Annotated in this window: 53 protein-coding genes and 3 pseudogenes (1 of these 56 cut by a window edge); 25 read left to right on the forward strand and 31 right to left on the reverse strand. The window is 65.1% G+C overall.

The features are described from left to right. The first annotated feature begins 149 nt into the window (after nucleotides 1–149). The 7 genes from RTCK_RS03310 to RTCK_RS03340 all read left to right on the forward strand — a co-directional run bounded on the left by RTCK_RS03310 (nucleotide 150) and on the right by RTCK_RS03340 (nucleotide 3,921). Nucleotides 150–389 (forward strand): hypothetical protein, encoded by a 240-nt coding sequence (locus RTCK_RS03310; protein ID WP_142591596.1) that lies wholly within the window; start codon nucleotides 150–152, stop codon nucleotides 387–389. A 379-nt stretch (nucleotides 390–768) separates the two neighbouring features. Then, complete coding sequence (locus tag RTCK_RS03315) at nucleotides 769–1,038, forward strand: hypothetical protein (RefSeq protein ID WP_142521293.1); 270 nt, start codon at nucleotides 769–771, stop codon at nucleotides 1,036–1,038. A gap of 236 nt (nucleotides 1,039–1,274) precedes the next feature. Further along, entirely contained in the window at nucleotides 1,275–1,442 is a 168-nt protein-coding gene (locus tag RTCK_RS03320) for a hypothetical protein (RefSeq protein ID WP_185927892.1), read from the forward strand. Then, nucleotides 1,439–1,633: a hypothetical protein gene (locus RTCK_RS03325; protein WP_142521294.1), complete on the forward strand. Its 195-nt coding sequence runs from the start codon at nucleotides 1,439–1,441 to the stop codon at nucleotides 1,631–1,633. The genes RTCK_RS03320 and RTCK_RS03325 overlap by 4 nt, the downstream gene beginning before the upstream one ends. 57 nt (nucleotides 1,634–1,690) lie before the next feature. Next, on the forward strand, nucleotides 1,691–3,193 hold the full coding sequence (amn, locus tag RTCK_RS03330; RefSeq protein WP_142591598.1) for an AMP nucleosidase: 1,503 nt from the start codon (nucleotides 1,691–1,693) through the stop codon (nucleotides 3,191–3,193). A 51-nt stretch (nucleotides 3,194–3,244) separates the two neighbouring features. Beyond that, nucleotides 3,245–3,493 (forward strand): type II toxin-antitoxin system VapB family antitoxin, encoded by a 249-nt coding sequence (locus tag RTCK_RS03335; RefSeq protein ID WP_142521296.1) that lies wholly within the window; start codon nucleotides 3,245–3,247, stop codon nucleotides 3,491–3,493. Further along, nucleotides 3,490–3,921 (forward strand): type II toxin-antitoxin system VapC family toxin, encoded by a 432-nt coding sequence (locus RTCK_RS03340; RefSeq protein WP_142591600.1) that lies wholly within the window; start codon nucleotides 3,490–3,492, stop codon nucleotides 3,919–3,921. Before RTCK_RS03335 ends, RTCK_RS03340 begins: the two co-directional genes overlap by 4 nt. Before the next feature lie 8 nt (nucleotides 3,922–3,929). Here RTCK_RS03340 and RTCK_RS03345 read toward each other — a convergent pair whose 3' ends face one another. Then, nucleotides 3,930–5,297 (reverse strand): aspartate aminotransferase family protein, encoded by a 1,368-nt coding sequence (locus RTCK_RS03345; RefSeq protein WP_142591602.1) that lies wholly within the window; start codon nucleotides 5,295–5,297, stop codon nucleotides 3,930–3,932. A gap of 82 nt (nucleotides 5,298–5,379) precedes the next feature. On the opposite strand from RTCK_RS03345, the gene RTCK_RS03350 reads away from it, so the two are divergent. Beyond that, a complete protein-coding gene (locus RTCK_RS03350) occupies nucleotides 5,380–6,711 on the forward strand; it encodes a glutamine synthetase family protein (RefSeq protein WP_142591604.1) in 1,332 nt (443 codons plus the stop codon). 4 nt (nucleotides 6,712–6,715) lie between these two features. Here RTCK_RS03350 and RTCK_RS03355 read toward each other — a convergent pair whose 3' ends face one another. After that, nucleotides 6,716–7,654, reverse strand: a complete 939-nt coding sequence (locus tag RTCK_RS03355) for a diacylglycerol/lipid kinase family protein (protein WP_142591606.1) — start codon at nucleotides 7,652–7,654, stop codon at nucleotides 6,716–6,718. A 142-nt stretch (nucleotides 7,655–7,796) separates the two neighbouring features. Then, a complete protein-coding gene (locus tag RTCK_RS03360) occupies nucleotides 7,797–8,192 on the reverse strand; it encodes a winged helix-turn-helix transcriptional regulator (protein ID WP_142591608.1) in 396 nt (131 codons plus the stop codon). Between the two features lie 105 nt (nucleotides 8,193–8,297). On the opposite strand from RTCK_RS03360, the gene RTCK_RS03365 reads away from it, so the two are divergent. After that, nucleotides 8,298–9,314, forward strand: a complete 1,017-nt coding sequence (locus RTCK_RS03365) for a zinc-binding alcohol dehydrogenase family protein (protein WP_142591610.1) — start codon at nucleotides 8,298–8,300, stop codon at nucleotides 9,312–9,314. Here the strand turns inward: RTCK_RS03365 and RTCK_RS03370 are convergent. Further along, nucleotides 9,311–9,796, reverse strand: a complete 486-nt coding sequence (locus RTCK_RS03370; RefSeq protein WP_142591612.1) for an Lrp/AsnC family transcriptional regulator — start codon at nucleotides 9,794–9,796, stop codon at nucleotides 9,311–9,313. The genes RTCK_RS03365 and RTCK_RS03370 overlap by 4 nt on opposite strands. A 126-nt stretch (nucleotides 9,797–9,922) precedes the next feature. Between RTCK_RS03370 and RTCK_RS03375 the strand changes: the two genes are divergently transcribed. Then, entirely contained in the window at nucleotides 9,923–10,828 is a 906-nt protein-coding gene (locus tag RTCK_RS03375; protein WP_142591614.1) for a DMT family transporter, read from the forward strand. A 19-nt stretch (nucleotides 10,829–10,847) separates the two neighbouring features. Here RTCK_RS03375 and RTCK_RS03380 read toward each other — a convergent pair whose 3' ends face one another. Continuing rightward, entirely contained in the window at nucleotides 10,848–11,465 is a 618-nt protein-coding gene (locus RTCK_RS03380; protein WP_142521305.1) for a L,D-transpeptidase, read from the reverse strand. Between the two features lie 168 nt (nucleotides 11,466–11,633). Further along, nucleotides 11,634–12,734 (reverse strand): branched-chain amino acid aminotransferase, encoded by a 1,101-nt coding sequence (locus RTCK_RS03385; protein WP_142591616.1) that lies wholly within the window; start codon nucleotides 12,732–12,734, stop codon nucleotides 11,634–11,636. Nucleotides 12,735–12,936: 202 nt separating this feature from the next. Between RTCK_RS03385 and RTCK_RS03390 the strand changes: the two genes are divergently transcribed. After that, nucleotides 12,937–13,134 (forward strand): type II toxin-antitoxin system VapB family antitoxin, encoded by a 198-nt coding sequence (locus RTCK_RS03390; RefSeq protein WP_142521307.1) that lies wholly within the window; start codon nucleotides 12,937–12,939, stop codon nucleotides 13,132–13,134. Next, entirely contained in the window at nucleotides 13,131–13,496 is a 366-nt protein-coding gene (locus tag RTCK_RS03395) for a type II toxin-antitoxin system VapC family toxin (protein ID WP_142521308.1), read from the forward strand. The genes RTCK_RS03390 and RTCK_RS03395 overlap by 4 nt, the downstream gene beginning before the upstream one ends. A gap of 75 nt (nucleotides 13,497–13,571) precedes the next feature. Here the strand turns inward: RTCK_RS03395 and RTCK_RS03400 are convergent, their stop codons facing one another. Beyond that, a complete protein-coding gene (locus RTCK_RS03400) occupies nucleotides 13,572–15,236 on the reverse strand; it encodes an electron transfer flavoprotein-ubiquinone oxidoreductase (RefSeq protein ID WP_142591618.1) in 1,665 nt (554 codons plus the stop codon). Nucleotides 15,237–15,496: 260 nt separating this feature from the next. On the opposite strand from RTCK_RS03400, the gene RTCK_RS03405 reads away from it, so the two are divergent. Further along, complete coding sequence (locus RTCK_RS03405; protein WP_142591620.1) at nucleotides 15,497–16,906, forward strand: FAD-binding oxidoreductase; 1,410 nt, start codon at nucleotides 15,497–15,499, stop codon at nucleotides 16,904–16,906. Nucleotides 16,907–16,915: 9 nt separating this feature from the next. Here RTCK_RS03405 and RTCK_RS03410 read toward each other — a convergent pair whose 3' ends face one another. Continuing rightward, nucleotides 16,916–19,021, reverse strand: a complete 2,106-nt coding sequence (locus RTCK_RS03410) for a DEAD/DEAH box helicase (protein WP_142591622.1) — start codon at nucleotides 19,019–19,021, stop codon at nucleotides 16,916–16,918. A gap of 199 nt (nucleotides 19,022–19,220) precedes the next feature. Between RTCK_RS03410 and RTCK_RS03415 the strand changes: the two genes are divergently transcribed. The 4 genes from RTCK_RS03415 to RTCK_RS03430 all read left to right on the forward strand — a co-directional run bounded on the left by RTCK_RS03415 (nucleotide 19,221) and on the right by RTCK_RS03430 (nucleotide 20,903). Continuing rightward, a complete protein-coding gene (locus RTCK_RS03415; protein WP_142591624.1) occupies nucleotides 19,221–20,009 on the forward strand; it encodes an SDR family oxidoreductase in 789 nt (262 codons plus the stop codon). 128 nt (nucleotides 20,010–20,137) lie between these two features. Continuing rightward, nucleotides 20,138–20,392 (forward strand): hypothetical protein, encoded by a 255-nt coding sequence (locus tag RTCK_RS03420; RefSeq protein WP_142591626.1) that lies wholly within the window; start codon nucleotides 20,138–20,140, stop codon nucleotides 20,390–20,392. Between the two features lie 28 nt (nucleotides 20,393–20,420). Next, a complete protein-coding gene (locus RTCK_RS03425) occupies nucleotides 20,421–20,609 on the forward strand; it encodes a hypothetical protein (RefSeq protein WP_142521314.1) in 189 nt (62 codons plus the stop codon). A gap of 15 nt (nucleotides 20,610–20,624) precedes the next feature. Continuing rightward, entirely contained in the window at nucleotides 20,625–20,903 is a 279-nt protein-coding gene (locus RTCK_RS03430) for a helix-turn-helix domain-containing protein (RefSeq protein ID WP_142591627.1), read from the forward strand. A 21-nt stretch (nucleotides 20,904–20,924) separates the two neighbouring features. On the opposite strand, the gene blaOXA is transcribed toward RTCK_RS03430, so the two are convergent. Beyond that, nucleotides 20,925–21,749: a class D beta-lactamase gene (blaOXA, locus tag RTCK_RS03435; RefSeq protein WP_142591629.1), complete on the reverse strand. Its 825-nt coding sequence runs from the start codon at nucleotides 21,747–21,749 to the stop codon at nucleotides 20,925–20,927. Between the two features lie 103 nt (nucleotides 21,750–21,852). Between blaOXA and RTCK_RS03440 the strand changes: the two genes are divergently transcribed. The 5 genes and pseudogenes from RTCK_RS03440 (at nucleotide 21,853) to RTCK_RS03460 (ending at nucleotide 25,579) form a co-directional block, all read left to right on the forward strand. Then, nucleotides 21,853–22,740, forward strand: a complete 888-nt coding sequence (locus tag RTCK_RS03440) for a LysR family transcriptional regulator (RefSeq protein WP_142591631.1) — start codon at nucleotides 21,853–21,855, stop codon at nucleotides 22,738–22,740. 133 nt (nucleotides 22,741–22,873) lie between these two features. Then, nucleotides 22,874–24,165, forward strand: a pseudogene (locus RTCK_RS03445) (Hsp70 family protein). Between the two features lie 38 nt (nucleotides 24,166–24,203). Further along, the gene (locus RTCK_RS03450; RefSeq protein ID WP_142591633.1) at nucleotides 24,204–25,058 is read left to right on the forward strand and encodes a uracil-DNA glycosylase; all 855 of its coding nucleotides are present in this window, start codon (nucleotides 24,204–24,206) and stop codon (nucleotides 25,056–25,058) included. 151 nt (nucleotides 25,059–25,209) lie between these two features. Next, entirely contained in the window at nucleotides 25,210–25,401 is a 192-nt protein-coding gene (locus RTCK_RS03455) for a hypothetical protein (protein ID WP_142591635.1), read from the forward strand. Nucleotides 25,402–25,426: 25 nt separating this feature from the next. Continuing rightward, the gene (locus tag RTCK_RS03460) at nucleotides 25,427–25,579 is read left to right on the forward strand and encodes a hypothetical protein (protein ID WP_185927893.1); all 153 of its coding nucleotides are present in this window, start codon (nucleotides 25,427–25,429) and stop codon (nucleotides 25,577–25,579) included. Nucleotides 25,580–25,584: 5 nt separating this feature from the next. Here RTCK_RS03460 and RTCK_RS03465 read toward each other — a convergent pair whose 3' ends face one another. Further along, nucleotides 25,585–26,523 (reverse strand): DMT family transporter, encoded by a 939-nt coding sequence (locus tag RTCK_RS03465; RefSeq protein WP_142591637.1) that lies wholly within the window; start codon nucleotides 26,521–26,523, stop codon nucleotides 25,585–25,587. 284 nt (nucleotides 26,524–26,807) lie between these two features. Here RTCK_RS03465 and RTCK_RS03470 point away from each other — a divergent pair, with 284 nt between their 5' ends. From RTCK_RS03470 to RTCK_RS03480, 3 genes are all read left to right on the forward strand, one after another. Beyond that, entirely contained in the window at nucleotides 26,808–27,164 is a 357-nt protein-coding gene (locus tag RTCK_RS03470; protein WP_142591639.1) for a hypothetical protein, read from the forward strand. A gap of 394 nt (nucleotides 27,165–27,558) precedes the next feature. Beyond that, nucleotides 27,559–30,207, forward strand: a complete 2,649-nt coding sequence (gene pepN, locus RTCK_RS03475; RefSeq protein ID WP_142591641.1) for an aminopeptidase N — start codon at nucleotides 27,559–27,561, stop codon at nucleotides 30,205–30,207. Nucleotides 30,208–30,369: 162 nt separating this feature from the next. Then, nucleotides 30,370–32,709, forward strand: a complete 2,340-nt coding sequence (locus tag RTCK_RS03480) for a PAS domain-containing sensor histidine kinase (RefSeq protein WP_142591890.1) — start codon at nucleotides 30,370–30,372, stop codon at nucleotides 32,707–32,709. On the opposite strand, the gene RTCK_RS03485 is transcribed toward RTCK_RS03480, so the two are convergent. The 21 genes and pseudogenes from RTCK_RS03485 to RTCK_RS03585 all read right to left on the reverse strand — a co-directional run. Then, nucleotides 32,702–35,650 (reverse strand): bifunctional [glutamine synthetase] adenylyltransferase/[glutamine synthetase]-adenylyl-L-tyrosine phosphorylase, encoded by a 2,949-nt coding sequence (locus RTCK_RS03485; protein ID WP_142591643.1) that lies wholly within the window; start codon nucleotides 35,648–35,650, stop codon nucleotides 32,702–32,704. The two genes, RTCK_RS03480 and RTCK_RS03485, sit on opposite strands and share 8 nt — an antisense overlap. 24 nt (nucleotides 35,651–35,674) lie before the next feature. After that, a complete protein-coding gene (locus RTCK_RS03490; RefSeq protein ID WP_142591892.1) occupies nucleotides 35,675–37,066 on the reverse strand; it encodes a sensor histidine kinase in 1,392 nt (463 codons plus the stop codon). A gap of 25 nt (nucleotides 37,067–37,091) precedes the next feature. Further along, complete coding sequence (locus RTCK_RS03495; RefSeq protein ID WP_408004501.1) at nucleotides 37,092–37,844, reverse strand: response regulator transcription factor; 753 nt, start codon at nucleotides 37,842–37,844, stop codon at nucleotides 37,092–37,094. Nucleotides 37,845–37,949: 105 nt separating this feature from the next. Further along, nucleotides 37,950–39,494 carry a Do family serine endopeptidase gene (locus tag RTCK_RS03500; RefSeq protein ID WP_142591645.1) on the reverse strand — a complete coding sequence of 515 codons (1,545 nt, stop codon included), beginning with the start codon at nucleotides 39,492–39,494 and terminating at the stop codon, nucleotides 37,950–37,952. 136 nt (nucleotides 39,495–39,630) lie between these two features. Continuing rightward, a complete protein-coding gene (locus tag RTCK_RS03505; RefSeq protein WP_142591646.1) occupies nucleotides 39,631–40,089 on the reverse strand; it encodes a cytochrome c-type biogenesis protein in 459 nt (152 codons plus the stop codon). Next, the gene (locus RTCK_RS03510) at nucleotides 40,086–42,074 is read right to left on the reverse strand and encodes a heme lyase CcmF/NrfE family subunit (RefSeq protein ID WP_142591648.1); all 1,989 of its coding nucleotides are present in this window, start codon (nucleotides 42,072–42,074) and stop codon (nucleotides 40,086–40,088) included. The genes RTCK_RS03505 and RTCK_RS03510 overlap by 4 nt, the downstream gene beginning before the upstream one ends. Next, a complete protein-coding gene (gene ccmE, locus RTCK_RS03515; RefSeq protein ID WP_142591650.1) occupies nucleotides 42,071–42,526 on the reverse strand; it encodes a cytochrome c maturation protein CcmE in 456 nt (151 codons plus the stop codon). Before ccmE ends, RTCK_RS03510 begins: the two co-directional genes overlap by 4 nt. Next, nucleotides 42,523–43,662, reverse strand: coding sequence for a c-type cytochrome biogenesis protein CcmI (gene ccmI, locus RTCK_RS03520; RefSeq protein WP_142591651.1), 1,140 nt, complete (start codon nucleotides 43,660–43,662; stop codon nucleotides 42,523–42,525). Before ccmI ends, ccmE begins: the two co-directional genes overlap by 4 nt. A gap of 156 nt (nucleotides 43,663–43,818) precedes the next feature. Next, nucleotides 43,819–44,238: a hypothetical protein gene (locus tag RTCK_RS03525; RefSeq protein ID WP_142521329.1), complete on the reverse strand. Its 420-nt coding sequence runs from the start codon at nucleotides 44,236–44,238 to the stop codon at nucleotides 43,819–43,821. A 96-nt stretch (nucleotides 44,239–44,334) separates the two neighbouring features. Further along, nucleotides 44,335–45,741, reverse strand: a complete 1,407-nt coding sequence (locus RTCK_RS03530; protein WP_142591653.1) for an ATP-binding protein — start codon at nucleotides 45,739–45,741, stop codon at nucleotides 44,335–44,337. Between the two features lie 5 nt (nucleotides 45,742–45,746). After that, a pseudogene (locus tag RTCK_RS03535) lies at nucleotides 45,747–46,417 on the reverse strand (response regulator transcription factor). A 46-nt stretch (nucleotides 46,418–46,463) separates the two neighbouring features. Continuing rightward, nucleotides 46,464–46,724, reverse strand: a complete 261-nt coding sequence (locus RTCK_RS03540; RefSeq protein ID WP_142591655.1) for a hypothetical protein — start codon at nucleotides 46,722–46,724, stop codon at nucleotides 46,464–46,466. 107 nt (nucleotides 46,725–46,831) lie between these two features. Beyond that, the gene (locus RTCK_RS03545) at nucleotides 46,832–47,044 is read right to left on the reverse strand and encodes a hypothetical protein (RefSeq protein WP_142591657.1); all 213 of its coding nucleotides are present in this window, start codon (nucleotides 47,042–47,044) and stop codon (nucleotides 46,832–46,834) included. A 14-nt stretch (nucleotides 47,045–47,058) separates the two neighbouring features. Beyond that, nucleotides 47,059–50,836 (reverse strand): annotated as a pseudogene (locus RTCK_RS03550) (baseplate multidomain protein megatron). Nucleotides 50,837–51,212: 376 nt separating this feature from the next. Further along, nucleotides 51,213–51,668, reverse strand: coding sequence for an NlpC/P60 family protein (locus RTCK_RS03555; protein WP_142591659.1), 456 nt, complete (start codon nucleotides 51,666–51,668; stop codon nucleotides 51,213–51,215). After that, nucleotides 51,665–52,540 carry a DUF2163 domain-containing protein gene (locus RTCK_RS03560; RefSeq protein WP_142591661.1) on the reverse strand — a complete coding sequence of 292 codons (876 nt, stop codon included), beginning with the start codon at nucleotides 52,538–52,540 and terminating at the stop codon, nucleotides 51,665–51,667. Before RTCK_RS03560 ends, RTCK_RS03555 begins: the two co-directional genes overlap by 4 nt. Beyond that, entirely contained in the window at nucleotides 52,537–53,175 is a 639-nt protein-coding gene (locus RTCK_RS03565; protein ID WP_142521336.1) for a DUF2460 domain-containing protein, read from the reverse strand. The genes RTCK_RS03560 and RTCK_RS03565 overlap by 4 nt, the downstream gene beginning before the upstream one ends. A 144-nt stretch (nucleotides 53,176–53,319) precedes the next feature. Then, nucleotides 53,320–53,856 carry a phage tail tape measure protein gene (locus tag RTCK_RS03570; protein WP_142591663.1) on the reverse strand — a complete coding sequence of 179 codons (537 nt, stop codon included), beginning with the start codon at nucleotides 53,854–53,856 and terminating at the stop codon, nucleotides 53,320–53,322. A 102-nt stretch (nucleotides 53,857–53,958) separates the two neighbouring features. Beyond that, nucleotides 53,959–55,149: a hypothetical protein gene (locus tag RTCK_RS03575; RefSeq protein ID WP_142591665.1), complete on the reverse strand. Its 1,191-nt coding sequence runs from the start codon at nucleotides 55,147–55,149 to the stop codon at nucleotides 53,959–53,961. A gap of 335 nt (nucleotides 55,150–55,484) precedes the next feature. Then, a complete protein-coding gene (locus RTCK_RS03580; protein WP_142591667.1) occupies nucleotides 55,485–55,697 on the reverse strand; it encodes a rcc01693 family protein in 213 nt (70 codons plus the stop codon). Then, a protein-coding gene (locus RTCK_RS03585; RefSeq protein WP_142591669.1) for a gene transfer agent family protein crosses the window boundary here: on the reverse strand, nucleotides 55,694–55,948 show its 3' portion. It continues 96 nt past the right edge of the window; only the last 255 of its 351 coding nucleotides appear in the window; the start codon falls outside the window, past its right edge — the gene reads right to left on this strand; its stop codon occupies nucleotides 55,694–55,696. The genes RTCK_RS03580 and RTCK_RS03585 overlap by 4 nt, the downstream gene beginning before the upstream one ends.

Consider the following 55,948-nt stretch of genomic DNA (forward strand, 5'->3'; position numbering starts at 1 on the left):
CGAGCTTGCCAGCCAGGACGTGCGCCAGGCGGCCGATCATGGCGACTATTACGAAGGTGCAAACCGTCCGCAGTAATCGCGGCGGCCAGGAGGGCTCGCCGCATCTGATCCACCGCCGCGGCGACCCGTTTTGATGAAGGAGTTTTACAATGACCAAGACATTTATCGGCATCCTCGCCGCAGGCATGATTGCCTCGGCATCCTCTGCTATGGCTGGCGACGGCGAGTACTATGAAGGCGTAGCCAAGCGGCCCGCAGATGTCGTCGATCAGACGAGGACAGGCAGCATTCACGATCGCGGCGGAATAAAGTTCAAGACGTCGCGGGACAACCGCCTGCCGTTCGACGGCGAGGGAAATTACTATGAAGGTGCGCAGCGTCCCAACTGAGGCGCACCTGTAAAAACAGAAGACCAGCCGCGTGCGCGGCTGGTCTTCTGCAGTTCATTCAAGACACCGGCTGGACAGCGGGTCGCAATCGCCCTCCACCTGACGTGACGGCGTGGTCTCTCGGCAAGCCATCACGCAATAACGATAGTTCAACCGAGTATTCAAATCAACGAATCTTCCGGGTCCATGCAGGATTTCGCCGAGATACCCGGATGCCGCCCATCCTGGGCAAACCATCACATCCGTTTGATCTTGCTGCCCTACTTATGTGAACGGGAAACCTCATCTTTATCGGAACGATGTGGGGCGGAGTGTGTTCTCTCCTTTGCAAGCCGCGCCGAAGGCCTCGCTTGCAGTTATAAGAAGGAAAGGACAGGACATGAAAACCTATCTCACTTCCGGCATCGCCGCTGCCGTCATCGCATCTGCGACCTTTGCCGGCTCTGCCCTTGCTCAGTCGACGCAGTACGAGCCGTATGCGGAATCTCCGCCGAGCCTCGATGATACCCGCGTAGATACCATGTCGACGGGCAGCATCAACGGCGACCAAACCTGGATGATGCGCAGCCAGAACATGGGCGATACTACGGTCGATCGTTCGCAGGACACCGGCGACTATTACGAAGGCGCACTGCGCCCGACCAACTGATCGGTTCATTCAAGCCACCGTTCCCGCTCAGGTCGCATCCTTCGAGCGGGGTGAGAAAAAGCCGGCCCTCGCGCCGGCTTTTTTGTGCGCACTTTCCGCAGCGCCCTTTGCGCGCCGGGTACGGCCGCGGGCCACGCCGTCCGCTCGGCGGCGCATGAACCTTCGATGAATTAGCGGATCAGCGGAGGTTCACAGCCGCCGGCCTATCCTCCCCATCATGGTTTGGGGGAAGAGATATGTTCAAGCTGGCGCGCCGTCTCATCATCATCACCTTGCTCGGCACCAATTTCGCGCTCCTTTTCGGGATGCTGGCGAGCCAGTCAGGCCCGCGGATGCCGGGCTCCGAGCGCCTTCAGCCCCGCTCCTGCAGCACCTATCCATTGTTCTGCGGAGCCTCCCTATGATCCGGAGAAACCGCTTCCATAGGAGCCGCCGGCGGATGATGGCAACCGGCTTCCGGCTTGTGCTCGCGACCCTCATCCTCGTCGGGCCGTTGGCCGCGGTCGCCATCGGCACCAATGTTCAAGGGCTGGCGCCGAAACAGGGGGCGGGATTCGTGCTGTTCGTGAGCCTCCAGCGCCAGTCGATGAGTTGACGGCGGGCCATCGGATCGCGTCTTTTGCTTGTCAACGACTTCATCCTATAATGTCCCATGAGCAAACGAATCTTCTCCCTCTCGCCTCTTCCGTTCATCAGCCCGAGCCCCTACGAACCCCGCGTCTTCGACGACCCGGCTGAAGCCGTCGATGTGCTGACGGAGCTTTACGAGCGCAACACGCGCTTTCTCATCGATGCCTTCGGCGCGCTGGCGAACGGAAGTCCGGTAACGGGGCGGTACCGAGCCTGCTATCCCCAGGTGAGCATCGAGACGACCTCCTTCGGTCATGCCGATTCCCGCCTGTCCTATGGGCACGTCACCTCGCCGGGGATCTATACAACGACCATCACCCGGCCGAAGCTGTTCCGTCACTACCTGAAGGAACAGCTCGGTCTTTTGATGCGCAATCACAACGTGCCGGTCAGGGTGTCGGAGTCGACAACGCCGATCCCCCTGCACTTCGCCTTTGGCGAAGGCGCGCATGTGGAAGCATCGGCCACGGCGGGACTTGCGGACATCTCCCTGCGGGACCTCTTCGATACGCCGGACCTCAACAACACGGACGACCTGATCGCCAACGGCGAGTACGACCAGGTGACTGGCGAACCGGCCCCGCTTGCGCCGTTCACGGCGCAGCGCATCGACTATTCGCTCGCCCGCCTCAGCCACTACACCGCGACCAGCGCCGAGCATTTCCAGAATTTCGTGCTGTTCACCAACTACCAGTTCTATATCGACGAATTCGCCGCATGGGCGCGGGAACTGATGGCGAAGGGCGGCGAAGGCTATGATGCCTTCGTGGAGCCGGGCAATCTCCTCACCTATCCCGGGGCGCCGCGCGAGGATGCCGGGGTCGTCGGACGCCTGCCCCAGATGCCGGCGTACCACCTGAAGAAGAAGGGGCATGCCGGGATCACCCTCGTCAACATCGGCGTCGGTCCTTCAAACGCCAAGACGATCACCGACCACATTGCCGTGCTGCGCCCGCATGCCTGGCTGATGGTCGGCCACTGCGCCGGCCTGCGCAACAGCCAGCGGCTTGGCGACTATGTGCTGGCGCATGCCTATGTGCGCGAGGACCACGTGCTGGACGACGACCTGCCCGTCTGGGTCCCGATCCCCGCGCTCGCCGAGGTTCAACAGGCACTCGAGGATGCCGTGGAGGAGGTGACCGGCTACGAAGGCTTCGAGCTGAAGCGCATCATGCGCACGGGCACGGTCGCGACGATCGACAACCGGAACTGGGAACTGCGCGACCAGCGCGGCCCGGTGAAGCGGCTTTCGCAGTCGCGCGCCATTGCCCTCGACATGGAATCGGCGACGATCGCCGCAAACGGCTTCCGCTTCCGGGTGCCCTACGGCACGCTGCTCTGCGTGTCCGACAAGCCGCTGCACGGCGAGCTGAAGCTGCCGGGCATGGCGACCGCCTTCTATCGCACCCAGGTCAGCCAGCACCTGCAGATCGGCATCCGCGCCGTGCAGAAGCTCGCCGCAATGCCCATCGAGCGGCTGCACTCCCGAAAGCTCCGAAGCTTCTACGAAACGGCGTTCCAGTGACAACACGTCCCTCCGGGACTATATATTGGCGTAGATAAGCAGGAGGGTCCGATGCGCGCATCCTTGGACATTGATGACCGGCTGCTAAGCGAGGCGGAACGAATAACCGGGCTGCCAGCTGAGGCAACGGTGAAGGAAGCACTGCAGCGTCTTGTCGACAGCCATCGGCAGCACTCGGAATTCAGCAATGCTCCGCAAGCGACCTTCGAAGCTCTTGCCGCCGAATTCCGCGCCCTCGTCGCGGGCCGTACGCATACCCCGTCGGAAGAACTCATGCGTGAGGGGCGCAGTGAGCGGTGACGACACTCGTCGTCGATGCAAGCGTCGTCGTCAAATGGGTTGTCGATGAGCCCGGGACTGCGGAAGCTCTGGCACTACGCGCTCGCCACACGTTGACTGCGCCGGACCTTATCGTTTCCGAATGCGCGAATATCCTCTGGAAAAAGGTGCGGCGAGCGGAGCTATCAACGGCGGAAGCCCGATTTGCAGCACTGCTGCTGGAAAGCTCGGACTTGCATCTGCAGGCTACACTTCCTCTCCTCACGACCGCTACCGAGCTTGCTCTGTCACTCGATCATCCCGCTTATGACTGCATCTATATAGCACTGGCACTGCGAGAGGGATGCCAGCTTGTAACTGCCGATGAAACGCTTGTCCGGAAACTGCTGCAGCAACAGGATTCAGCTTTGCGAAATGTAGCCGTGCTGCTGCGCGACCTTGAGCCCTGAGCTCCCCCTTACTCCCTCACCGTATCGCGCAGGTGGTCGAGGGCCTTGCGGAGCTTGTCCGTCACCTCGTCCACTTCGGCGCGGCTGATGGTGAGCGCGGGGGATGCCAGCATGCGGTCGCCCGTGGCGCGCATGATCAGCCCGTTGTCGATGCAGTGGTTACGTACCAGTGTCCCGATATCGTCCGGCTTGGCGTAGCGCCGGCGGGTCGACTTGTCGGCGGCAAGCTGCAGCCCGCCCATCAGGCCGACGCTCTCGGCCTCGCCGACCACCTCGTGATCCTCCAGGCTCTTCCACGCGGCCGCGAAGTAGGGGCCGATGTCGTCACGCACCCGCTCCACCAGCCCCTCCTCCTCGATGATGCGCAGGTTCTCCAGCGCCGCGGCAGCACAGACCGGATGACCGGAATAGGTGAAGCCGTGGTAGAAGTCGCCCAGTTCTTCCACCATCACGTCGGCCACCCGGTCGCTTACCATCACGCCGCCGATCGGCAGGTAGCCGGAAGACAAGCCCTTGGCGATCGGCGCCAGATCCGGCTCGACGCCATAGTGCTGGTGACCGAACCATGTTCCGAGCCGGCCGAAGCCGCAGATCACCTCGTCCGAGACGAGCAGGACGTTGCGCTCCCGGCAGATGCGGGCAATTTCCGGCCAGTAGGTATCCGGCGGGATAATGACACCACCCGCCCCCTGGATCGGCTCGGCGACGAAGGCTGCAACATTGTCCTCGCCAAGTTCCTCGATCCTTTCCTCCAACTCGCGCGCCACTTTCAGGCCGAACTCCGCCGGCGTCAGGTCGCCGCCCTCGGCGTACCAGTAGGGCTGGTTGATGTGCGAGATGCCGGCGATCGGCAGGTTGCCCTGCTCGTGCATCCACTTCATGCCGCCAAGCGAAGCGCCGGCGACCGTCGAGCCGTGATAGGCGTTGCGGCGGGCGATCACCTGCGTCTTCTCCGGCTTGCCGAGCGCTCTCCAGTAGACCCGCGCCATGCGAAACCAGGTGTCGTTCGCTTCGGAGCCCGAGTTGGTGAAGAACACACGGTTGAGCTTGCCCCCCGCATGCGAGGCGATCTTCTGGGCAAGCAGCGTGGCAGGCGGCGTCGTCGTTCCGAAGAAGGTGTTGTAGTAGGGCAGATCCTGCATCTGACGGTAGGCGGCGTCGGAGATTTCTTTCCGGCCGTAGCCGACATTGACGCACCAGAGGCCGGCAAAGGCATCGAGATACATCCGTCCGGTACTGTCGAAGATGTAGACGCCCTCCGCCCTGTCGATGATGCGCGTTCCGGCCGCATTCAGCTTCTTCATGTCCGAGAAGGGATGCAGATGGTGGGCAGCGTCGATGGCGGAAAGGTTCGAGAGGGCGGGCATGTCGGTCATGGGGTGTTCCGGCGTCCAGATTGTCTGTCAAAGTCTTATCGGCTACGAACGGAACTCCGCAACTCCCTTCTGAAGACATCCCATGGCCGCCGAGACCGTCCCTCCCCGCATCGAAATCCTGGTCGTCGGCATGAACGGCGACCTGCGCGGCAAGCAGATTCCGCTGGAGGCGGAGAAAAAGGTGTGGGAGGGCACCGTCCGCCTTCCCTCTTCTACCCAATCCCTCGACATCTGGGGCGACGACAACGACGACATCACCGGGCTGTCGCTGTCCATCGGCGATCCGGACGGCGTCTGCATCCCCGACCGCCGCAGCCTTGCCCCCATGCCTTGGGCGACCGAAGGTTCACGGCAGGTGCTGTCAACCATGCACGAGCTCGACGGCAGCCCGAGCTTCATGGATCCGCGCGCCATCCTCTCCGCCATGCTCCAGCGCTACGAGGAGCGCGGGCTGACGCCTGTGGTGGCGACGGAGTTGGAGTTCTACGTGGTTGAGAAGGACTGGCGCGAGACCGGCAGGCCCCGCCCTCCGGAAAGCCTCACCTGGCGAGGGCAACCCAACGGCTTCCAGCTCTACGACATGGGCGCCGTGGATGCCCTGGAGGACTATCTGCAGACCGTGCGGGCCTGGGCGAAGGTCCAGGGTTTGCCCGCGGACGCCACCACCGCGGAGTTCGGGCCGGGCCAGTTCGAGATCAACCTCCTGCACCGGCCGGATGCGCTGGCTGCAGCCGACGACTGCATCTACCTGAAGCGCATCGCGGAGCAGGCGGCAAAGCGCCACGGGCTCAAATCCACCTGCATGGCGAAGCCCTACGCCGAGCATGCCGGTTCAGGACTGCACGTCCATGCGAGCGTCATCGACCGCGACGGCAACAACATCCTCGACGCGGCGGGCGGCGAGCCGCTGCTTTTGAAGTCGGTCTGTGCCGGCATGCTCGACACGATGCGCGAGGCGCAGCTGATCTTCGCGCCCTTCGCCAATTCCTATCGCCGTTTCCAGCCCGGTTCCTTCGCGCCCGTCGACATAGACTGGGGCTATGGCCACCGGGGCACGGCGGTACGGATACCGGACAGGGACGGGCCGGCAGCACGCATCGAGCACCGCGTTGCCGGCGCCGATGCCAATCCCTATCTGCTTTTGACGGCAATCCTGGGCGGGATGCTGCTGGGGATCGAGCGGACGCTTGATCCCGGTCCCGCGACCGAGCCGGGCGGGGCCGCGCCGGGCAACCGCCGCCTGACGCACGACTTCGTTACCGCCGTGGAGGATTTCGCGGGCTCCGCCTTCATCCGCGATATCTTCGGCGAGCGTTATCAGAAGCTCTATGGCGACACGAAGCGTAAGGAAGCGCTCGCCTATCTGCGAGCCGTCTCGGACTTCGACTATCGAACCTACCTGCCGCGCATCTGAAGGATCAGATGCCGCTGCCCTGTTCCTCCCGCTCAGCCTCTCCCGGCTGGCGCGGCACCAGGACCTTCAGTTCGCCGGCATGGATTCTCAGCTTCACGTCGCGATCCATGGGCAGCAATTCGCCGTCGATCACGCAGCGTACGTCGTGCCGTTCGCGCGGAAAATGAAGCTCCACCTCGGTGGTGGTCATCGCCGTGACCGACTCGTTTTCCTTTAGCCGGCCCCGCAGGATGTCGTAGGCGAGCTGGGCGACACCCCCGGGCGTCAGCGGGTCTGCGATGTAGAAGCCGAGATGCCCGCCCGTCACATCGGGGGCGACGAGAAGCGGATCCTGCCCGAATTCGTTGTTGGAGACCGAGATGGCGGAGACCTTGCGATGTCCCGCCGCGCCGTCGGCATTGAACTCGACTTCGAATTCCGGCGGGTTGAACATCACGCCGAAGGCGGCCCGGGTGCTGGCCCGGATCTTGCCCAGCCGCGAACCGAAGGTCATCGAGTTCCGGTAGCGCACCATGCGCGCGTGCAGCCCGGCGGAGAACTGGTGGATGAAACTCTTTCCGTTGGCGCTGGCGATATCGACCTGCTCGACCTTCCCCTGCGCCAGGACGTCGAGAACATTCCAGATATCGAGCGGCAGCTTGAGGGAGCGGGCGAAGAGGTTCATGGTCCCGGCGGGGACGATGCCGAGCGTCAGCCCGTTGCGCCATGTGATATCTGCCGCCGCCGAGATCGTGCCGTCGCCGCCGCCAGCGATCAGGCCCTCGACGCCGGCGATGGCCGCGACCCGCTGCATCGTCGATACGACATCCTCGCCCGAGACGACATGGCATTCAATCTGATGGCCGGCTTCCTGGAACACTTCGGCCGCGTGAGCGGCATAGGCGTCCATGTCTGTTGTCTTGAAGGTACCGCCATCGCGGTTGAAGACGGCAACAAGGTTCATCTGGCGCTTTCGCTTTGCCTGCAGGTCAGCCCGCCGAACAACGAGCAATATCAGAAATGGTTGCTCTGCAGCTCCTTCGCTAGCAGATGGCCGAAGATTTCCGGTGACTGAGGCCTTTCTGAAACGGTGGATTATCCTTGGTTCAGGCAGCAGCCGGCTGGGTCTCCGGCTCCGGCTTCACGACCGTCTTCTCACCGTTTCGGCAGAGAACGTGCTGCTTGCCCCAGGCATGCAGAGCCGCCACCACAGGCTCAAGGCTCTGCCCCAGCGGCGTCAGCGCGTAGTCGACCCGCGGCGGCACCACCGGGAAGATGGTGCGGGTGATGAGCTCCGCCTGCTCCAGTTCCCGCAACTGCTTTGTCAGCATGCGCTGGGTAACCGACGGAATGCGACGCCGCAGCTCGTTGAACCGCAACGTTCCGTCTGTGAGGAGATGATAGAGGATCACACCCTTCCACTTGCCGTCGAGGAAGCTCAGCGTCGATTCCACCGGACATCCGGGGAAGTTGCCGGTCAGCTTGGCGCGGGGACGGGACATCGACAGTATCCTTTTCGTTACTAGGTGCCGGAAATGTGCATTCTTGCGGTTCGGGAGCATAGGCTGCAACTATGGGGCACGCAATCAACGAACAGGGAGAGCCGCATGCGCGCCGTCGCCTTCAACAAACCCCAACCCATCGACGCGGATACCGCACTCATCGACATCGATCTGCCCATGCCGGAAGCTATCGGTCACGATCTCCTGGTCGAGATCAGGGCAGTTTCCGTCAACCCGGTGGACACAAAAGTCCGGGGCTCGGCAACGGTGGAGGACGGGCAGTACCGGGTGCTGGGATATGACGCGGCGGGTGTCGTCAAGGCGGTCGGAAGCGAGGTCACCATCTTCAGGCCTGGCGATGAGGTCTTCTATGCAGGTGCCGTCAATCGGCAAGGCACCAATGCGGAGTATCACCTCGTTGACGAGCGCATCGTCGGCAGGAAGCCCGCAACCCTCAGCTTCGCGGAGGCTGCCGCCCTGCCGCTGACCGCCATCACGGCCTATGAAGCCATGTTCCACCGCATGAAGGTGCAGGACCCGGTTCCCGGTGCCGCCAATGCGATCCTCATCATCGGCGGCGCCGGCGGGGTCGGCTCGATCGCGATCCAGCTGGCGCGCGAGTTGAGCGGCCTGACGATCATCGCCACCGGATCCAGGCCGGAAACCCAGGACTGGATCCGGCAACTCGGGGCCCATCACGTGGTCGATCACAGCAGGCCGCTGGCGCCGCAGGTCGAGGCTCTGGGCATCGGCGCGCCGGCCTTCGTCTTCTCCACCACCCAGACGGAAAAGCATGTCGCCGACATCCTGGAGCTCATCGCACCGCAGGGACGCTTCTCGCTGATCGACGACCCGAAGGAACCGATGGACCTGCGCCCGTTCAAGCGCAAGTCACTCTCGATCCACTGGGAGATGATGTTCGCGCGGCCCCTCTGGCAGACCGCGGACATGGTCGAACAGCACAAGCTCCTGAACCATGTGGCGGAGTTGGTGGATTCTGGCCGGATCAGGACGACCTTGGCGGACACCTACGGGACGATCAATGCCGCCAATCTGAAGCGTGCGCATGCGATGATCGAGAGCGGACGCGCCAAGGGCAAGATCGTCCTGTCCGGGTTCTAGCTCTCGCGTTCACGCGCCGGCGGCAACTTCAGCGGGCCGCCGGTCTTCACGCTGCGGATGGCGAAATTCGATTGGATGTCGGTGACCTGCGGCAGCACCAGCAGCTTTTCGGTAAGCAGTCGTTCGTAGGCGGCAAGGTTCTCCACGACGACCTCCGCCAGGAAGTCCGCCTGGCCGGAGATCATGTGGCAGGCGATAACTTCCGGTATGTCCAGCAGTGCCTGTTCCAGCGCCTTGGCGTTCTCGCGGGTGTGACGGATAACCTTGAAGGCGACGAAGATCGTCAGTTCGAGGCCGACCGCCCGCCTGTCGATCTCGGCACGATATCCACGGACAATGCCCGCTTCTTCCAGCATTCTCGTGCGACGCAAGCAGGGTGACGGCGACAGGTTGACCCGTTCGGCTACGTCCACATTGGAGGCGCGCGCGTCTTCTTGCAGGGCATTCAGGATAGCAATGTCGAAGACATCCAGTTTTGGCATTGTTACCCTGTTGACGAGGCTCGTCCGCAATATTCTGCCAAAACTATGTCTGCTGGAGGCGGACTTAGCAAGGACTGGCTCCGCAGTAGCCGCTATTCTGTTGCTCCGATAGCAGGGAGATTGGAAATGGCAACGACCGCACCCACGACTGCGAGCGGTTCGGCGGCGCCCGGCGCGGCGGCGGCCCTGTCGGTAGTCGGCATATGGGCCACGTGGCTGATCTCGATGCGCTACAGCAAGGGCGGCATGCTGACGCCTCTCGACCTTAGCCTTCTGCGCTTCGGCATCCCGGCGCTGGTTCTCTCGCCCTTCCTCCTCCGTACCGGGCTGTGGCCGCGCCGTGCAGGCACGCTACCGCTGCTCCTGATGATCGTGGGGGCCGGTGCGCCTTTCTTCCAGGTTGCCGCTTTCGGCCTCCTGGCCACTCCCGCCTCAGCGGCGGGCGTGCTCCTGCCCGGAACCATGCCGCTCGCTACGGCGCTGATCGGAATGCTGGTGCTCGGGGAAAGCCCGGACAGGCTGCGGCAGGCCGGCATGCTGGCGATCCTCGCCGGAGGTCTGCTGCTTCTCGTCGGCACGTCCTCCGGTACGACGCTGGGCTGGCGAAGCTATCTGGTCCTGCCGTTCGGGGCGATCCTTTGGGCGATCTACACGCACGCCTTTCGCAAGTCGGGGCTGAGCGCCTTCGAAGCCGGCGCGCTGATCTGCTTCTGGTCGACGGTGATCAATCTGCCGCTCATTCCGCTGCTGGGCTCGAACCTCGTGGTGGCGCCCATGTCAGAGATCGCCCTGCAGATTATCCCGCAAGGCCTGCTCTCGGGACTGCTTGCGACGATCCTTTACGGTGTTGCAGTGCGGATGCTGGGAGCCACGAAGGCTGCGGCCTACACGGCCGTCACCCCGGTTGCGGCAGCCATAGGCGGTGCCGCCCTGCTCGGGGAGACCTTGGATGGGCTGACGATCGCGGCGACCGTCGTAACCGGCGTTGGCGTGCTGTTGTCAACGGGATTGCTGTCGACGCGGCGCCCGTGAGGTGACAAGCCTTTCCCGGTCAGGCCTGCAGAACGACGACGCGGTCTCCGACATTGACCCTGTTGTAGAGGTCGATCACGTCATGGTTCATCATGCGCACGCAGCCGCTCGACATCGCATGGCCGATGGTCTGCGGCTGGTTGGTGCCGTGGATGCGGAAATGCGTGTCGTTGCCGTTGCGGTAGAGATAGATGGCGCGGGCACCGAGAGGATTGTTCGGGCCGCCCGGCACACCGGCAGCATATTTCAGGTTCTTCTCAGGCTCGCGGCGGATCATGTTCGCCGTCGGCGTCCAGTTCGGCCATTCCGCCTTGCGCCCGACATAGGCGGTGCCTGACAAGGCGAGCCCCGCGCGGCCGACCCCCACGCCGTAGCGCATGGCCTGGCCGTTTTCCATGATGTAGTAGAGGCGGCGGGCCGGCGTATCGACGACGATCGTCCCCGGCTTGTGCGTCGTCTCGTAGGCCACGACCTGGCGGCGCAGTTCCGGCTTGATCTTGTCGAGCGGAACCGCCCTCAGCGGAAACTGCTCGTCCGGCAAAGCGGCATAATTCGCGCGGTGATCGACACCGCTCGACGCGCATCCGGTGACGAAGAGCGGCAGTCCGAGCAGAAACCCGCGGCGGGAAAGCGACATGAATCGTGTCCTTGATGTGTCGTTTCGGTGTCCGGAAGTTACGGAGATTATGGTTAACGGAGGGTTTAGACCAGCCGGACGCCTCCACACGCTTGCGTGATCGATCCGACGCCGCAGCGACGAGGGCCCGCTCATCGCAAGCCCTCGCCGTCCCATGCCGCAGGAAAATCAGATTCCTTCGATCGGGTGCAGCCAGCCGTGCTGGTCGTTGCCCTGGCCGCGCTGGATGCCGACCAGCGCCTGGCGCAGTTTCGTGGTGACCGGGCCGGTTTCGCCGGTGCCGATCTGGAATTCGCCACCCTTGAACTTGACCGTGCCGATGCCGGCGACAACGGCGGCGGTGCCGCAGGCAAAGGCCTCCCTGAGCCTGCCGCTTGCCGCATCCGCCCTCCATTCCTCGAAAGAATACTGCTTTTCCTCCACGACGATGCCTTCGTCGCGCGCCAGTTGGATCAGCGACTTGCGGGTAATGCCCGGCAGGATCGTGCCGCCGAGCGGCGGCGTGAGGACCGAGCCATCGTCCATCACGAAGAAGACGTTCATGCCGCCCAGTTCCTCGACCCAGCGATGCTCCGCGGCATCCAGGAAGACGACCTGGTCGCAGCCATGTTCGACGGCCTCCGCCTGGGCCACCAGGCTTGCGGCATAATTCCCACCGCACTTGGCCGCCCCGGTACCGCCGAGCGCGGCCCGCGTGAAATTCTCCGAAACCCAGATCTTCACCGGCTTGGCGCCGCCCTTGAAGTAGGGGCCGACCGGGGAGGCGATGACGCAGAAGATGTATTCCTTCGACGGACGGACACCGAGGAAGGTCTCGCTGGCGAACATGAAGGGACGCAAATAGAGGCTGCCCTCGCCTTCCGGGATCCACTTCGCGTCGATGCGGACGAGCTTTTCCACTGCGTCGAGGAAGGCCTGCTCCGGCAGCTCCGGCATCGCCATCCGGCGGGCCGACTCGTTGAAACGGCGGGCATTCTCCTCCGGCCGGAACAGCACGACGCGACCATCTGCGGCACGGTAGGCCTTCATCCCCTCGAAGATCTCCTGGGCGTAATGCAGGACGCTGGAGGCGGGGTCGATCGGGAACGGGGCCCGCGCCGTGATCTCGCCGGAGTGCCAGCCCTTCTCGCTCGTCCAGCGGATAACGGCCATGTGGTCGGAGAAGAGCGTGCCGAAGCCGAGGTTCTCGAAGGCCTTGAGGCGGTCGGATTCGGCGAGCGGTTTCTGGTTGGGCTTGACGTCGAATGTAAGGGCAGTTGAAGCTGGCATGGACTGTCGATCTTCCGAATGGTCTGAAAACGGTGGCTGCAAACTGCTCTTTCGACCGGCATTTTACAAGTCGTGAAATCGGCGGGCGGTACGGCGCCAGTGTCGAGAACCGTAGGAGCCCCCAGGCTCGCCAGCCTTCGGCAATGCCCGCATTGGTAGCTGCATCGACTGATGTTATTGTTGATGAAACAGGGAGCGGCCGATGCGCACGACAATTACGATCGACGACGAATTGCTGCAGACGGCGAGGGAGTTTACGGGCATTCACGAAACACCGATATTGGTGCGCCTTGCCCTGCAGGAAATGGTACAAAGAGAGGCCGCACGCCGCCTTTCGAGGCTGGGGGGCAGTCAGCCGGATTTCAAGGCGGCTCCCCGCCATCGACCTGACGACCAATGATCCTCATTGACACGAACATCTGGGCGGATCACATCGCCAAACCTATCCCGCTGATGAACGAGTTGGTCGAGACGGAAGAGGTTTGCTCTCATCCACACGTCATCGGCGAACTGGCGCTCGGCAACCTGCGACAGTTCGATCTGGTCATCCGCTTCCTGAAAAATCTGCGGCAGGTCAAACTCGCCGAGGAAGACGAAGTCCTGCACCTTATCAAATCTCACCGATTGTCCGGAACAGGCATCGGCTATACCGATGCCCACCTGCTTGCATCGCTTCTTCTGGAAACGAACGCGCGTCTGTGGACGCGTGACAAGCGTCTCGGTGCTGTGGCTCAACGCTTCGGCTTCGCATACTCGCCTTGATCGTCGGCATCAAGAGGCAGCACGTCCTGGGTCCGGCACATGGCATTCAACCATGCACCGGCTCCTTCACTCCACCTACATGCTCGGATAGACCGGCCCCTCGCCGCCCTGCGGCGGAACCCAGTTGATGTTCTGGTTGGGATCCTTGATGTCGCAGGTCTTGCAGTGGACGCAGTTCTGGGCGTTGATCACATAGACCTGCTCACCATCCTTCTCGACCCACTCATAGACGCCGGCCGGACAGTAGCGCGTCGAGGGACCGGCATAGACGCCGAGTTCGGAGCGCTTCTGCAGATCCATGTCCTTCACCTGCAGGTGAACCGGCTGGTCTTCCTCGTGGTTGGTGTTCGACAGGAAGACCGAGGAGAGACGGTCGAAGGTCAGCACGCCGTCCGGCTTCGGATAGGCGATCGGCTTGTGCTTGGCAGCCGGCTCGAGGCTCTCCGCATCGGTCTTGCCGTGCTTCAGCGTGCCGAAGAAGGAGAAGCCGAAGAGCTGGTTCGTCCACATGTCGAGGCCGCCGAGCGCCACGCCGAGGCCGGTGCCGAAGCGCGACCACAGCGGCTTGACGTTCCTGACGCGCTTCAGGTCCTTGCCGATGGCACCGTCGCGCCATTCATTCTCGATCTCCGCCACCTCGTCGTTGGCGCGCCCAGCGGCGATGGCGTCGGCGATCTTCTCCGCCGCCAGCATGCCGGAAAGCACGGCGTTGTGGCTGCCCTTGATGCGCGGCACGTTGACCATGCCGGCCGAACAGCCTATCAGGGCGCCGCCCGGGAAGGTAAGCTTCGGCACCGACTGATAACCGCCCTCGGTGATCGCACGGGCACCATAGGAGATGCGCTTGGCGCCCTCGAACGTGCCGCGGATCGCCTCATGCGTCTTGAAGCGCTGGAACTCCTCGAAGGGATAGAGATAGGGATTCTTGTAGTTCAGGTGGACCACGAAACCTACGGCAACCAGGTTGTCGTGCAGGTGATAGAGGAAGGATCCCCCGCCGGTCTTCAGGCCCAGAGGCCAGCCGAAGGAATGCTGCACGAGGCCTGGCTTGTGGTTTTCTGGCCTGACCTCCCAGAGCTCCTTGAGGCCGATGCCGTATTTCTGCGGCTCGCGGTCCTTCTGCAGATGGAAGCGGGCGATCAACTGCTTCGCAAGCGACCCGCGCACACCTTCGCCGATCAGCACGTACTTTCCGTGCAGTTCCATGCCGCGCGTGAAGTTCGGGCCAGGCTCGCCGTTCCGCTCGATGCCCATGTCGCCGGTCGCGACACCGCGCACCGCGCCGTTTTCGTCGTACAGAACCTCCGTCGCAGCGAAGCCAGGATAGATCTCGACGCCCAGCGCCTCGGCCTTCTCCGCAAGCCAGCGACAGACGAGGCCGAGCGACACGATGTAATTGCCGTGGTTGTTCATCAGCGGCGGCATCAGCGCGTTCGGCAGGCGAACCGATCCCGCGGGGCCGAGGAACAGGAACTGGTCGTCGGTCACCGGCGTGGTGAAGGGGTTCCCCTCCTCCTCGCGCCAACCGGGAAGCAGCCGGTCGATGCCGATCGGATCGACCACGGCACCCGACAGAATGTGGGCGCCGACCTCGGACCCCTTCTCCAGAACGACAACGGAAAGCTCGGGATTGACCTGTTTCAGCCGGATCGCCGCCGACAGGCCCGCCGGCCCGGCTCCGACGACAACGACATCGAATTCCATGCTTTCCCGTTCGGGCAGTTCCATTTGCTCGCTCATCACCTACTCCGCTTGCCGGCCCCACTCCGGCATCAGTTGTCTGACAACCTCATTGGCAAAAGCCGGCGCAGTTGTCGACCTCCAAAGCGACGGCTCCTCCCGCTTTCCGGCGGCCCGCGTCACTTACCTTTACGTGAACGTAAGAATAACGGCGTGCTCCCGAAAATCAAGTTGCCGTGGCTGCCCCCGATTCCCACGCCTTGCTCATTTCAGCCGCCCTGCTAAGACCAGGCGAACCTCCTTCCGACAGAGCAGCCTGCATGACCTTAACACAGCCCGCCGTTCCGACGCGCCAGGAACTTCACCGGCACCTGAGCGCCCTCCATCCGGACCTCGGCGTTCTTTCCGATCGGGACCTTGCCGGTCGCCATCCGGGAGAACATGCGGATAACTTCGGGGCGGGCGTCATGGCGCAGCCGGCCACCACGGAAGCGGCGGCGGCACTTGTTTCCTGGTGCCGGGCTCACGACGTCCCGATCGTTCCCCAGGGAGGGCGCACCGGCCTCGTCGGCGGCAATATCAGTCAGACCGGCGAGGTCATCCTGTCGGCCGGGCGCCTCAACCGCATCCGATCCATCGAACCCGAAGAGATGACCGCGACGGTAGAGGCCGGCGTGACATTGGAGGCCCTGCAGCAGGCGGCGGCGGAACACGGCCTCACCACCGGCATCGACCTCGGCTCGCGCGGCTCTGCCACCATCGGCGGCATGGTGTCGACCAATGCCGGCGGCATCCTCGCCTTCCGCAACGGCGTGATGCGCCACCAGGTGCTGGGCCTGGAAGCCGTCCTGCCGTCCGGGGAGATCTTCTCGGATCTGACACGCATGGTGAAGGTCTCGGCGGGGCCGGACCTGAAGCAGTTGTTCATCGGCGGCGAAGGCGCCTTCGGCTTCGTCACCAAGATCGTGGTGAAACTCGAGCCGCAGCGCCCGCACCGTGCGACCGCCCTTATGGGCGTGGCGGATGCGATGACGGCATTGGCCGTCATCCGCCGGCTCCGCGCCCTGCCCGGCGTGACCCTCGAAGCGGCGGAAATGATGTGGCCACGCTATATCCGCGACCATGCGCGCCTCAAGGGCCTCGACCTCTCCTGGCTGGAAGAGGACGCGGCGGCACTGCTCATAGAAATCTCGGGGGAGAGTGTCGATGTTGCGGCGGCAGCGCTGGAAGAACAGCTCTCGGAACTGTGGGAGCCGCTGGGGCTCAGGGGCGGCATCGTTGCCCAATCGCTCGACCAGGCGCGCCGGTTCTGGGACGTCCGGGAGGATTCCGGCTTCTACTACGCCGAAATTCCCGACGCGGCTTCGTTCGACGTCTCCGTTCCGCCGACATATCTCGACAGCTATGTCGCGCAACTGGAGAAGCGGCTGAAGGCCATCGATCCGACCTATGCAGCTTACGTCTACGGCCACATCGCCGACGGCAACCTGCACCTGACGCTGATCAAGCGGGGACCGCTCCCGGAGCAGGAACTCCGTGCCCTGGAAGATGCCGTCTACACCGGCATACGCGAGGCCGGCGGCAGCTTCTCGGCCGAACACGGCGTCGGCCGGGAAAAGCGCTACGGCTACGAGACCTTCACCTCACCGGAAAAGCAGGCGCTCGCCCGGACGCTGAAGAACGCGCTCGACCCGAAGGGCCTGTTCAATCCGGGCAAGGTACCGTTCTGACGGTACCACTCACCGCGGCTGGTCGTTGCCCTTGAACTTCCGGGGCTTGCCTCCATCCGGCTGGGGCTTGCTTCCGAACGCCTTGCCGCCGGCATCCTTGCCCGAAGGCTTGCCCTTGAACGGCTTGTCTCCGAACGGCTTGCCGCCACTCTTCTTGTAAGGCTTTTCGAAGGCCACGCCGGAGCGGTTGTCGCTTCGGGCAGGCTTACCCTTGCCGAAGCCGCCCTTCGGCTTCGGATCGCCCCAGACCTCGTCGTCAATGCTGCGCACGTCGCGCTGCGCGTCGCCGAACTTGGCCTTCGGCTTCCAGTCCTTGCGCGGGGCATCGCCCGCCGCCTGGTCGCGGAAGGGCTTTTCCCTGCCGCCGCGCTCGGTGCCGTCAGCGGATTTCCCGCCCTTCCACGGCTTGTCCATGCGCGGACCCTCGCGGCGCGAGAAACCCTCGTCGTCACTTCCCCGCGAGAACTTGCTGAAGTCCGGCGCCTGGTCGAGGCGGGTCACGCGGATGCCGCGGTCCATCATCCGGTCCTTGCCGAGCTTCGCCATGAAGCGTTCGGCATGGTCGGCGGCGATCTCCACATAAGTCTCGTCGGCCTGCATCTTGATCGCGCCGATCTCGTTCTTGCTGAGATCGCCATTGCGGCAGATGGTCGGGATCAGCCAGCGCGGCTCGGCGCGCTGCTTGCGGCCGACGGAGAGGGAGAACCAGACGGCCGGGCCGAAATCGCCACGCGGCGTCGGCGGCCGCGACGCGGGATCTCCCTGGCTTGCGTCGCGCGGCTTGCGGGAGCCGCCATCCAGCGAGACCGGCAGCAGGTCTTCCGGCGCGGCGTTCTTCGCGCGGTGGAGGTTGACGAAAGCAGCAGCAAGCTTTTCCGCACCATAGGTTTCCACCAAGCGTGCGATCAGGTCCTGCTCCTCTTCGCGCGGCGCCTCCGCGAACACCGGGTCGGCAAGCAGACGCTCCTGGTCGCGCGCGATCACCTCGTCGGCAGACGGCGGATGCGCCCAGGTCGGCGTCACGTCGGCGCCTGCCAGCAGGCGCTCTGCCTTGCGACGCTGGTTGACAGGCACGATCAGCGCGCTGACGCCCTTGTTGCCGGCGCGGCCCGTGCGGCCCGAGCGGTGCAGCAACGTCTCCGAATTGGTCGGCAGGTCGGCATGGATGACGAGGTCGAGGCCGGGAAGGTCGATACCGCGGGCGGCAACGTCGGTGGCGATGCAGACGCGGGCGCGGCCGTCGCGCATCGCCTGCAGCGCATGGGTGCGCTCGTTCTGCGTCAACTCGCCGGAAAGCGCCACGACGTCGAAATTGCGGTTGTTGAAGCGCGCCGTCAGGTGGTTTACCGCCGCACGGGTCGAGCAGAAGACGATGGCGTTCTTCGCATCATAGAAGCGCAGCGCGTTGATGATGGCATTCTCCCGGTCAGACGGCGCGACGAGCAGCGCCCGGTACTCGATGTCCGCGTGCTGCTTTTCCTCGGTCGTGGTCGAGATGCGCACCGCGTCGCGCTGGTAGCGCTTTGCGAGCTTGGCGATCCCCGAGGGCACGGTGGCGGAGAACATCAGCGTCCGCCGGCCTTCGGGTGCTGCGTCGAGAATGAACTCCAAGTCCTCGCGGAAGCCGAGGTCGAGCATCTCGTCGGCCTCGTCGAGCACCGCGACCCGGAGCTGCGACATGTCGAGCGCATTGCGGCGGATGTGGTCGCAAATGCGGCCCGGCGTACCGATGACGATATGGGCGCCGCGTTCCAGCGCCCGCCGCTCACTGCGGATGTCCATGCCGCCGACGCAGCTTGCGATCACCGCGCCAGTCATCTCGTAGAGCCAGGTGAGCTCGCGGTTGACCTGCATGGCGAGTTCGCGGGTCGGAGCGATCACCAGCGCCAGCGGTGCGCCGGCACGGTCGAAGCGCTCGCCGTCGTCCAGCAGCGTCGGCGCCATGGCAATGCCGAAGGCGACGGTCTTGCCGGAACCGGTCTGGGCGGATACGAGCGCGTCTGCCGTCCGGAGCGCCGGGTCGAGCATGGATTGCTGCACGGGAGTAAGCGTCGCGTAACCGCGTTTCGCCAATGCCTTGGCGATCGCCGGAACGGCGCCTTCGTAGTCGGTCATCTTTGTCTGGTCTTTCGGATGTTTCGTGCGCCGCGGCGCGTGGCTGCAACTCTCGCAGCTCTACATGGCGCCGTTCCTACTGACGGAAAGGGTAAATGTCAAAGAGAGACGCCAGGTTTCACCGCAACGGGCTTTGCAATCGCCCACCACCTTGCTAGCGTCCCGCACCACGTCGATACAGCATTGGAAGGACATCACCATGGATCTCGGACTGGCCGGCAAGCGCGCGCTCGTTCTCGCCTCTTCAAGGGGCCTCGGCCTCGGCATCGCCAAGGCCCTCGCAGACGAAGGCGCGCATGTCCTGCTCTGCGGCCGCAGCGGCGACAAGCTGAAGGCCAATGCCGAGGCCATCAACGCAGCGGGCAAGGGGAAGGCCGACTGGGTGGAGGCCGATCTCGCCGACGCCCATTTCGTCGATGCGATGCTGAAAGCCGTCCACGAGAAGCTCGGCGGCATCGACATCCTCGTCAACAATACCGGCGGTCCGACGCCGGGCATGGCCGAGGAGATGGACGCCGAAAAGCTCTACAACTTCTTCCAGTCCATGGTGGTCCGCGTCATCACGCTCACCAATGCGCTGCTGCCGCTGATGAAGACGCAAGGTTTCGGCCGCATCCTCACCGTCGCCTCCTCCGGCGTCTTCGAACCAATCCCGAACCTCGCGCTCTCCAACACCCTGCGCGGCGCACTGGTGGGCTGGAACAAGACGCTGGCGACCGAGGTCGCATCCTACGGCGTCACGTCGAACATGATCCTGCCCGGCCGCATCCACACCGACCGCATCGACGAGCTCGACGGCGCCAATGCGAAGCGCCAGGGCAAATCGATCGAGGAGATCCGCGCCGCCTCCGTCAAGTCGATCCCCGCCGGACGCCTCGGCAAGGTGGAGGAATTCGCCGCCGCCGCCGCCTTCCTCTGCTCGGTCCCGGCAAGCTACGTCACCGGCACGATGTTGCGGGTGGACGGCGGCGCCTCGAAGTCGATCTGACGCTTCCCGTCCCGTGCGGAGAAACAGCCGCGCGGGACTTGACGAATATCAAGACCTTGCGAAATCCCTGGAATCCAACCTCGTCTCTGCTAATGTCGGTGCGACAAATTGCTCCATGGGAGGGAAGCTTGGAGAAGATCAGGAACTGGATGGCCGCGGCAGGGTTTGCGATCATCGTCGTCGGCCTCGCCTGGGTCGGCCATGGCACGGGCATCATCCGCCTCCCCGCCACGGACTTCATGAGCGAGCTCAGCGTCTGGACGATCAACGGCTCGCTGGTGGTCGCCTTCGGCCTGATCGTGCTCATCGGCTCATGGAAGCTGCTGCGCGACGAACCGCACGGCCCCGGCTTCGGCGACGATCATTTCCTGGAAGAATCCTGATCCGCCCTTTTGCGCAGGAGGACCTCCGATGAAGCGCCTCGGCATCGTGATCGGCACCCTCGCCATTCTCATGGGCCTCCTCTGGATGGCCCAGGGCAGCGGCATCTTCCCCTATCCCGCCTCAAGCTTCATGATCGACCAGTCGCCCTGGATCCTCTACGGCGCGATCCTGGCGCTGGCGGGGTTGGTGCTGGCGTGGTGGGCGCGGCGCGGGTGAGAAGGAGCAACACGAGTGAAGAGCGAGCCTATCACTCTACCGGCTGATCCATTCAACGCGGAGGACTTCGACGTTACAGCCGAAGCATTGGAACGGGGTCAGCGAGCACGCCTCATCCGCCAGACGCGGACCGCGCTTGGCCTCTCCCAGTCGGCCTTTGCCACCCGATTTCGAGTGCCGGTCGGGACATTGCGTGATTGGGAACAGGCTCGCGTCACTCCTCCGGACTTCGCTATTGCGTATATCCGGGTGATCAGGCTGCACCCGGACATGGTCGCCACGGCCGTCGCCTAGCAGATCATCCGACGTCGCCGGCTATCTGTCTGCCACCAGTTCCGGCAGATCCTCGATCAGCGAATCCCGCACGACAAAGCTGATCGGCGGTTCGCCGTGCGGCTTGTCGTCGACGAGAAGCCGGGCGAACACCACCCGGCGCTCTTCCCTTTCGGCCCAGCCGACGAACCAGCCGATCGGGCGGTCGCTGTCGGGCTTGCCCTTGGCATCGCGCATCCGGCCGCTGCCGGTCTTGCCGTGGATCACCCAGCCGCCCGCCGCCTCGAAGCGCGGGATGATCGCCTGCGTCATCGCCTGGGCATGATCGGAGATCGCAAGCTTCCCGTTCAGGAAGCGGCGGAGGAAATCCGCCTGCTCGTCCGGCGAGATCTTCAGCGAAGACATCAGCCAGGATTCCGTCAGGCCATCGAGCTTGCCGGGTCCACCGGAGACGTCGCCATTGCCGTAGCCGAAGCGGCGGACGTAGTCGCCGAAGCGCTCCTCGCCGAGGCGACGGGTGATCTCCTGCGAATACCAGACGATCGATTCCCTCTCCCAGCCCGCCGGGTCGAAGGCCTTCCTGACCCGCGCCGGCCCGCCGAACCCTGCCTGATAGTTCCAGCGCGGCGTCGTCTCGTCCTTCAGGATACCGCTATCATAGCCCATCATGGCCAAGGGCAGCTTGAAGGTCGACATCGGGTAGACGCGCTGGTCGCAGGTCCCCTGCCGATGGACCGGCTCGCCGCTCTCCGCATCGAGGACGACCGTGCAGTGGATCGGATCGACGGCAAATGCGGGGCTTGCGGCACCGAATGTGGTCAAAAGGCCGATGGCAGCGGCGAGAAGGCCGCATCTTTGGAGGATCATGTTATGGCTCCCTCGATTTGAACGATCCTGTTCTAGGGTTCGTTGCAGGAAGGCCGCAAACGATGATAACTGGCGGGAGCCATAAGAAAATCTAGGGCATGCGATGGTCCGGCCACACCTTCCGCTGAACGCGCTGCGCGCCTTCGAAGCCGCTGCCCGACACCTGTCCTTCACGCGCGCGGCGATCGAACTCTGCGTCACCCAGGCCGCCGTCAGCCACCAGGTGAAGCTCCTGGAACAGCGGCTCGGGGTAACGCTCTTCCGCCGCCTGCCGCGCGGGCTGATGATCACCGAGGAGGGCTTGGCGCTCCTGCCGACGCTGAAGGACAGCTTCGACCGCATGGCCGACATGCTTGAGCGCTTCGAGGCCGGCCACATGCGCGAGGTCCTGACGCTCGGCGCCGTCGGAACCTTCGCCGTCGGCTGGCTCCTCCCCCGCCTCCCCGATTTCCGCCAACGCCATCCCTTTATCGACGTGCGCCTCTCCACCAACAACAACCGCGTCGACATCGCGGCGGAAGGGCTCGACTATGCGATCCGCTTCGGCAACGGCGCCTGGCACGATACGGAAGCGGAAGCACTGTTCGAGGCGCCGCTTTCGGCGCTCTGCGTGCCGGCGGTCGCGGCCCGGCTGAAGGACCCGGAGGATGTCGGGCGCGAGACGCTGCTGCGCTCCTACCGCACCGACGAATGGCCCGGCTGGTTCGAGGCGGCCCAGGCTGCCGCCCCGCCGATCACCGGTCCGGTCTTCGATTCATCCGTGCTGATGGTGGAGACCGCGCTGCAGGGGGCGGGCGTAGCGCTTGCCCCGCCGCTGATGTTTTCCCGCCACCTTGCCTCCGGCGCACTGGAACAGCCCTTCCCCGTCTATGTCTCCAAGGGCAGCTATTGGCTGACGCACCTCAAGTCCCGCACCCCGACGCCGGCAATGAAGGCGTTTGCCGAATGGACGGCCGAGATGGCGGCGGAGACGCGGGCGGCGGTAGCCTGATCTCGCCCTTGCCATGCCGCCCCGCCTGTGCCATCAGGCGCGCTCGAATTCACCAGGGCGCGCCAGGCGCCCTTTGGCGTTCCGGGCTTGTCGCTCCGGGTTCAACGATCACCACTGAACGAGGAGCACCGCCATGGCACGGGCGCTGGGGCTGGATTTCGGCACGACCAATACCGTCATCGCGATGGCGGAAGGCGATGGCGCGACGCAGTCCATGCCGTTCACCAGCAGTACCGGCACGGCCGACACGATGCGCACGGCGCTTTCCTTCATGAAGGACAGGCAGCTCGGCGCGCAGGCGCTGAAGGTCGAGGCCGGACAGGCGGCGATCCGGGCCTTCATCGACAATCCGGGCGACTGCCGCTTCCTGCAGTCGATCAAGACGTTCGCGGCAAGCGCGCTCTTCCAGGGCACGCTGATCTTCGCCCGCCGTCACCAGTTCGAGGACCTGATGGAGATCTTCCTGCGGCGGCTTTCCGCCTATGCGGGCGAGGCCTGGCCGGCCGAGGTGTCGCGCATCGTCGTCGGCCGACCGGTGCATTTCGCCGGCGCCAGTGCCGATGCGGACTTGGCACTCGACCGCTACAACTCAGCGCTGACGCGGCTGGGCTTTCCGGAGATCGCTTACGTCTACGAGCCGGTCGCGGCGGCCCATTACTTCGCGCAGAACCTCGAGCGCGACGCCAATGTGCTGGTGGCCGATTTCGGCGGCGGCACGACCGACTATTCGCTGATCCGCTTCGAGCGCCATGCCGGCCGGCTCACCGCCACTCCGATCGGCCATTCCGGCGTCGGCATCGCGGGGGACCAGTTCGACGCGCGGATGATCGAGCATCTCGTCGCGCCGGAAATCGGCAAGGGCAGCCGGTTCAGGAGCTTCGACAAGGTGCTCGACGTGCCGAGCAACTACTACACGAGCTTCTCACGCTGGAACCAGTTGTCGATCTTCAAGGGCTCCAAGGAGTTCGCGGACCTGCAATCGCTGGTCCGGTCTGCGCTGGAACCGGAAAAGCTGGAGCTCTTCGTCGATCTCGTCGAGCATGACGAAGGCTATCCGCTCTATCAGGCGGTTTCGGCGACAAAGATGGCACTGTCGGCGGCCGATGAGGCGGAGTTCCACTTCGCCCCCCTCGGCAGGGCGGGCCGCAAGACCGTCCGGCGACGCGACTTCGAGGCATGGATCGCCGAGGACCTCGCACGGATGGAGACTGCGCTCGACGCGGTGCTGGAGCAGACGGCGACGGAGGTCACGGCGATCGACAAGGTCTTCCTCACCGGCGGCACCTCCTTCGTCCCGGCCGTGCGCGAGATCTTCCCCGCCGCTTCGGGACGGAGAAGATCGAGACCGGCGGCGAGCTTCTCTCCATCGCCCACGGCCTGGCGCTGATCGGCGAAAGCGAGGATCTCGCGCAATGGGCGGCTTGATGCTTTTCCCCCGCGTCCGGCTTCGCTAGAGTGCGGGCATGATCCAGGCGAAAGATCTCCAGGCGGGCGAACTTTCCGCGCTTCTGCATTTCTATGCGGATGCGGGTGTCGGCTGGTTGCTGGAAGACGCGCCCATCGACCGCATCCAGGAGTTCGAGGCGCAGCAGGCAGCCCGCCGGGAGGCGAAGCAGTCCCAGCCGGCCCCTCCGCAGCGCCAGGACCGGCAGGCGAGCGCACGCGCCGTGGACGCGGCCCGCCCGCTCAACCCTCCCCCCGTCGCCATGCCGAACGTCGATGCGGTGGCGGCCGCGCAACTGGCCGCCGACAGCGCCCGCTCGCTTGCGGAACTGAAGGCGGCGATCGAGACTTTCGACAGTTGCAACCTCAAGAACGGCGCCCGCTCGACCGTGTTCGCCAGCGGCGACCCCGCCTCGCGGATCATGGTGATCGGTCCCATGCCCAGTGCCGACGACGACCGCGAGGGCCTTCCCTTTTCCGGCCGGACGGGCCAGTTGCTCGACCGCATGCTGGGCGCCATCGGCCTTTCCCGCGAGACCGTGCTGCTTACCAACATCATTCCCTGGCGCCCGCCCGGCAACCGGATGCCGTCGCCTGCGGAAACGGCGATCTGCAAGCCCTTCATCGACCGGCAGATCGCGCTGGCCGAGCCTGAGCACCTGCTGCTGCTCGGCAATTTTCCCGCCCGCTTCTTCTTCGGCGAGAGCGGCACGATCCACGGCCTGCGCGGCGGATGGCGCGAGGTTGCGGTGGGCGGCCGGTCCGTGGCGGCACTGGCAACCCTGCATCCGCAGGAATTGTTGGCTGCCCCCGCCACCAAGGGGCTCGCCTGGCGCGACCTCCTGATGTTTTCACAGGCGCTTTCACGGACATAGTGCCGACGCATTGATCAATGTTAACGGAATATGAAGCGGGCCATGCGTTTTGCGCATAGCAGCGGCGATTTATCTCGCATTGCCGAATCGATGCTGCACCGCAATATTAGGCGGGTCTTGGGAGGAACCAGAGATTTAAGGAACCAAGGCAATGACGACCCGTGCCCGCCCGATCCATTCCGGCTTCGAAAGCCTCCGCATTGCCGGCATGCCCCAGCGCTCCACGCAGGGCTATCACCGCTTCGGCTCTGCCACCAACGAGCAGTTGACCGCCCGGGCCATCGGCCGGATGGGCAGCATCACGCGTCCGTCCGCGATCTTTACCGATTTCCGCGAGCGCTGAACCGGCCCGAGAAAGGAAAAGGATCATGACCCAGCTCCATCCGCTTCGTGCACTGCGCGAGACCCTCGAAGGCGTCAGCGCCGCCGTGAGTGCCGCCCGCGAATACCGCCATGCCGGTGCCGTTCGCCGGGGCGACGCCCGTCCGAACAACGCCTCCACGGCCTATATTCCGCTCTGACCTGATCAGTTCGGCGGTGCCGACGCCTTGCGCGCCGCCTTCCGCTCCAGCCCCAGCCGGCGCTCGCGATAGACAATGAAGATTCCGGCGCCGATGGTGATGGCCGTGCCGGTCACCATCGGCGCCGTCGGAACATCGCCAAAGATCAGGAAGGCGATCGCGATTCCGAGGATGAAGGACGTGTATTCGAAAGGCGCCACCGCCGAAACATCCGCATGCCGATAGCTTTCCGTCAGGAATATCTGCGCGATCCCCCCGCAGATTCCCGATGCGATCAGCAGCATCGCCTGCTCTCCCGTCAGCACCGCCCAGCCGAACGGCAGGCTCACCAGCGAAAGCAGCGCGCCGGTGAGCGAGAAATAGAACACGATGGTTGGCGTCCGCTCCGTCTGCACCAGTTGCCGCACCTGCACCATGGCAAGCCCGCTCAGCACCGCGCCCATCAGCACGGCTGCGGCGCCGAGCGCTTGGGTCGATCCGAAGCCGCTGCTGCTGAACAGCGTCAGCTTCGGCCATGAGACGATCAGCACGCCCGCCATGCCGGCGACGACCGCGGTCCAGCGGTAGAGCCGCACCTGCTCGCGCAGGACAAGCGCCGCGAAGACGACAGCCATCAGCGGGGATGCGTAGCCGATGGCGATCGCCTCCGGCAGCGGCAGGTGGACGAGACCGTAGAAGCCGAAGGCCATCGACATGACGCCGAAAAGGCCGCGCTTGAAATGACCGAAGGGACGATCGGTGTGCACCGCGGTCCGCAGGTCGCGGCGCCAGGCGAGATAGGCGATGATCGGAATGAGCGCGAAGGCGGAGCGGTAGAAGGTGATCTGGCCCGCCGGCACGCCGCTCCCGGCTGCCTTGATGCAGGTCTGCATCATCACGAAGATCACGACGGAGAGGATCTTGAAGGCGATTCCGCGCAGGGAACTGCCCGCTTCAACGGTCATCTGGCATTCTCGGACATTGGAAACTCGACGGGGACATGGTGGCGGGTGCAACCGAAACTATCGGAGTACGGCTGAGATCAAAGCAAATAATGTCGAGTTCCCATCAATGTTGCTTATGGATCCTTCCGCCGGTGCCCTCGGTAACGCCTCAGCGCCTGCGATCCCGTCGGTCTCGGACCGATCGTGAAGGTTGACGAACACTGCCCTGGTCGCCGCGATCGGCGGTCAACAAGGAACAAAGGCTTCTCCGACGATGTTCGTCAGTCGGCAAAGGAGGATGCGCCATGAAAATGATTGTCTTGATGCCGGCAACTATCGCTTTGATAGCTGCTACCCATAGCCCAAGCTTCGCGGACTGCCCGGAAACAACCGGCTCGGTCAGCACCGAGCAGCAAGCGGGAATCGCAAAGGATGGAACCCATGCCCCCCTGGAGGGCGATGCCGGCCAGGTGAAGACGGAATCTTCGACCGGAACGACAACTACCAGTAAAGAAGCTCTTCCAGAAACGGCGGCAAAGGACGGCAAGGACATGCCGATGGGAGAAAGCAGCTCTCTCGCCACGTCCGGGCAAGATGTCGCCGCCCAGCAGGAAGGTGGGAAAACTGCCGCTGCCACCGCCGCGCAGGAAGCGTGCGAATAATACGAATAGATTTTATCCGCCCCCAGACCATTCGTCTGGTGGCGGTGTTTCCATTCCAGCTGTCGGGCAAGCTGGTCCCCTATCTCAAATTCTGCTGGCGTCTTCTGGCGGCACCGAAAATCCTCAGGGCCATTACCGGATGGACTTCGCCTCGACAGGCTTGCACTTCACAGAAGCTGCGAGCCGTTAGGATCATGTTAGCAACCCATTGATATCGTGGCGCCGTCTCGCTTACCGAAGGACCCGTGCTTGCCCTATTTTGCAGACCTACCGAACCGCGCGGCGGGATCCTTGAGTGGTAAGGCCGGTTATAGGACGATTCAGGTTCGGTCGCGTTCGCAGGCCTGCTGCGCAGGCCTCTCGTTTTTCAAGCACGCATAGGAACCCTGTACTTATGGGTACATCCGATACCAAGACGGTTGAACTTGCCAACTACCGCCCGACCGATTTCGTCCTGGAAAGGGTCGACCTCACCTTCGAGCTCGACCCCACGAATACCAAGGTCGACGCCAGGCTGATCTTCCACCGCCGCGAGGGTGCCGATCCGAAGGCGCCTCTGGTTCTCGATGGTGACGAGCTTACCCTTTCCGCCCTGCTCCTGGACCAGAACGAGGTGCCGGCCGGCCAGTACAACGCCACACCGCAGAGCCTGACGATCCGCGACCTGCCGGAAAGCAGCCCGTTCGAGATCACCGTCACCACCTTCATCAACCCGGAAGCCAATACCCAACTCATGGGTCTCTACCGGACCAATGGCGTCTACTGCACCCAGTGCGAGGCCGAAGGCTTCCGCCGCATCACCTATTTCCCGGACCGGCCGGACGTGCTGGCGCCCTATACGATCACCATCATCGCCGACAAAGCCGCCAACCCGCTGCTTCTGTCCAACGGCAACTATCTCGGCGGAGGCAATTACGACGAGGGCCGGCACTTCGCCGCCTGGTTCGATCCGCATCCGAAGCCGAGCTACCTGTTCGCGCTGGTCGCAGGCGATCTCGGCGTCGTGGAGGACACGTTCACCACCATGTCCGGCCGCGAGGTCGCGCTGAAGATCTATGTCGAGCACGGCAAGGAACCGCGCGCCGCCTACGCCATGGACGCCCTGAAGCGCTCCATGAAATGGGACGAGGAGCGGTTCGGCCGCGAATACGACCTCGACATCTTCATGATCGTCGCCGTCTCCGACTTCAACATGGGGGCGATGGAGAACAAGGGTCTCAACGTCTTCAACGACAAATACGTGCTCGCCGATCCGGAGACCGCGACCGACCAGGATTACGCCAATATAGAGGCGATCATCGCCCACGAATACTTCCACAACTGGACCGGCAACCGCATCACCTGCCGTGACTGGTTCCAGCTCTGCCTGAAGGAAGGGCTCACGGTTTACCGCGACCACGAATTTTCCGCCGACATGCGTTCGCGCGCCGTCAAGCGGATCGCGGAGGTACGGCACCTGAAATCGGAGCAGTTCCCGGAGGATGCCGGACCGCTGGCCCACCCGGTACGGCCGACGAAATACCGCGAGATCAACAACTTCTATACGACGACCGTCTACGAGAAGGGCTCGGAAGTCACCCGGATGATCGCCACGCTTCTTGGCCGGGACGGCTTCAAGAAGGGCATGGATCTCTATTTCGAGCGCCATGACGGCGAGGCCGCCACCGTCGAGGATTTCGTCAGGTGCTTCGAGGACGCGACGGGGCGCGACCTCTCGCAATTCTCCCTCTGGTACCACCAGGCCGGCACGCCGCTGGTCACCGCCTCAGGCGCCTACGACGCTGGAGCCTCCACCTTCACGTTGTCGCTGGAGCAGATGATCCCGGCAACCCCGGGCCAGCCGAACAAGGAGCCGATGCACATCCCGCTCTCCTTCGCCCTGATCCTCGACAACGGCTCCGCGGCGACGCCCGCTGCCGTGGCGGGCGGCGAAGTGGCCGGCGACGTGCTGCACCTGACCCAGCGCAAACAGACCTTCACCTTCTCGGGCATCTCGTCACGGCCCGTGCTTTCGCTCAACCGCGGCTTCTCGGCACCGATCAACCTCCATCTGGATCAGAGCACGGACGATCTCGTCCACATCGCGCGCCACGACAGCGACCTCTTCGCCCGCTGGCAGGCGCTGAACGACCTGATCCTGCCGGTGCTGATGCAGGCGGCGCGCGACATCCGCAACGGCGAGGAGGTTGCGTGCCCGCCCGCCGTCGTCTCGGCGCTGATCGAGACCGCAGGCAACGAGACGCTGGAGCCCGCGTTCCGCGCGCAGGTACTCACCCTTCCGAGCGAAGCCGATATCGCGCGCGAACTCGGCAGCAACAACGACCCCGACGCCATACATGCGGCGCGCACCACCGTCCTCGCCACCGTCGCCGAGGCCGGGCGGCAGGTCTTCCAGCATCTCTTCGAGAATTTGCAGACCAATGACGGCTTCAGCCCCGACGCGGCAAGCGCGGGAAGGCGCGCCCTCCGCAACAGCGCGCTGAGCTACCTCACCTATGCGGAACAGTCGCCCGCACGCGCGGCCGAAGCATTCGCGTCTGCCGACAACATGACGGACCTCGTCCATGCGCTGACCGTGCTGGCACACCGCTTCCCGGAGACCGACGAGGCCGACGCCGCCCTCGGCGCGTTCGTGACCCGTTTCGACGACAACCCTCTGGTCATCGACAAGTGGCTGGCGGTACAGGCGACCATCCCCGGCGCCGGAGCGCTTGGCCGCGTGAAGGCCCTGATGGACAACCGCCACTTCGTTCCGAGCAACCCGAACCGCGTCCGCTCGCTCGTCGGCAGCCTTGCCTTCTCCAACCCGACCGGTTTCAACCGGCCCGATGGGGAAGGCTATCGCTTCCTCGCCGAACAGATCCTGGCGATCGATCCGAAGAACCGGCAGCTCGCCGCCCGCATCCTCACCTCCATGCGCTCCTGGCGGTCGCTGGAGCCGGTGCGCGCCGACCACGCCCGCTCCGCCTTGATGACGATCGACCGCAGCGGGACACTTTCCACCGATGTCCGCGACATCGTCGAGCGCATGTTGAAGGGTTGAATTTCCCCCTGCCACAACCCCTGATTCCGCTGCCCACGCGGCGGTTTCCCTAGATTAAAAAACTCTTAAGGAACCTCTGGACACGGCGAATCACTCGTGATTCATTAGCTTAGATTCGGGCGAGCGGCGCACCGGATTTCCATGAGGGGTCTGATGAAAACGATGGCGAACGTGCGGCGGGAACCCGCCGGCGGGGGATGGTTGCGTCTCAATTTCTGGGGCGGCAGGAATGGTTCGGGCTTCTTCCCGCGCCGTCCCAACCTCACCGTAACGCCCATCTCGCGCCAGATGCCGCGGGTGGAACTGGTGCTGAAGCGTTCGATCCCGCTTCTCATCCTCGCCTTTCTTGCCGTCGTCGCGACCTCCCGCAGCCTCGGCCTCGTCAGCGAGCATGCCCGCATGGAGGACGCCGCCCGCCAGGCGACATCGCTGATGGCCGCAGCCGCCGTCGCAGCCTTTTCCAGTCAGGATCAGATCATCGCGGTGGGAGACCGCGCATCCGCCGAAGCGCGACTCAAGCAGTTCCTTCCGTCGGACCGGCTGCATCCGGAGGCCTTCCTGCTGCTGGTCGATCCATCCGGCAGGATCTTCGGTGGCGTCGGCGCTGGCCCCTATGTCGGCCGGCAACTGACCTCGCTTCTTCCCGAGACCGCGGCCCTGCGCCGCTTCGGCGGCTCGGGCCTTATCGAGACGGCGATCGGCGAGGAGGCGCATTATGCCGCCATCCAGCCGCTCGGCAACGACGGCGGACTGATCGTCGCTGCCCGCTCCCTCGCCTCGATCCACTATTTCTGGCGCCACGAAGTGTCGCTCAACGTCACGCTGTTCGCCTGCATCTCGATCATACTGCTGGTCATCCTCTACGCCTATTACATGCAGGTGAAGCGCGCCCGGGAAGCGGACGAGACGTTCCTGGAAGCGAACCTGCGCATTGAGACCGCTCTGTCGCGCGGGCGTTGCGGCCTGTGGGACTTCGACGTCGCCAACCGGCGCCTGTTCTGGTCGGGATCAATGTACGAGATGCTCGGTTACCCCCCGGCCGGCAACGTCATGTCCTTCGCCGACGCGGCGCGGATGATGCATCCGACGGACGGCAACCTCTACGCTCTGGCCCGCGCCATCAGCCGCGGCAATGCCAAGCAGGTGGACCAGATCTTCCGCATGCGCCACGCCGCCGGCCACTATGTCTGGATGCGCGCCCGCGCCCAGGTGGTGCGCACCACAGCCGGCCGCACGCATGTCATCGGCATCGCCATGGATGTCACCGAGCATCACCGGCTGGCACAGCGCTACGCCGAAGCCGACCAGCGGCTGGCAGACGCCATCGAATGCACGTCCGAAGCCTTCGTGCTGTGGGACAAAAACGACCGCCTGGTCATGTGCAACACGCATTTCCAGCAGGCCTACGGCCTTCCCGACAGCGTGCTGGTGCCGGGCACGGAACGCACCGTCGTCAAGGCTGCCGCGGCACGGCCGGTGATCGAGCGGCGCATCGCCGATGCGGACCAGAACGGCCTGTCGCGGACCACGGAAGTGCAACTTGCCGACGAACGCTGGCTGCAGATCAACGAACGCCGCACCCGCGACGGCGGCATGGTCTCGGTGGGGACCGACATCACGTTGATGAAGCGCCACCAGGAGAGGCTGCGCGATTCGGAGCGCCGCCTGATGGCGACTATCGGCGACCTTTCGGCCTCGCAGAAGAAGCTGGAAAAGCAGAAGGAAGAACTGTCGATCGCCAACGCCAATTATCAGGCGGAGAAGGAGCGCGCCCAGGCCGCCAACAAGGCGAAGTCGGAATTCCTCGCCAACATGTCCCACGAGCTGCGCACGCCGCTCAACGCCATCCTCGGCTTCTCGGAAATCCTGGTCAACGAAATGTTCGGCCCGGTCGGATCGCCGAAATACGGCGAATATGCGCGCGACATCCACGACAGCGGCAAGCACCTTCTCAACCTGATCAGCGATATCCTCGACATGTCGAAGATCGAGGCCGGCCACATGACGATCCAGTGCGAGGCGATCGACCTCGTGCCGCTCGTCGAGGAAAGTCTGCGCCTTACCGCCATCTCCGCCCAGGAGAAGAGCATCACCATCGAGCAGCGGCTTTCGCGCGATCTGGCAATGGTCGGCGACCGCCGTGCCATGAAGCAGGTCATGCTGAACCTGCTCTCGAACGCGGTGAAGTTCACCGACGAGGGCGGCCGGATCATCGTCCGCGCGCGCCGCTCCGAATCCGGTTTCCTGCTGACGATCGCCGATACCGGGATCGGTATCCCGAAGGCGGCGATGGGCAAGATCGGCCAGCCCTTCGAACAGGTGCAGAGCCAGTACGCCAAGAGCAAGGGCGGCTCCGGCCTCGGCCTTGCCATCTCGCGTTCGCTGGTGGCGCTGCACGGCGGCAGAATGCGGATCCGCTCCTGCGTCGGCAAGGGTACCGTCGTTTCGCTCAGCATTCCGGAATGCGCGACCTTTGCGGTGCCGCGCCAGGCCGTCAGCTGACCAGCTTCCGGAAGATCGCCCGCACCGCCTTCGACAGACGCTTCACCTCGCCCTCCAGCGTTCGGATGTCCGGGCAGTCCCCCGCCCGGCAGACGCGCTCCACCAGTCCGACGGGCGCTTCCTTCGGATCGAAGCCGCCGTCGATGCAGAGCCGGATGATCTGCGAGAGCTCGGTGAAAAGGCGCAGCGCCTCCCGCATGGTGGCCAGGTCATCGGCCGAGAGCATCTCCCGCCCGAGCGCCTCCAGCGCCTCGTCCGTGCTCATCCCGTTCGTGTCGACGGCAAGACCCTTGCCCGGCGCGACCAGCCGCAGATACTGGGCGATGAACTCGATATCGATCAGGCCGCCCGGAATGAGCTTCAGGTCCCATATGCCTCGCGGAGGCTTTTCCTGCTCGATCAGGTCGCGCATCTCCCGGATATCGGCCGCAATCTTTCCGCCATCTCCCCTGCGGGACAGGACGTCGCTGATCACCGCCTGCGCTTCCTCCACCAGGCTTGCCTCCCCGCAGACCATGCGCGCGCGCGTCAGCGCCATGTGCTCCCAGGTCCAGGCCTCCTCCTGCTGGTACTTGCGGAAGGCGCGGATGCGCGTGGCGACCGGCCCCTTGTTGCCCGAAGGCCTCAGGCGCATGTCCACTTCGAACAGCACGCCCTCCGCCATCGGCGCCGAGAGCGCGGCGATCAGGCGCTGCGTCAGCCGGGTATAGTAGCGCGTGCTGTCCAGGGCCTTCGGGCCTTCCGACTCGAAGGCTTCGTCGTCGTAGTCGTAGAGCAGGATCAGGTCGACGTCGGAGGCCGCGGTCAGTTCGAAGCTGCCGAGCTTGCCCATCCCCATCAGCGCCACCCTGCCGCCGGGATAGCGGCCATGCGCCCCCTCGATCTCGCGCTCCACGGCAGCCAGGGCCTGTTCGATCAGAAGATCGGCGAGATCGGTGAAGGCGCGGCCGGCCTGCGCTCCGTCGATCGCTCCCGTCAGCAGCCGGATGCCGATCAGGAAGCGCTGCTCGGCCGCGAAGATGCGCAGCCGGTCCAGCAGTTCCTCGTAGTGGCGCGAGGCCATCAGGAAGACCCGCAGACGCTCCGACAGATAGTCGCGCGTGGGAAGCTCCGCCATCAGGCCCGGATCAAGCATGCCGTCGAAGACATGCGGCCGCGACGAGATGATGTCCGCCAGCCGCGGCGCCGCCGACATGACGGTAACGATCAGCGAAAGCAGCGCCGGATTGTTGCCGATCAGCGAGAAGAGCTGGATCCCGGCCGGCAGGCCGGAGAGGAAACCGTCGAAGCGCAGCAGCGCCTCGTCCGCCCGGCTGCTCTCGCCGAAGGCCTTCAGGAGGTCCGGGGTCAGTTCCGTCAGCCGCTCGCGCGACTCCACCGATTGCGTCGCCCGGTAGCGGCCGTAGTGCCAGGTGCGGATAACGCGCGAAATATCGGAAGGCCGGTGGAAGCCGAGTGCCGCCAGCGTCTTCAATGTCTCCGGGTCGTCCTGCTGGCCGGTGAAGACGAGATTGCCTTCGACGCCCGAAAGCTTCGTCTCCTGCTCGAACAGCCGGGCATAGCGTTTCTCCACCGTCCGCAGCACGCCCTCCAGCCTAACGGCGAAGGATGCCGTGTCGGGAAAGCCGAGCATGAAGGCGATCCGCTTCAGCTCCGCCTCCGTTTCGGGAAGGCTGTGCGTCTGCTCGTCGCGCACCATCTGGATGCGGTGCTCGACGTCGCGCAGGAACCAGTAGGCTTCGGTCAGTTCCGCGGCGATCTCCGACGTGATCCAGTTCGCCTCCGCCAGCTTCTCCAGCGCCACTTTCGTCTGGCGGGTTCTGAGCGGCGGCATGCGCCCGCCGGCGATCAGCTGCTGGGTCTGGGCGAAGAACTCGATCTCGCGGATGCCGCCGCGGCCGAGCTTGACGTCATGGCCCTTGACGGCGATCGCGCCATGACCCTTGTGGACATGGATCTGCCGCTTGATGGAATGGATGTCGGCGATCGCCGCATAGTCGAGGTACTTGCGGAAGACGAAGGGCACCAGCTGGCGCAGGAACCATTCCCCGGCGGCGATGTCGCCGGCCATGGCGCGCGCCTTGATGAAGGCCGCCCGCTCCCAGTTCTGGCCGCGGCTCTCGTAGTAGAGAAGGCCCGCCTCCACCGGCACGGCGAGCGGCGTCGAGCCGGGATCGGGCCGCAGCCGCAGGTCGGTGCGGAACACGTAGCCGTCCGCCGTCCGCTCCTGCAGGATGCGCACGAGGCGCCGCATCATCCGGCCGTAGATCTCGGAACCGTCCAGCGGATCGGGCAATATGCCGCTCTCCGGATCGAAGAAGACGACGATGTCGATATCGGAGGAGTAGTTGAGCTCGTGGCCGCCCAACTTGCCCATGCCGAGGACGATCAGGCCGGATCCCTCGCTCGGCCGCTCCGGGTTCTTCAGCACCATCTTGCCGCTTTCGTGGGCCGCGAGCAGCAGGTGGTCGATCGACGCCGCCACCACGGCATCGGCGAGGAGCGTCAGGTAACACGTGGTGTCGCGCGCGGTGAAAAGCCGGGCGAGATCCGCCAGTGCCGCCAGAAACGAGACGCTGCGCTTCGCAATCCTCAGCGAAGCCATCACCTCCGCCTCAGAAGGCGTCCTGCCCTCTCTGGGGCGCCAGCAGGCACGCGCACCGTCGATCATCCGCCGAAGCGTTTCTTCCAGCGGCTCGGTGATCGCCGTCGTCAAGAGCCGGGGCGAGATCGTCGCGATGTCGCGCAAGTAGGGGGATAGGGAAAGGGCCGCGATCAGGAACGGCTTGAGGGGACCATTCCCGTTCATGACCTCCGCCAGCGCGGCGTCGTCGCGCGCCAGCTCCTTCAGAAGCGCGGTCACCGCCTTCGCCTCGGTCTGGCTCTGCGGCCGGATGACGTCCTCTCCGACATCCCTGAGCTTGATCGCATTGTCTCCCACGGCGTCCTCCCTCTACACCCTTTCTTAGGGCTTCAACGCCGGGAATACCATCGTCGCTGTCAGGCCCTGTGCCGTCCCGTCGTCCGGATGCGTCGCCGACAGGCTCAGCGATCCGCCATGCAGGTCCATCACCGCCTCCACCAGGGAAAGCCCGAGCCCGGTGCCGGGCTTCGAGCGGCTGGCATCGAGCCGGACGAAGCGCTTCGTCACCTCGTCGCGCATGTCCTCCGGAATGCCTAAGCCGTTGTCACAGACCGAGAGACGGACGGCACCGTCGTCGGCGCTCAGCACCAGCCTTACCTCCGGCTTGCCGGCCCCCTCCCCGCCGTACTTGATGGCATTGTCGAGAAGGTTGAATATCGCCTGTCCGATCAGTTCCCGGTTTCCCTTCACCTTCACGCCAGCAGCGATCGAGGTCGTCAGCGAAAGGCCGGCCTCCTCGGCCACCGGCTCGTAGAGCTCGCAACTGTCGGCAGAGATGGCGGACAGGTCGACCTCGCTCATCTCGGCCGCAACCGAGCCTGCCTCCACGCGCGAGATCATCAGGAGCGCATTGAATGTGCGGATCAACTGGTCGGATTCGCCTATGATGCCCTCGAGCGCTGCGCGGCGGCTCTCCGGGGCCTCGTCGGCCAGCGCGTCGGCCGCCTTGTTGCGCAGCCTCGTCAGCGGCGTCTTCAGGTCGTGGGCGATGTTGTCGGAAACCTGCCGCAATCCCTCGTTCAGCTTTTCGATGCGGCCCAGCATCGCGTTCAACGATTCCGAGAGGCGGTCGAACTCGTCGCCGGAGCGCCCGACCGGCAGGCGCTGCGAAAGGTCGCCGGCCATGATCTTCTGGCTCGCAGCCGACATCCGGTCGATGCGCTTCAGCGCATTGCGTCCGATGCCGAACCAGATGAACAGCGCGCCGACGCCCATGATCGTCAGCGCCACCATCAGCGCGCGGCGGACGATGCCGCGGAACCGTCCCGGCTCACCGAGATCGCGGCCGATCATCACCCGCAATCCGTTTTCCATGAACAGCACGTTGGCGATCGCCATGTGCCGCCGCGCAGGACCGCTTTCGGCATAGGGCTCGTAGGTGAAGGGGAAGCGGGTCCAGCCCTCGTCGTCCAGGACGCCCGGCTGGACGGACGCCACGTTGCCGGCTAGGATCTCGCCGGTCGGTCCCGTGACGACGTAGAGATTGGCGCCCGGCTGGCGCGCCCGGCGCTCCATGATGCGCAGCATGGCGTTGATGCCGCCGCGCTCGTAGGCGCGCTGCATGTCGCCCACTTCCTCCACGAGGTTCTCGCGCGTCTGCTGCACCAGGATGCGCTCCGACATTGCGGTGACGTAGAAGACCAGGAAGGCGGCGCAGATCGCGAAAAGCAGGATGTAGAGGGCCGACAGCCGCACGGCCGTCGAACGGAACATCAGGCGAAGCCGGGTCAGCACGCGCTCAGGCCTCGTCCTTGATCATGTAGCCCGCCCCCCGGATGGTCTTGAGAAGCGGCCTTTCGAAGTCCTTCTCGATCTTCGAGCGCAGCCGCGAGACGTGCACGTCGATGACGTTCGTCTGCGGGTCGAAATGGTAGTCCCAGACATGCTCCAGCAGCATGGTGCGGGTCACCACCTGCCCGGCATTCTTCATCAGGTATTCGAGCAGGCGGAATTCGCGCGGCTGCAGCAGGATCTCCTTGCCGGCCCGCTTCACCTCGTGGGACAGCCGGTCGAGCTCCAGATCGCCGACGCGGTAAACCATGTCCTGCTCGGGCTTGCCCTTGCGGCGGCCGAGAACCTCGACGCGGGCCAGCAGTTCGGAAAAGGCGTAGGGCTTGGGCAGATAGTCGTCGCCGCCGGCGCGCAAGCCCGTGACGCGATCGTCCACCTGACCCAGCGCCGACAGGATCAGGACCGGCGTCTCGACGCCGCGCTTGCGCAGTTCGCTGATCACGGAAAGTCCGTCGCGCCGGGGCAGCATCCGGTCGATCACCATCACATCGTAGCTGTTCTCGGTGCCCATGAAGAGCCCGCTTTCGCCGTCGCTCGCGTGATCGGCCACGATGCCGGCCTCGCGGAACGCTTTCGTCATGTAGGCGGCCGCCTCAAGATCGTCTTCAATCACCAGAATCTTCATGTGCGGCACAATAGCGTCAGCGGCTTCCTTTGCACTACCGGATTCGAGCGGCTCCGGCCGGTTCAGCGTGTCCATCGGACGCTCCCTGCGATCAATCCCGAATTGCCTCGGGGTTCTGCTTGTGAAAAGGGCGCCGGCCTTGCCGGCGGCGCCCTTGCATCATGCGGGTGTGTACTGCGGTCAGCCTTCGTTGATCGGCAGGGCCATGAACCGGCTGCCGCGGTCGGATTCGACTTGGAACAGCGCTCGGGTGCGGCCATCCTCGCGGGCCTGCTCGATCGCCGCCTCGACGTCGCTGGCCTTTTCGACCGGCTTGTTGTTGACCGAGACGATCTTCTCGCCGGTTCTCAGCCCGCGGGCCGCAGCCTCCGAGTCCGGATCGACGTCGACCACGGAAAGCCCGGAGCCGTCCTCGGCCGGCGCCACCGTAATGCCGAGGCTGGCGAGTGCCTGTTCGGTGGAAGGAGTCGGCGTTTCCGGCTCTTCCGTCTCGGCGCTGGCGGCGTCCTCGCTGGCGAGGTTGCCCAGCGTCACTTCAAGGTTCTGCGCCTTGCCGTCACGCCAGACCGAAACCTCGATCTTCTTGTTCGGGCCCATGGCGGCGACCTTGCGCGCGAGGTCGCGTGCATCCTTGACCGGCTCGCCGTTCAGAGCCGTGATGACGTCGCCTTCCTCGATCCCGGCCTTCTGGCCCGGCGAGCCTTCCTGCGGAGCGACGACCAGTGCGCCTTGCGGCTCGGAGAGACCCAGGGACTCGGCGATATCCTTGTTGACCGGCTGGATCTGCACGCCGAGCCAGCCGCGCTCGACCTTACCGTCTTCCATCAGGTCCGTCACCACGTCACGGGCGACGGCTGCGGGAATGGCGAAGGCGATGCCGACATTGCCGCCGGAGGGCGAGAAGATCGCGGTGTTGATGCCGATCACCTCGCCTTCGAGGTTGAAGGCAGGACCGCCGGAGTTGCCGCGGTTCACTGCGGCATCGATCTGGATGTAGTCGTCATAGGGACCGGAGCCGATATCGCGGCCGCGGGCCGAGATGATACCGGCCGTCACCGATCCGCCGAGGCCGAACGGGTTGCCGACCGCGACGACCCAGTCACCCACCCGAGCCTTGGAATCGTCGGCGAAGTTGACATAGGTGAACTTGCGGTTTGCCTCGACCTTCAGCACGGCGAGGTCGGTGCGGCTGTCCTTTCCGATCAGCTTGGCATCGAGCTCGGTGCCGTCATCGAGCACCACCGTATAGGCGGCGCCGTCGGCGACGACGTGGTTGTTGGTGACGAGGTAGCCATCCTCGGAGATGAAGAAGCCGGAGCCCTGCGAGGTCGGACGCATGCGACGCGGGCCGCCGCGTTCGCTTCGATCGCCATCGGGGCCGCCACGGAACTGCGGGCCGCCGAATTCACGGAAGAACCGCTTGAGGGGATGGTCGTTCGGCAGGTCTTCGAAACCCTGGCCGCCGAAATTGAAGGAGAAATTGCTGTTGTCGCTGGCGGCCTGCGTCTCGGACTGGACGCGCACGGAAACGACGGCCGGGGAAACGGCGGAAACGACGTCGGCGAAGCTCGGAGCCTGCGGCGCCTCGACCTTGACCGGGTCGGCGAAGGAATTGATGACCTGCCCCGGAATGCCGGTCGACAGCATCACCGCAGCCAGGCCGGCGACCGTGGAGGTCTTCAGGACTGTCTTCAGCGAGGGCCGTCCAATTTTGCTGTTCAGCATCGTGAGTACCTTTTTCTCTTCATTGTGACTGGTTCCGGGACATCCCGGAAGGCGGTGGATGCGAAGAGATATAGGGAGGCTCACCTTAACTGCAGGTGGCGGACGGATGAAAACTTCGTAATGTTGCCGCCGGCCGCTAGCGCTTGCCGACAAGCTCGTCGAGGCGGGCCTGCTCCTCCGCCGTCAGGGGGGCGGGCGTGCGTGCCTGCAGGCGTCCGCGCGCTATCAGCACGAGCACCAGCGCCCCGCCCAGGAGCAGCACCGCCGGCGCAGTCCACAGAAGCAGCGTCCGCACCGAAAAGCGCGGCTTCAGCAGCACGAATTCGCCGTAGCGGGAGACGACATAGTCGATCACCTCCTCATCCGTGTCGCCGTTCTGGAGCCGCTCGCGGACGAGCACCCTGAGGTCACGGGCAAGTTCGGCATTGGAATCGTCGATCGACTGGTTCTGGCAGACCATGCAGCGCAGGTTGACGGAAAGATTTCTGGCCCTCTCCTCGAGCACGGGATCGTCGAGCACCTCGTCCGGATTGACGGCCAGCGCCGGGAGGGGAGCGAGCGCCAGCATGGCCGCGAGGAGAAGCTTCCGGATCATTCCGCGGCCTCCATCGCGAGCCGGGCCGGCCGGGCCTTGCGCCGCGGCGCGCCCACCCGCAGCCGTCGGTCGGAGAGCGACACGAAGCCGCCGACCATCATGATCAGGCTGCCGCCCCAGATGCAGAGAATGAACGGCTTCCACCAGATGCGGACCACCATGCCGCCGCCGGCGATCGGATCGCCGAGCGAAACATAGAGCTGGCTGAAGCCGAAGGTGACGATGCCCGCTTCCGTGGTCGGCATCCGCCGCGCCGTGTAGAGGCGCTTGGACGACCATGTGTCGGCAACCACCACCCCGCCCTGGCTGATCGTGAAATGGCCGCGCTCTTCCGTGAAGTTCGGCCCCACCGCCTCGCGCATGCCGTCGAAGACGAGCGAATAGCCGCCGGCCTCCACCGTCATGCCCTGCTTCATCTCAACGACCGTCTCCGTTTCATAGGTGGTCACCATGATGATGCCGAGCACCGTCACGCCGAGGCCGAAATGGGCGAGCGCCGTGCCGAAGGCGGATCGTGGCAGGCCTGTCAGCCGGCGCCATGCCACGCCGACGGGCAGCTTGCCGAAGTTTGCCCGGTACCAGAGATCGGCCAGAGCGCCGAACATGCCCCAGAAGGCAATCACGAGGCCAAAGACGGCCATCACCGGTCCGCCGTTCTCGATGTAGTAGAGCACGAGGCCTGCGACGAGCGCCAGGCCGGCCGCACCGTAGAGGCGCTGCATGGCGCCCAGCAGATCCCCCCGCTTCCAGGCCAGCATCGGCCCGAAGGGTACGGCGATCAGCAGCGGGATCATCAGGAGCCCGAAAGTCATGTTGAAGAAGGGTGCGCCGACCGAAATCTTCTCCCCTGTCAGCGTTTCCAGCACCAGCGGATAGAGCGTGCCGATCAGGATCGTCGCGGTGGCGACCGTCAGGATCAGGTTGTTGAGGACCAGCGAGCCTTCCCGCGAGATCGGCGCGAACAGGCCGCCCGCCTTCAGCATCGGCGCCCGCCAGGCGAACAGCGCGAAGGCACCGCCGATGAACAGCATCAGGATCGCGAGGATGAAGATGCCGCGCGTCGGGTCGGTCGCGAAGGCGTGGACCGAGGTGAGCACGCCCGAGCGGACGAGGAAGGTGCCGAGCAGCGACAGCGAGAATGTCATGATCGCCAGCAGCACCGTCCAGATCTTCAGCGCCTCGCGCTTCTCCATGACCAGCGCGGAGTGCAAGAGCGCGGTGCCGGCGAGCCAGGGCATGAAGGAGGCGTTCTCGACGGGGTCCCAGAACCACCAGCCGCCCCAGCCGAGCTCGTAATAGGCCCAGTAGGATCCCATGGCGATGCCGGCGGTCAGGAAGGTCCAGGCGGCGAGCGTCCAGGGCCGCACCCAGCGCGCCCAGGCCGCGTCGATCCGTCCCTCCATCAGCGCCGCGACCGCGAAGGAGAAGCAGACGGAGAAGCCGACATAACCGAGATAAAGCAGCGGCGGATGCACCGCGAGACCCGGATCCTGCAGGATCGGGTTAAGGTCCTGCCCCTCCGCCGGTGCCGGGTTGAGGCGCAGGAAGGGGTTCGATGTCAGCAGGATGAACAGGGTGAAGGCGGTCGTGATCCAGGCTTGGGCGGCCAGCACGTTGGCCCTCAGCGTATCGGGGAGGTTGCGTCCGAAGAAGGCGACGAGGGCGCTGAAGAAGACGAGGATCAGCAGCCACAGCATCATGGAGCCTTCGTGATTGCCCCAGACGCCGGAGAATTTGTAGACCGCCGGCATCATCGAATGGGAATTCTCCCAGACGTTCTTCAGCGAGAAGTCGGAAACCACATAGGCCCAGGTCAGCGCCGAGAAGGAAAACAGCACCAGCAGGAACATGACGATGGAGCCGACCGGCGCGAGCGCCATCATCGCAGCGTCGTTGCGGCGCGCGCCGATTACCGGCACGATGGAGACGACGAGCGCGGTCGCAAGCGCGAGAACCAGGGCGTAATGGCCGACCTCGATGATCATTGCGTCGCCCCCTCGCCGCCGTGCTGCCAGACTCCGTCTTCCTTCAGGCGGTCGGCCACTTCTTTCGGCATGTAGTTCTCGTCATGCTTGGCGAGTACCGAGTCGGCCACGAAGGAACCGGTCGCCGCGTCGAACGCCCCTTCGGTCACCACGCCCTGCCCTTCGCGGAAGAGATCGGGAAGAATGCCTTTGTAGCTCACCGGTACGGTGTTGGAGCCGTCGGTGACCGAAAAGCTCACCGTCGAACCCTCGCCGCGCTTCACCGATCCTTCGGCGACGAGGCCCCCGAGACGGATGCGCGTGCCGGGGGAGACCTCGGTCGTGGCGAGATCCGCCGGCATGTAGAAATAGGCCACCGACTGGCTGAAGGCGAACATGACGAGCAGGACCGCGGCGAGGATGAAGCTCATGCCGCCGGCGATGATCGCCAGCCGTTTCTGTTTGCGTGTCATTGCGTCACTCCTTCGACGGCAAGGCCGACTTCGCGGGCGAGCGCAATCAGCTGCCGCCCCTCGTCGCCTTCCGCAGGAAAATTCCTCAGTCCGGTCCTAAGCGCTTCCGCCGCCTTGTCTTTGTCGCCTAGCACGGAATAGGAGCGCACCAGCCGCAGCCAGCCCTCCAGATTGTTCGGGTCTTCCTGCAGCCGCGCCGCCAGGCTGTCCACCATGCCGCGGATCATGTCCTGACGGTCGCCTTCGGACATTTCGCCTGCTGCGGCCATGTCGTCGGCCGTGGGACCCTTCGGGGCCTCTGCCGTCTCGGCGGGCGCGCCACCGGTAGCCGCGATATGCTGCCGGATCAGGTCCATCCAGGGCGCATCGGTCGGCGAATCCGCGGCGATCGCCTCGAAGGCGGTCCGTGCCTCTTCGTTGCGCCCCGCCTGCTCCAGGCCGAGCGCGACATAGAAGCGTGCGCGCGGATTGTTCGGCTGAAGGCGGATGCTCTCCTCGAAGGCGAGCCGCGCATCCTCGGTCACGATGCCGTCATTGGCGGCAATCAGCGTCTCGCCCAGCCCAGCCAGCCTCTCCGGACTTGTCCCCAAAAGGCGGATGGCGTTGCGGTAGGCGAGCTCGGCATCGCCCAGCCGCATCGCCTTGAAGTAGATCGGCGCCAGCAGATCCCACCCGGCCCCGTCATTGGGGTTCTGGGCGAGGTGGCGTTCCGCCTTGGCGACCAGCAGCGCCATGTTGTTGCCGGGGTTTTCCAGGCGCGCCTCGAGCGGCTGGTCCGGCAGTTGCGGGCTGCCGAGCAGGAGATAGAGCGAAAGTCCGACTGCCGGGACGAGAAGGGTCACCGCAACGCCTGTCGCGGTCATCCCGGTGCGGGCCGTGGGGCAGTCTGCGCCCTTCTCCGCCTCGCCGGCCACGGCAAGCAGCCTGCGGCCGATCTCGGCCTTGGCATATTCCGCTTCGGCGGCCGAGATCAGGCCATGATCGCGGTCGCGCTCCAGCTCGGCGAGTTGGTCGCGATAGACGGCGATCTCGCCGGCGCGGTCGGGCGCGGAAGACCGGGCGCTCCGCGCAAGGGTTGCGAGCAGGACGGCCGCGACGGCGGCGGTCAGGACGGCGAGGATGATCCACAAAAACATAATGGTCCAATTACTGGAACCGGCCTGGCTTTCCAACTGTCAAGCCGGTCATGACGCGGATTTGAGGCGTTTGGCCGCAAGTTTCCTGCGCTCCAGATGCGCCCTTACCGCCGGTTCCACCATGATTTATGTCAAATCTGTCGGATCGGCACCGTCTCAGATCAGCGGCGTCCAGGTGCCGTCCTTGTTGCGGCAGGCGGTCCCGCGGGCGATGACGTCGCGGCCATCCGCGTTGATCGTGTGCTTGTACTGCCGGCAGTTCTGCGAGCCCACCTGGTAGGGAGCCGCCGCGGTGACCTGCCCGCTGACGCCGCGGCCCGTCCACTGGATGGGCTGCCCCACGGCGGCCGCCTCCAGCGCCCGGTACTCCGCCTCCAGTGCGCGGGACCTGTCGCTGCTGCTGACCGTCACGCCGCTGCGGCCGACCATGCCGCCCTGCAGGGCGGCGATATAGGGCGTCGAGGCTGCTGGCCGGGAGGACAACAGCCCTCCGGAACTCCCGGAACTGGTCGAGCATCCGGCGAGTGACGCCAGGGCGAGCGACGCGACACCAACTTGGAAAGTTCTAGAACGCATGTCTTCGACACCGGTTGGGAGGATTCTGGTGCATGTGCCGCAGCCCGCCGATCTTTCGTCAGATTGCGTCAGGTGGATATGGCGTCTTTGTACGCATCAGGCAACATCCTTGGTGACCGACGGCAGCAGAAGTGTTGCGCGCAAGCCACCCCTGCGGCTGCGCTCCAGCTCGAAGCGGCCCTGATACTCGCCGGCGATCTCCCGCACGATCGACAGGCCGAGCCCCGCGCCGGGCCTGCTTTCGTCGAAACGGCGCCCGCGCTTCATGGCCTCGCCGATCTGCTCCGGCGCCAAGCCCGGGCCATCGTCCTCGACCGAGACCTCCAGCCATGTGCGGCGGGGGCCATCGGCCACGTCGCCGGCACGAGCATCGGCCGCCGCCGTCGCGCTGATCCATACGCGGGTCCGGCAGAACCGGGCGGCGTTTTCCAGAAGGTTACCCACCGTCTCCTCGAAATCCTGCTGTTCCATCGCCAGCACCGCGCCCGCATCGATGGAGAGGCTGAATTCCTTGTCCGGATTGAGGCGCCGCATCACCCGCACCAGCCGTTCGAGAACCGGCTCCGCCTCCGTGCGCACCAGAACGGATTCGCGCTGCGCCGCGATCCGCGCGCGGTTGAGATAGGACTGTACCTGCGCCTGCATCGCCTCGGCCTGCGATTCGATCAGTTCGCCGTGGGACGGATCGAGCGAGCGGGCCTCGTTCAGGAGCACGGCGAGCGGGGTCTTGAGGGAATGCGCCAGGTTGCCGACCTGCATGCGCGCACGATCGACGATGCGGCGGTTGCTCTCGATCAGCGCGTTGATCTCGTTGACCAGCGGCAGCACTTCGCGGGGGAACTCTCCCTCCAGGCGCTCCGCTTCGCCGCGCCGGATCTTCCCAAGGGCCCGGCGCGCGCGATCGAGGGGCCGCAGGCCGAACAGGATGGCCGCGCCGTTGACGACGAGACTGCCCAGGCCGAACACGGCGAGCGCGATGTAGAGGCTGCGGTCGAAGACGCGGATGTCCTCCTCCATGGCATCCAGGTTACCGGCGACGCGGAAGCGCGCGGCGCGCCCCTCGCTGTCGAGCACCACTTCGGTTTCCGCCACCAGCACGTTGTTCCCGAACGCATCGACGACGGGGTAGAAACGCTCGTAGCGGTTGTTGAAGGGGACGGCGAGAATGGTGGGAACGGCGATCTTCGACACGCCGAGGGAGGGAGAGGAAAGGGGGGCGGCCGCAAAGGTGCCGAGCGGCTCGATGATCCAGTACCAGCCGGTCTCGGGCTGCGAATAGCGCAGGTCGCCCAGCTGCGGATTGCCGACGAGGTTGTTGTCCTCGCCGATCGATACGGAATTGATGACGTTGTAGAGCTGGGCGCGCAGCAGGTCGGTGAACGCCCGCTCCGCCGACTGGCGGTAGAGCGCCGAGATGACCAACGCGATCACCACCAGGGCCAGCCCCGACCACAGCGTGGCGAGCAGCAGGACGCGGGCGGTGAGGGAGCGCGGCCCGAGCATTGCCGTCAGTTGACGTCGGTGGGGGATTGCATCCTGTAGCCGAGGCCGCGCACCGTCTCGATCAGGTCAACGCCGAGCTTCTTCCTCAACCGGCCGACGAAGACCTCGATCGTATTGGAATCGCGGTCGAAATCCTGGTCGTACATATGCTCGACGAGTTCGGTGCGGGAGACGACCTGTCCCATGTGGTGCATCAGGTAGGAGAGCAGGCGGAACTCATGGGAGGTGAGCTTCAGCGGCATGCCGTCGACGCTGGCCTTCGATGCCTTCGTGTCAAGCCGGACCGGTCCGCAGACGAGCTCCGACGAGGCATGGCCAGCCGCCCGGCGGATCAGCGCCCGCACGCGAGCCAGCACTTCCTCGACATGGAAGGGCTGGCCACATAGTCGTCGGCGCCGGCATCGATACCGGCCACCTTGTCGCTCCAGCGGTCGCGCGCCGTCAGCATCAGCACGGGCATGCGGCGGCCCTCGGCGCGCCATTTCTCCACCACCGTGATGCCGTCCATCACCGGCAGGCCGATATCGAGGATGACGGCATCGTATGGTTCCGTATCCCCGAGGAAGTGCCCCTCCTCGCCGTCGAAGGCCTGATCGACCACATAGCCGGCCTCCTTCAGCGCATCGGCGAGCTGCCGGCTGAGATTGACGTCGTCTTCCACTACGAGGATGCGCATGTCTTGCCCTACCCGTTCACGGCGACCGGAACCGCCGCTTCCTGCCCTACATCGGCACCCGCACCGTTACCTTGCGCGGCCGTTCGCTGCCACTGCCCTGGACCAGGACGGTGACGATGCAGGTCTGGCCGTCGGCGGACGGCTGGGCTGAGAGCAACTGGCCGCCCGTCTCGGAGACGACCCGGCTTGCGGCATCGCCGCAGTCGGCCGCGGCGAGGATGAAGTAATCGCCGGCTGCCGCCGGACCGAAGGCGGCAAGACCGGCAAGGCCGGCGATGATCATCGCAGGGATCGGCAGTCGCGCCATCGTGCTACTATTCCATCTTCAGAACGGATCGAACAGACCCAAAGCATCTGGTGGAATATGTAACGAACAACGTCTGAATGGCAAATGAATGCCGACGGCGCCCGCCCTTATCGGCGGCGGATGGCGGTGTCGGCCGAGATACGCCCGTAGATGGAGAGCGCCCCGCCGATCGCGCCGCCGAAGGCGATCGCGAGGTCCGCAAGGTCGCTCTGGATATCGGGCGTCAGGTCCACGCCGGCGACCTGCGCCAGCGAGGCGGCCACCGCGATCAACGCGCCCCACACCGTTTTCGATTGATACCACGTCTTCATGCCGTCCATGCGCTTTCTCCTTCCTAGAGTGAAATGTTTGCCGTCGCGGGCAGCCCGAGCGGTATCGCGCGCCCCCTCTGCCGGACGCGAAACGTCAATGCCGCCTGCGGCTCGCCGAAGTCGGCGATCTCCTCCGCCGGGGCATAGAGGGCGCTTGGCCCGGTAACGTCGATCAGGCGCTTGACCACGCTCCCGTCGAGGATCTCCAGGCGATAGGCCTCCTCCGGCTCGTCGAGCGGGATCTCCGCCGCCTCCCAGTCGTCGGCATTGATCCTGCCGCGTCGCACCCAGGAAAGACGGATGCCGTCCGCTCCCCGGGCGGCGCGCAGGTGCACGGGAGCCAGCGGGGTCTCCGCCCTCTTCCCGCCTGCGAATGCGATCGGACCGATCCGCCCGCCGGCCGAAGCGGCGGCCTCGGCCATCCAGTTCAGTTCCCGTCCGCGCTCTTCGAGCGAAAGTCCGAGCGGCACCACCGCCTGGTCCAGCACCACCACCGCTGCAGCGGTCGCGGATCCCGTCGCCATCGCGTCCTCGGTGCCCGCGAGGCCGCGCGCCAGCGTCCACAGCCGCCACCGGCCCGGCCCGATCTCGGCGGCATCGCAGAAGCCGATGATCTCCCAGGCGCCGTTTGCCGACCGCACGGCAAGCCGGTTCTCGCCCGCGAGCACGGCGGTGCGGGAGGCGGAGGCGAGCCCGCCGAAGAAGAGGTCGCATTCCAGCACCGACCTCCGGTCGAAACGGCCGCTCACACCCGGAGCAAGAGCCGCCGCGAGACGGCCGATCCGTGCCGGGCGGTCGAGGCCCGTCCGCAGGGCATAACCTTCCGTCGTCGTCGATGCCGACAGGAGGATCCTGCGCCACGGCCTTCCGAACGCGGCGGCACGGGCGAAGCTCTCGGCGGCACCGCCGGTGAAGCGCGGCAGGTCCATCAGGTGCAGGACCGGCGAGAAGGCCGCCGAAGCCGTCCCACCGCCGCCCGGCGTGCCGCCGTCCTCCACGGGTGCTGCCGGCGGCTGCGCCGCATGCTGGCGCGCCTGCACGCGCCGGATCTCCCCCTCCTCGACCCGCTCGACGATGAAGTCACCCTCCACCTCCACCAGCCGCACCGGATCGCCCGGCTGCAGCGCCACATCGGCGGGGGATAGGCCAAAGCTCAGCGTCCGGCGGGAAATCCACTGGTCCCTGACGGCCGCTTCCGCCGCCGCAAGTGCCGTTTCCTCGGCCAGAACGGCCGGAAGGTCGTGGGCCAGCACCCGCTGGCTGCCGGTTCGTGTCCGGCGCGAGCGGGCGCTGGCCTGCTCGTAGTCGAGCGCCGGATTGTAGGAGCCGATGACGACCTCGGCTGCAAAATCGCCGTCATGGCCGCGCGTTTCGCTCCACAGCGGCTCGTCCTCCCGATCCGCCAGGACGGTGACGATCCGGGGCGGAAGGGCCGCGGCGCCGCGAGACCGGAACCGCAACCTGCCGGCATCCTCGACCACGTCGACCCGGAACACTTCGAGCAGCGGCTGGAGCAAGGCCCGCGCCGACGTCACCTCCGCCTGCACGTAGCCCGTCAGGTCGCCGCTCACTTCGGAGACGTCGAAGTCCTCGACGCCGTGGTCTTGCAGGATGGCGGCCATCGCGTCGGCAAGGGTCGTCGCTCCCAGCCGGCCGTTCAGCCAGTGTCCGGCACGCCAGTTGCCGCCGTCGCTCCAGGCGGAAAGATCCGCCGGAAATGCCGGATAGGGCCGCGCATCCCAGGTCCAGACGAAGACATGGCCGGGATCGACCACACCCTTTGACGGAGCGGCCTGCCACCGTTCGTGATGCGCCTCCAGGAAGCGCCGCTGCAGGGCGTCGGCGCGCGAGCGGGTGGAAAAATAGGGTGCGGCGCTTTCGGCCGACTTCGCATCGACGAAGACGTTCGGCTGGTTCGCGCCCTTGTCGACCGCCGGGCAGCCGAGTTCGGTGAACCACACCGGCTTCATGCCCGGCGCCCATGCCGTGGGCTGCGCCACCTCCATCCCGCCGACGCGGTTGAAGTGGTGGTTCGCCCACCAGGCGACGATGTCCTTGTAGCGGAACATCCACGGCTTGCCGGCGGCCCCGTCGGTGATCGGCGTGCGCAGGCGGTCGCGACGGTCCGCCTCGCTCGCATAGTACCAGTCGAAGCCCTCGCCCGCTTCGATCTGCCCGCCCATCGCCGCAAGGTCTTCCGACGTCCGGAAACCGTCGGGGTTGCCCGACCCGAGGTCCCCGCGCCAGTCGGAAAGCGGCATGTAGTTGTCGATGCCCACGGCATCGATCGCAGGCGACGCCCACAGCGGGTCGAGATGGAAAAAGACGTCGCCTGAGCCGTCCTGCGGATGGTAGCCGAAATACTCGCTCCAGTCCGCGCCATAGGTGATCTTCGGCTGCGGCCCGAGAACGGCCCGCACGTCTCCCGCCAGTTGCGCCAATTCCGCCACGAACGGAAAGCCGTCCGCCTCGTCTCTCACCTGGGTCAGCCCACGCAGTTCCGAGCCGATCAGGAAGCCGTCGACACCGCCCGCTTCGGCCGCCAGGGCCGCATAATGCAGCACCATCCGCCGGTAGCCCTCCGCTCCCCGGGCGAAGGCGGCAACCTGCGCCCCCGCCGGACGTCCTGTCGGCCGTCCCCGGCCTGCCTGGCGCCGGATGGCAGGTAACGCGTCCACGCCAGGGATAGGCGGGCTGCTCGATGCCGCCATGGGGATCGGGCAGACCGTTGCCCGCGGGGATGTCCATCATCAGGAAGGGATAGAGATAGACTTCGAGCCCGCGCGCCTTCAGGTCGGCGATCGCCCGACGCAGGCCGGCATCGCTCGGCGTGCCGCCATAGGCGGGCCCGCCCTCGTGGCAGCTGACCAGATGGGCCTCTTCCCGCACCAGTCCCGCCACCGACCATGGCGAACTCTCATCGTCCCGCTGCGATACCTCGACGCCCGGCAGGACGGGGCATTCTCCGGCCCGCAGGTCCGTCCCGAACCAGGCGACCACCAGCGCCACGCGCTCAAGGTTCGGGCAGAGCGCCGTCAGTTCGTCGATCGAGGCCTGCCAGTCGGTCACCGCCGTCAGCGTATGGCGGTTCATGATCCGGGCGCTGCCCTCCCCGGTCTTCTCCGTCACCTGGACCGTCGAATAGCCATGCTCGGTGGCGCCCGGAACAATCGTCACCGCACGGATCTGCCGCTCCAGCCGCCCGACGGGCCGCAGGACCTCGAATTGCAGCAGCGGAATGCGGTTTCCGAACTGGTCGAGCGGCAGCCTTTCGAAGACGACATAGGCAAGGCCGCGATAGGCGGGCGCGCTGCCCTCCCCCTGCTTCGCCTCGATCAGCGGGTCGGGCAGTTGCTCCTCCCCTCCCCGGTAGACCCGCATCTCGATATCCGTCAGGTCGAGCTCGCGCCCATCGGCCCAGACGCGCCGGATGCAGGCGATCTCGCCCTCGCAGAGTCCGACGGCGAGGTTGGCGAAGTAACGGAAGCTCTCCACCTTCGGCCCGCTCGCCTTGCCGCCCGCGCGCTCGCGCGTCACCTCCTCCTCGAAGCGCGTCGCCCAGATCAGCGTGCCGCCGATGCGCGCCGTCCCGTAAAGCCGGTTGATCGCGGCGCCCTCGTCGGCGCCGGGGATGCGCGCCGTCGCCAGCCGTGCTCCGGAGACCGTCCGCCCTCCATTGATCAGCGCGCGATCGACGATGCTCCCGGCCAGTCCACCCGCCGCGCGTCCGAGGATCGCACCGACAGGACCGAACACGCCGCCGAGCGCCGCGCCCGCCGCCTGGAAGAGAATCGTGGCCATGGAAACAATCCGCCTATCGCATAAGGCGAGTATTATACTCGCCACTCGTAGTGGGTGCGTGCTATGAGGTAGAAGGTTGCGGGCGAAAGCAGAATGCACCGTGCCAGCCGGTGCGTCGGTGGCGATGGGCAACACCGACCTTGGCAGAGGCCCTGCCTGCAACCAAGGAGGATGCCAATGAAGCTCATGCTCAGCGGCGTCGTGCTTATGATGCGGAAAACCCGGACGGGCTGGTCAATAGCCGTCCGGGTTTATTTCAGGTCGTAAGCAAAACGGTGGGCGAGGTAGCAGCCTCGCTCACCACTCCTTCATTATATCTCTTGGCGTTGCAGTTTCAACCAAAGACGACTGAAAACAACCTCTGGTTCCAGATGCATCATTTAGTTGTATTGGGTTGCGCGACTTCGGGAAACCGGTGCACCGCCGCAATCCGCCGCTTCCACGACGGCACCAGCGCCGAGCGTATCACCGCCGCCTGTTCATAGGCATGGATGAAATGCTCCGGCCCCGCCAGGATGCCGGTATGCTTGGCGGCGCAATCCGGGCGCCAGCGGAACAGCAGCAGGTCGCCCGGCTCGGCTCCGGTCACGGGCAGGGCCGGGCCGAACAGCCGCAGGGCGGCCTCGATCAGCCGGTCCTCGCCACTCCGTTCCGCCCAGTCCGGTGCATAGGCGGCCACAGGTCCCGGGTCGCTGCCGTAAAGCTCGCGCCACACGCCGCGGATGAGCCCGATGCAGTCGCAGCCGACGCCCCTGGCCGCGCCCTGGTGCCGGTATGGCGTGCCGATCCAGCCTTCCGCAAGCCCGACGATCCTCTCTCCCCGGCTGCTCATGAAAACAGCGCTCCGCCGTCGTGCCGGCCCTCGCCCGCCGCATAGGAATAGGCGAAGTCGGCGCCCGGCACATGCGGAAAGCCGCGAAAATTCAGCTGGTTGTTGAAGCGGACCCGGCAGGTCGTGAAGCTCTTGTCGCAGCCTGCCGTGATGGAAAAGGCCGCTCCCACGTCGAGGGGCGCCTCCGGCGGCAGCCACAAGATCAGGTCCGCTGTCCCATCACCGTTCAGTTCGTGGCGTTCCACATCGAGGCGCCGCCCGTCGGTCAGCGTCATCACGCCGAGCCGGAAGAAGCCGCCGGCGAAGGCCGCAAGGCCAGACACCGTGACCCGGCTCGGTTCGCTCACGGCGATGATGCTTCCCGCGCCGCTCCAGGCGGCAAGGTCCATGCGGCAGCGGCCGTCACCGAACTCGGCGTCGCAGCGCCGGTTGTAGACGCGCCCCTGCGGCTGGGCGAGCCGGTGCGCCATGCTGCGCAATTCGGCCCGGAATGCGTCACCGGCGCGCGTCACCTCGCCCACCTCCCGCACATCGAGCAGCATGCGCTCCTGCGGGCGCTCCCACTTGACGAGGAAGCGTTCCACCCGCGCACCGTCGTAGCGGCCGGCGGAAAGATCCTGCTCCGAGATGACCTCGCTGGAGAAGCCGCCCGCAACTTCGTCGGAGCTCGCGGCAAGACCCGCCTCCGCCTCGATCTCGCTACCGGAAAAGCCGCTCGCCGCCAAAAAGGTCGTGCCGTCGAAGGCAAGATCATGGTCGTGGTCGGTGAAGCCGAGCACCACGCCGTCGCTGCGCGTCACCCGCCAGCAATGGCAGGTGCTGGTCGCATCGCCCTGAAGGTGAGCCGCCAGTTCGCCCGGGATCGCCCTCATGGCAGGATCTCCGTCAAAGGAATGGAAGGAATACGGCCGGCATCGAAATGCGCCAGGCTGACGTCGATACGATCGATGGCGAAGCGCACCGGAACATCGAAGGCGAAGCCCGCACGCACCACCGCCCCTGCCGGCGGCACATGCCCTGCCGCGAAGGTCGCAGTGCCTGCCACCACGTCGACCGCATAAGCCTCTGGGTCCACCGCCAACCCGTCGACGGAGACCACCACCGTCCCCGCCACCGGCTTTGCGATTCGCCTGACCCAGGCCCCGCCGGCATCGCCATATGTCTTCACCAGGGGGAAGACGGCAGTCGCGCCGTCACCCGTGCCGATCACCTGGTCCATGTCGGACGGAGCCTCTCCCGGAGCGCAGGACTTCCAGTCCAGCGGATCGCGAAAGCGGAAGCCGTAGAGCCCGCCGCGCCGCGCCTCGAAAAAGGCCAGCACTTCGTAGAGGTCGCCGATCGAGCGGATGCCGGAGCCTGCGTCGTAGCTGCGGCGGGAATCCCGCCAGCGGGCATTGCGGTTCTCCCGTCCGTTGGACAGGCTGACGATGTCGGTCCGCCTGACCGGCCCGCCGCTCGTGCCGAGCGCCAGCCGTAGCGGAAACTGCACTTCGTGAAATCCGGTCATTCCTGATCCTCATGTGCCTTGGTGGATCGGTCCCTGCCGACGACCCGGCCCCGCCTGCGACAGCCGCTGAGGCTCCCGTGGCCGCATCCATATTCCGTGTGCCTGACCGATGGGATCCGGGCAGGCGCATCCGGCGTCTGCCGGCTACAGCCCGCGCTGACCGCGCCCGACGCTCCTCGCCAGCATGGCGGAAATCTGCCCCTCGCTCTTGCGGAAGCTCGCCGCGTCGGTCGCCGTCACGTTGAAGACGATCTGGGTCGGCGCCCCGCCGCCACCTGCCGCAACACCCAGCGCGCCATCGGGACCGCGCCTCAGCGGCAGGATCGCCTCCGCCCCCGCCTCGCCCATCAGCCCGATATCGCCGCCCATCGGAAAGAAGCTCGGGCTACGCACCACGCCGCCCTCGGCGAACGGCACGACCTGCCCCATCATGCCCCCGATCGCATTGCCGAGCATCCCTTCGAGTGGCTTCAGCGCCGCAGACAGCGCAATATCCGTCAGCCGGTTCCCCAGCCCCCGCAGCACGTCCTCCAGCCCCCTGCCGCCCACCGTCGCCGAGCGCAAGGCACCCGTCAGCGCCGCGCCGAACCGCTGCGACCGCGCCTCCAGATCCGCCATCACGCGGGCAAGCTCCTCCGCCTCGCCGAGCGTCCCGGCAAGGGAGATGTCGTCCTCTTCCATCGGGGTGACCTTTCTTTGTCGCGGCCTTTATCCGACAGTCGCTACCTTTTCCTCGCTTGAGGACGTGTGGTGCGAGCCGGATGTAACGGCGCTATTCTAGGACTACTGCGCGAGCCTGGAACCTGATGCCCATGAGCGACAAGAACGGCGCCGCGCAGGATGATGAGGATGCGATCCTTGGCGCCCGCCCATCCGGCGTGGTTTGTAAGTCGCTGGACGCCACAGCGGCACCTGTGTCTCAGGTAGGGTGAAGAATAGGGTCTGCTTCCTGGTTCGGGCTCTAAGAGCCTTGGACACCGGACTACCTGTCGTCTTCATCTCCACTGTCGATCGCGAAGTCACCTTCGTCTTCGTCTTCGTCTTCGTCTTCGTCTTCGCCCTCGTCACTGTAGTTAAGGTTTCAAGCATTGAGGCTTCCAGCAAATCCCGGCGTTCTTTGAAATTGTCGATGTCCTCATAGTGCGACTCGAGTTCGTCCAGCACAGTGATCTTTCGTCTGTCGGACCGGAGGGCTGCCAGATACTCACCCTCGAGAGCAGGATCGAACGGTAGAGGCTTTATGAGGTCGCGGATCAACCGAGCGTTCGGGCCACAGGCTTCACCTGAGATAAAGTAGGTGATCAGTTCGGCCTGCAGTATGTCCTCTTCCTCGAAATCAAACTTCTTGCTGAGGAAAATCTTTGAGGCCTTCGACCGATAGTCTATCTCATATGTGTAGATATTGAGCCGTCTGGCTTCGTCCTCCACGATGCGGTGGACTGGATTCACAATTTTCGACACAACTCTGCCGATGAACTTGCGGTGCCGGCGCTCGTTCGGGGTAATCGTCAGCCAACCGCTAATGTCGATCTTAATGTCGAGGTGCGTTTCTAGGAATTTGACAAGTTCGAGACGCTCTTGGGCAGGTACAAACGCAGAACTTAGGCTGTAGCGGCCATAGCGCTGAGACCGATAGAACCTGCCTAGGAGAGCGATGAACTCGTTTTCCCGCGCCGAAAATTTAAGGTCGTGCTTAGCCCTCAAACGGAGGACCAGTTCCTGGTGCGCGTGCGTGATCAGGCTCTTTTCAAAGGCATCTTGATCAACTGCGCTATCGTGCTCGGTCAAAATGACCGCAATCTTCAACAGGCGTTCAAGGCCGACCGCCAGGAAGTACAAGAACTCGAAGGCATCCTCTTCGGCGGCAAAATGCTCCATCTCGTGGAAGACCTGGAGCCCGTTGAAAAGGAATCGACCGGCAATGTCGAGCTCAGTGCCGAGATTGAAGTTCTTCCAGTATTCTTCACGTCGCACGTATGTCCTCCGTCTGCCATATCGGGTCGGCAATCAGCACTAGCTTCGGCGCGTACTATTCCATGCCGTCGAGATTCCTTCCGCCACGACCATTGAACGAGTTTACTACATTCAGCCCTGTTGAGTCTCAGGCCTGTCAAGGAGGCGATGAAGCGGTACACTATCGTTGAAGCGATCCCGGCGCTGGCAGCTTCTTTAACCCTCTGCATCCTTACGGCGGCCATTCGATCACAGCACTTCGAAGCCAACGGTTCGAGAAGGAAGACGCCCGTCTACCCTCGAACGAGCGGATCAGCCGAAGCCGCCAACGCCAACCCTCCTGACGCAGACGCAGCTCAATCCGGAAACCGCCTCATCAGCGCCTCCAGCCCATCCCGCCTTATCTCCGGCGACCTTGGCCGCATCCCTCCCGCCATTGCCGAGAACTCCGCCGGCGTCAGGCGCCAGAACACCTCCGGGGGAAGCCGCAGCAGGCAGAGGCCGACATGCATCACCGTCTCCCAGGGAAACGGTTCGGCGCCGGCCTTCCTGTCCGCTGCGGCCCTCAAGGGTCCGCTGGCGTCGCCTCCTGCGGCGCGCCGAAGGTTGCCGCCAGCAGTTCGCCGACCAGCCGGGCCGTGCCTGCCACACCGCCCTCCACGCTCATCGCCGCCACCTCGTCGTCCGAGTAGAGATTGCCCGCCCCGCGAAGCCCCGCGCCGAGGATGCGGATCATGTCCGCCGAGCGGATGCGGCCCGAGGAAAAGCGCCCGGCCAGCCCGCCAAGATCGCCGACGGCAAACGCCGTTTCCAGCTCCGC

Source organism: Pseudorhizobium endolithicum (assembly GCF_902153245.2).
Classification (GTDB): domain Bacteria; phylum Pseudomonadota; class Alphaproteobacteria; order Rhizobiales; family Rhizobiaceae; genus Neorhizobium; species Neorhizobium endolithicum.

Coding starts and splice junctions, on each gene's coding strand:
- RTCK_RS03540 (WP_142591655.1), bottom strand. CDS start 46,724: ATGGCGCGACTGCCGATCCCTGCGATGATCATCGCCGGCCTTGCCGGT.
- RTCK_RS03375 (WP_142591614.1), top strand. CDS start 9,923: ATGGCAACGACCGCACCCACGACTGCGAGCGGTTCGGCGGCGCCCGGC.
- RTCK_RS03460 (WP_185927893.1), top strand. CDS start 25,427: ATGACCCAGCTCCATCCGCTTCGTGCACTGCGCGAGACCCTCGAAGGC.
- RTCK_RS03355 (WP_142591606.1), bottom strand. CDS start 7,654: ATGAACCTTGTTGCCGTCTTCAACCGCGATGGCGGTACCTTCAAGACA.
- RTCK_RS03365 (WP_142591610.1), top strand. CDS start 8,298: ATGCGCGCCGTCGCCTTCAACAAACCCCAACCCATCGACGCGGATACC.
- RTCK_RS03415 (WP_142591624.1), top strand. CDS start 19,221: ATGGATCTCGGACTGGCCGGCAAGCGCGCGCTCGTTCTCGCCTCTTCA.
- RTCK_RS03495 (WP_408004501.1), bottom strand. CDS start 37,844: ATGGACACGCTGAACCGGCCGGAGCCGCTCGAATCCGGTAGTGCAAAG.
- RTCK_RS03560 (WP_142591661.1), bottom strand. CDS start 52,540: ATGAGGGCGATCCCGGGCGAACTGGCGGCTCACCTTCAGGGCGATGCG.
- RTCK_RS03345 (WP_142591602.1), bottom strand. CDS start 5,297: ATGACCGACATGCCCGCCCTCTCGAACCTTTCCGCCATCGACGCTGCC.
- RTCK_RS03395 (WP_142521308.1), top strand. CDS start 13,131: ATGATCCTCATTGACACGAACATCTGGGCGGATCACATCGCCAAACCT.
- RTCK_RS03360 (WP_142591608.1), bottom strand. CDS start 8,192: ATGTCCCGTCCCCGCGCCAAGCTGACCGGCAACTTCCCCGGATGTCCG.
- RTCK_RS03380 (WP_142521305.1), bottom strand. CDS start 11,465: ATGTCGCTTTCCCGCCGCGGGTTTCTGCTCGGACTGCCGCTCTTCGTC.
- RTCK_RS03410 (WP_142591622.1), bottom strand. CDS start 19,021: ATGACCGACTACGAAGGCGCCGTTCCGGCGATCGCCAAGGCATTGGCG.
- RTCK_RS03525 (WP_142521329.1), bottom strand. CDS start 44,238: ATGCGTTCTAGAACTTTCCAAGTTGGTGTCGCGTCGCTCGCCCTGGCG.
- RTCK_RS03545 (WP_142591657.1), bottom strand. CDS start 47,044: ATGGACGGCATGAAGACGTGGTATCAATCGAAAACGGTGTGGGGCGCG.
- RTCK_RS03470 (WP_142591639.1), top strand. CDS start 26,808: ATGAAAATGATTGTCTTGATGCCGGCAACTATCGCTTTGATAGCTGCT.
- RTCK_RS03455 (WP_142591635.1), top strand. CDS start 25,210: ATGACGACCCGTGCCCGCCCGATCCATTCCGGCTTCGAAAGCCTCCGC.
- RTCK_RS03440 (WP_142591631.1), top strand. CDS start 21,853: ATGGTCCGGCCACACCTTCCGCTGAACGCGCTGCGCGCCTTCGAAGCC.
- RTCK_RS03480 (WP_142591890.1), top strand. CDS start 30,370: ATGGCGAACGTGCGGCGGGAACCCGCCGGCGGGGGATGGTTGCGTCTC.
- RTCK_RS03465 (WP_142591637.1), bottom strand. CDS start 26,523: ATGACCGTTGAAGCGGGCAGTTCCCTGCGCGGAATCGCCTTCAAGATC.
- RTCK_RS03385 (WP_142591616.1), bottom strand. CDS start 12,734: ATGCCAGCTTCAACTGCCCTTACATTCGACGTCAAGCCCAACCAGAAA.
- RTCK_RS03350 (WP_142591604.1), top strand. CDS start 5,380: ATGGCCGCCGAGACCGTCCCTCCCCGCATCGAAATCCTGGTCGTCGGC.
- RTCK_RS03425 (WP_142521314.1), top strand. CDS start 20,421: ATGAAGCGCCTCGGCATCGTGATCGGCACCCTCGCCATTCTCATGGGC.
- RTCK_RS03565 (WP_142521336.1), bottom strand. CDS start 53,175: ATGACCGGATTTCACGAAGTGCAGTTTCCGCTACGGCTGGCGCTCGGC.
- RTCK_RS03490 (WP_142591892.1), bottom strand. CDS start 37,066: ATGTTCCGTTCGACGGCCGTGCGGCTGTCGGCCCTCTACATCCTGCTT.
- RTCK_RS03500 (WP_142591645.1), bottom strand. CDS start 39,494: ATGCTGAACAGCAAAATTGGACGGCCCTCGCTGAAGACAGTCCTGAAG.
- RTCK_RS03505 (WP_142591646.1), bottom strand. CDS start 40,089: ATGATCCGGAAGCTTCTCCTCGCGGCCATGCTGGCGCTCGCTCCCCTC.
- RTCK_RS03335 (WP_142521296.1), top strand. CDS start 3,245: ATGCGCGCATCCTTGGACATTGATGACCGGCTGCTAAGCGAGGCGGAA.
- RTCK_RS03530 (WP_142591653.1), bottom strand. CDS start 45,741: ATGCTCGGGCCGCGCTCCCTCACCGCCCGCGTCCTGCTGCTCGCCACG.
- blaOXA (WP_142591629.1), bottom strand. CDS start 21,749: ATGATCCTCCAAAGATGCGGCCTTCTCGCCGCTGCCATCGGCCTTTTG.
- amn (WP_142591598.1), top strand. CDS start 1,691: ATGAGCAAACGAATCTTCTCCCTCTCGCCTCTTCCGTTCATCAGCCCG.
- pepN (WP_142591641.1), top strand. CDS start 27,559: ATGGGTACATCCGATACCAAGACGGTTGAACTTGCCAACTACCGCCCG.
- RTCK_RS03310 (WP_142591596.1), top strand. CDS start 150: ATGACCAAGACATTTATCGGCATCCTCGCCGCAGGCATGATTGCCTCG.
- RTCK_RS03405 (WP_142591620.1), top strand. CDS start 15,497: ATGACCTTAACACAGCCCGCCGTTCCGACGCGCCAGGAACTTCACCGG.
- RTCK_RS03370 (WP_142591612.1), bottom strand. CDS start 9,796: ATGCCAAAACTGGATGTCTTCGACATTGCTATCCTGAATGCCCTGCAA.
- RTCK_RS03325 (WP_142521294.1), top strand. CDS start 1,439: ATGATCCGGAGAAACCGCTTCCATAGGAGCCGCCGGCGGATGATGGCA.
- RTCK_RS03390 (WP_142521307.1), top strand. CDS start 12,937: ATGCGCACGACAATTACGATCGACGACGAATTGCTGCAGACGGCGAGG.
- RTCK_RS03315 (WP_142521293.1), top strand. CDS start 769: ATGAAAACCTATCTCACTTCCGGCATCGCCGCTGCCGTCATCGCATCT.
- RTCK_RS03510 (WP_142591648.1), bottom strand. CDS start 42,074: ATGATCATCGAGGTCGGCCATTACGCCCTGGTTCTCGCGCTTGCGACC.
- RTCK_RS03570 (WP_142591663.1), bottom strand. CDS start 53,856: ATGGAAGAGGACGACATCTCCCTTGCCGGGACGCTCGGCGAGGCGGAG.
- ccmE (WP_142591650.1), bottom strand. CDS start 42,526: ATGACACGCAAACAGAAACGGCTGGCGATCATCGCCGGCGGCATGAGC.
- ccmI (WP_142591651.1), bottom strand. CDS start 43,662: ATGTTTTTGTGGATCATCCTCGCCGTCCTGACCGCCGCCGTCGCGGCC.
- RTCK_RS03450 (WP_142591633.1), top strand. CDS start 24,204: ATGATCCAGGCGAAAGATCTCCAGGCGGGCGAACTTTCCGCGCTTCTG.
- RTCK_RS03400 (WP_142591618.1), bottom strand. CDS start 15,236: ATGAGCGAGCAAATGGAACTGCCCGAACGGGAAAGCATGGAATTCGAT.
- RTCK_RS03555 (WP_142591659.1), bottom strand. CDS start 51,668: ATGAGCAGCCGGGGAGAGAGGATCGTCGGGCTTGCGGAAGGCTGGATC.
- RTCK_RS03320 (WP_185927892.1), top strand. CDS start 1,275: ATGTTCAAGCTGGCGCGCCGTCTCATCATCATCACCTTGCTCGGCACC.